Annotated in this window: 53 protein-coding genes (2 of these 53 only partly in view); 25 read left to right on the top strand and 28 right to left on the bottom strand. The window is 58.9% G+C overall.

What is annotated here, in order from left to right; all coding sequences use genetic code 11:
* Positions 1-213, top strand: the final stretch of a protein-coding gene (locus LWH94_RS04360; RefSeq protein ID WP_232901363.1) for a YbgA family protein. Its footprint begins 735 nt before the window's first position; only the last 213 of its 948 coding nucleotides appear in the window; its start codon lies beyond the left edge, outside the window; the stop codon is at positions 211-213.
* A 68-nt stretch (positions 214-281) separates the two neighbouring features.
* Here LWH94_RS04360 and LWH94_RS04355 read toward each other — a convergent pair whose 3' ends face one another.
* From LWH94_RS04355 to LWH94_RS04315, 9 genes are all read right to left on the bottom strand, one after another.
* Positions 282-1,016 carry a DUF481 domain-containing protein gene (locus LWH94_RS04355; RefSeq protein WP_232901362.1) on the bottom strand — a complete coding sequence of 245 codons (735 nt, stop codon included), beginning with the start codon at positions 1,014-1,016 and terminating at the stop codon, positions 282-284.
* A gap of 25 nt (positions 1,017-1,041) precedes the next feature.
* Positions 1,042-2,061: an oxygen-dependent tRNA uridine(34) hydroxylase TrhO gene (gene trhO / locus LWH94_RS04350; protein WP_232901361.1), complete on the bottom strand. Its 1,020-nt coding sequence runs from the start codon at positions 2,059-2,061 to the stop codon at positions 1,042-1,044.
* A gap of 290 nt (positions 2,062-2,351) precedes the next feature.
* Entirely contained in the window at positions 2,352-3,083 is a 732-nt protein-coding gene (locus LWH94_RS04345) for a DsbA family protein (protein ID WP_232901360.1), read from the bottom strand.
* A gap of 13 nt (positions 3,084-3,096) precedes the next feature.
* Complete coding sequence (locus LWH94_RS04340) at positions 3,097-3,678, bottom strand: acyl carrier protein phosphodiesterase (protein ID WP_232901359.1); 582 nt, start codon at positions 3,676-3,678, stop codon at positions 3,097-3,099.
* A 9-nt stretch (positions 3,679-3,687) separates the two neighbouring features.
* Positions 3,688-4,956 (bottom strand): DUF5666 domain-containing protein, encoded by a 1,269-nt coding sequence (locus LWH94_RS19510; RefSeq protein ID WP_232901358.1) that lies wholly within the window; start codon positions 4,954-4,956, stop codon positions 3,688-3,690.
* A 178-nt stretch (positions 4,957-5,134) separates the two neighbouring features.
* Positions 5,135-5,533, bottom strand: coding sequence for a hypothetical protein (locus LWH94_RS04330; protein WP_232901357.1), 399 nt, complete (start codon positions 5,531-5,533; stop codon positions 5,135-5,137).
* Entirely contained in the window at positions 5,530-6,387 is an 858-nt protein-coding gene (locus LWH94_RS04325) for a DUF6502 family protein (RefSeq protein ID WP_232901356.1), read from the bottom strand. The genes LWH94_RS04330 and LWH94_RS04325 overlap by 4 nt, the downstream gene beginning before the upstream one ends.
* 78 nt (positions 6,388-6,465) lie before the next feature.
* Entirely contained in the window at positions 6,466-7,197 is a 732-nt protein-coding gene (locus LWH94_RS04320; RefSeq protein ID WP_232901355.1) for a DUF5666 domain-containing protein, read from the bottom strand.
* 124 nt (positions 7,198-7,321) lie between these two features.
* Entirely contained in the window at positions 7,322-7,723 is a 402-nt protein-coding gene (locus tag LWH94_RS04315) for a hypothetical protein (protein ID WP_232901354.1), read from the bottom strand.
* 199 nt (positions 7,724-7,922) lie between these two features.
* Between LWH94_RS04315 and LWH94_RS04310 the strand changes: the two genes are divergently transcribed.
* Positions 7,923-8,099: a DUF6435 family protein gene (locus LWH94_RS04310; RefSeq protein ID WP_199456722.1), complete on the top strand. Its 177-nt coding sequence runs from the start codon at positions 7,923-7,925 to the stop codon at positions 8,097-8,099.
* A gap of 27 nt (positions 8,100-8,126) precedes the next feature.
* Here LWH94_RS04310 and LWH94_RS04305 read toward each other — a convergent pair whose 3' ends face one another.
* Complete coding sequence (locus tag LWH94_RS04305; RefSeq protein ID WP_232901353.1) at positions 8,127-8,471, bottom strand: chaperone modulator CbpM; 345 nt, start codon at positions 8,469-8,471, stop codon at positions 8,127-8,129.
* An 11-nt stretch (positions 8,472-8,482) separates the two neighbouring features.
* Positions 8,483-9,457: a DnaJ C-terminal domain-containing protein gene (locus LWH94_RS04300; RefSeq protein WP_232901352.1), complete on the bottom strand. Its 975-nt coding sequence runs from the start codon at positions 9,455-9,457 to the stop codon at positions 8,483-8,485.
* 253 nt (positions 9,458-9,710) lie between these two features.
* On the opposite strand from LWH94_RS04300, the gene LWH94_RS04295 reads away from it, so the two are divergent.
* The 6 genes from LWH94_RS04295 to LWH94_RS04270 all read left to right on the top strand — a co-directional run bounded on the left by LWH94_RS04295 (position 9,711) and on the right by LWH94_RS04270 (position 15,386).
* A complete protein-coding gene (locus LWH94_RS04295) occupies positions 9,711-9,962 on the top strand; it encodes a hypothetical protein (RefSeq protein ID WP_232901351.1) in 252 nt (83 codons plus the stop codon).
* A 165-nt stretch (positions 9,963-10,127) separates the two neighbouring features.
* Positions 10,128-11,255: an MFS transporter gene (locus LWH94_RS04290; protein ID WP_232901395.1), complete on the top strand. Its 1,128-nt coding sequence runs from the start codon at positions 10,128-10,130 to the stop codon at positions 11,253-11,255.
* A gap of 105 nt (positions 11,256-11,360) precedes the next feature.
* Positions 11,361-12,047 carry a DUF3348 family protein gene (locus LWH94_RS04285; RefSeq protein ID WP_232901350.1) on the top strand — a complete coding sequence of 229 codons (687 nt, stop codon included), beginning with the start codon at positions 11,361-11,363 and terminating at the stop codon, positions 12,045-12,047.
* On the top strand, positions 12,044-14,116 hold the full coding sequence (locus LWH94_RS04280) for a DUF802 domain-containing protein (protein ID WP_232901349.1): 2,073 nt from the start codon (positions 12,044-12,046) through the stop codon (positions 14,114-14,116). Before LWH94_RS04285 ends, LWH94_RS04280 begins: the two co-directional genes overlap by 4 nt.
* Positions 14,116-14,769, top strand: a complete 654-nt coding sequence (locus LWH94_RS04275) for an OmpA family protein (RefSeq protein ID WP_232901348.1) — start codon at positions 14,116-14,118, stop codon at positions 14,767-14,769. Before LWH94_RS04280 ends, LWH94_RS04275 begins: the two co-directional genes overlap by 1 nt.
* Before the next feature lie 2 nt (positions 14,770-14,771).
* A complete protein-coding gene (locus tag LWH94_RS04270) occupies positions 14,772-15,386 on the top strand; it encodes a DUF2894 domain-containing protein (protein WP_232901347.1) in 615 nt (204 codons plus the stop codon).
* Between the two features lie 39 nt (positions 15,387-15,425).
* Here the strand turns inward: LWH94_RS04270 and LWH94_RS04265 are convergent, their stop codons facing one another.
* The 10 genes from LWH94_RS04265 to tkt form a co-directional block, all read right to left on the bottom strand.
* A complete protein-coding gene (locus LWH94_RS04265) occupies positions 15,426-16,379 on the bottom strand; it encodes a transglutaminase family protein (protein ID WP_014422409.1) in 954 nt (317 codons plus the stop codon).
* A gap of 10 nt (positions 16,380-16,389) precedes the next feature.
* Positions 16,390-18,894: a circularly permuted type 2 ATP-grasp protein gene (locus LWH94_RS04260; protein WP_022989740.1), complete on the bottom strand. Its 2,505-nt coding sequence runs from the start codon at positions 18,892-18,894 to the stop codon at positions 16,390-16,392.
* An 89-nt stretch (positions 18,895-18,983) separates the two neighbouring features.
* On the bottom strand, positions 18,984-22,286 hold the full coding sequence (locus LWH94_RS04255) for a transglutaminase family protein (RefSeq protein ID WP_022989739.1): 3,303 nt from the start codon (positions 22,284-22,286) through the stop codon (positions 18,984-18,986).
* Positions 22,287-22,321: 35 nt separating this feature from the next.
* On the bottom strand, positions 22,322-23,260 hold the full coding sequence (locus LWH94_RS04250; RefSeq protein WP_022989738.1) for an alpha-E domain-containing protein: 939 nt from the start codon (positions 23,258-23,260) through the stop codon (positions 22,322-22,324).
* Between the two features lies 1 nt (position 23,261).
* The gene (locus tag LWH94_RS04245; RefSeq protein WP_011786477.1) at positions 23,262-24,722 is read right to left on the bottom strand and encodes a circularly permuted type 2 ATP-grasp protein; all 1,461 of its coding nucleotides are present in this window, start codon (positions 24,720-24,722) and stop codon (positions 23,262-23,264) included.
* 14 nt (positions 24,723-24,736) lie between these two features.
* Positions 24,737-25,798, bottom strand: a complete 1,062-nt coding sequence (locus LWH94_RS04240) for a zinc-binding metallopeptidase family protein (RefSeq protein ID WP_022989737.1) — start codon at positions 25,796-25,798, stop codon at positions 24,737-24,739.
* A 229-nt stretch (positions 25,799-26,027) separates the two neighbouring features.
* Positions 26,028-27,092, bottom strand: a complete 1,065-nt coding sequence (fba, locus tag LWH94_RS04235; RefSeq protein ID WP_011786479.1) for a class II fructose-bisphosphate aldolase — start codon at positions 27,090-27,092, stop codon at positions 26,028-26,030.
* A 66-nt stretch (positions 27,093-27,158) separates the two neighbouring features.
* Entirely contained in the window at positions 27,159-28,319 is a 1,161-nt protein-coding gene (locus LWH94_RS04230) for a phosphoglycerate kinase (protein ID WP_232901346.1), read from the bottom strand.
* A gap of 39 nt (positions 28,320-28,358) precedes the next feature.
* The gene (locus tag LWH94_RS04225) at positions 28,359-29,438 is read right to left on the bottom strand and encodes a type I glyceraldehyde-3-phosphate dehydrogenase (protein ID WP_232901345.1); all 1,080 of its coding nucleotides are present in this window, start codon (positions 29,436-29,438) and stop codon (positions 28,359-28,361) included.
* Positions 29,438-31,438 carry a transketolase gene (gene tkt / locus LWH94_RS04220; protein WP_232901344.1) on the bottom strand — a complete coding sequence of 667 codons (2,001 nt, stop codon included), beginning with the start codon at positions 31,436-31,438 and terminating at the stop codon, positions 29,438-29,440. The genes LWH94_RS04225 and tkt overlap by 1 nt, the downstream gene beginning before the upstream one ends.
* Positions 31,439-31,674: 236 nt before the next feature.
* On the opposite strand from tkt, the gene LWH94_RS04215 reads away from it, so the two are divergent.
* From LWH94_RS04215 to LWH94_RS04185, 7 genes are all read left to right on the top strand, one after another.
* Positions 31,675-32,676 carry a metalloregulator ArsR/SmtB family transcription factor gene (locus tag LWH94_RS04215; RefSeq protein WP_232901343.1) on the top strand — a complete coding sequence of 334 codons (1,002 nt, stop codon included), beginning with the start codon at positions 31,675-31,677 and terminating at the stop codon, positions 32,674-32,676.
* A 96-nt stretch (positions 32,677-32,772) separates the two neighbouring features.
* Positions 32,773-33,963 (top strand): methionine adenosyltransferase, encoded by a 1,191-nt coding sequence (gene metK, locus LWH94_RS04210; protein WP_022989732.1) that lies wholly within the window; start codon positions 32,773-32,775, stop codon positions 33,961-33,963.
* A 224-nt stretch (positions 33,964-34,187) separates the two neighbouring features.
* Entirely contained in the window at positions 34,188-35,570 is a 1,383-nt protein-coding gene (gene ahcY, locus LWH94_RS04205; protein WP_232901342.1) for an adenosylhomocysteinase, read from the top strand.
* 12 nt (positions 35,571-35,582) lie between these two features.
* Positions 35,583-36,452 carry a methylenetetrahydrofolate reductase [NAD(P)H] gene (metF, locus tag LWH94_RS04200; protein ID WP_232901341.1) on the top strand — a complete coding sequence of 290 codons (870 nt, stop codon included), beginning with the start codon at positions 35,583-35,585 and terminating at the stop codon, positions 36,450-36,452.
* A gap of 204 nt (positions 36,453-36,656) precedes the next feature.
* On the top strand, positions 36,657-37,415 hold the full coding sequence (locus LWH94_RS04195; protein WP_226609401.1) for a transporter substrate-binding domain-containing protein: 759 nt from the start codon (positions 36,657-36,659) through the stop codon (positions 37,413-37,415).
* Between the two features lie 71 nt (positions 37,416-37,486).
* Positions 37,487-38,158: an amino acid ABC transporter permease gene (locus LWH94_RS04190; RefSeq protein ID WP_031210002.1), complete on the top strand. Its 672-nt coding sequence runs from the start codon at positions 37,487-37,489 to the stop codon at positions 38,156-38,158.
* Between the two features lie 13 nt (positions 38,159-38,171).
* The gene (locus LWH94_RS04185; protein WP_011786489.1) at positions 38,172-38,918 is read left to right on the top strand and encodes an amino acid ABC transporter ATP-binding protein; all 747 of its coding nucleotides are present in this window, start codon (positions 38,172-38,174) and stop codon (positions 38,916-38,918) included.
* 9 nt (positions 38,919-38,927) lie between these two features.
* Here the strand turns inward: LWH94_RS04185 and LWH94_RS04180 are convergent, their stop codons facing one another.
* Entirely contained in the window at positions 38,928-39,416 is a 489-nt protein-coding gene (locus LWH94_RS04180) for a DUF2505 domain-containing protein (protein ID WP_232901340.1), read from the bottom strand.
* A gap of 199 nt (positions 39,417-39,615) precedes the next feature.
* On the opposite strand from LWH94_RS04180, the gene LWH94_RS04175 reads away from it, so the two are divergent.
* The 4 genes from LWH94_RS04175 to LWH94_RS04160 all read left to right on the top strand — a co-directional run bounded on the left by LWH94_RS04175 (position 39,616) and on the right by LWH94_RS04160 (position 44,233).
* Positions 39,616-40,965 (top strand): adenosylmethionine--8-amino-7-oxononanoate transaminase, encoded by a 1,350-nt coding sequence (locus LWH94_RS04175; RefSeq protein ID WP_023008555.1) that lies wholly within the window; start codon positions 39,616-39,618, stop codon positions 40,963-40,965.
* A gap of 11 nt (positions 40,966-40,976) precedes the next feature.
* A complete protein-coding gene (locus LWH94_RS04170; protein ID WP_023008556.1) occupies positions 40,977-41,711 on the top strand; it encodes a 16S rRNA (uracil(1498)-N(3))-methyltransferase in 735 nt (244 codons plus the stop codon).
* 152 nt (positions 41,712-41,863) lie between these two features.
* Entirely contained in the window at positions 41,864-43,093 is a 1,230-nt protein-coding gene (locus LWH94_RS04165) for a DUF445 domain-containing protein (RefSeq protein WP_023008557.1), read from the top strand.
* 90 nt (positions 43,094-43,183) lie between these two features.
* Positions 43,184-44,233, top strand: a complete 1,050-nt coding sequence (locus LWH94_RS04160; protein WP_023008558.1) for an HDOD domain-containing protein — start codon at positions 43,184-43,186, stop codon at positions 44,231-44,233.
* Here LWH94_RS04160 and LWH94_RS04155 read toward each other — a convergent pair.
* Positions 44,216-45,571: a YihY/virulence factor BrkB family protein gene (locus LWH94_RS04155; RefSeq protein ID WP_014422423.1), complete on the bottom strand. Its 1,356-nt coding sequence runs from the start codon at positions 45,569-45,571 to the stop codon at positions 44,216-44,218. The two genes, LWH94_RS04160 and LWH94_RS04155, sit on opposite strands and share 18 nt — an antisense overlap.
* A gap of 125 nt (positions 45,572-45,696) precedes the next feature.
* Positions 45,697-46,632 carry a D-2-hydroxyacid dehydrogenase gene (locus LWH94_RS04150; RefSeq protein ID WP_023008559.1) on the bottom strand — a complete coding sequence of 312 codons (936 nt, stop codon included), beginning with the start codon at positions 46,630-46,632 and terminating at the stop codon, positions 45,697-45,699.
* Between the two features lie 74 nt (positions 46,633-46,706).
* Between LWH94_RS04150 and tmpT the strand changes: the two genes are divergently transcribed.
* From tmpT to LWH94_RS04130, 4 genes are all read left to right on the top strand, one after another.
* On the top strand, positions 46,707-47,366 hold the full coding sequence (tmpT, locus tag LWH94_RS04145; RefSeq protein WP_011786497.1) for a thiopurine S-methyltransferase: 660 nt from the start codon (positions 46,707-46,709) through the stop codon (positions 47,364-47,366).
* Positions 47,367-47,636: 270 nt separating this feature from the next.
* On the top strand, positions 47,637-49,559 hold the full coding sequence (locus tag LWH94_RS04140) for a PrkA family serine protein kinase (protein ID WP_011786498.1): 1,923 nt from the start codon (positions 47,637-47,639) through the stop codon (positions 49,557-49,559).
* Positions 49,560-49,579: 20 nt separating this feature from the next.
* A complete protein-coding gene (locus LWH94_RS04135) occupies positions 49,580-50,875 on the top strand; it encodes a YeaH/YhbH family protein (protein WP_022990879.1) in 1,296 nt (431 codons plus the stop codon).
* Positions 50,872-52,437, top strand: coding sequence for a SpoVR family protein (locus tag LWH94_RS04130; protein ID WP_232901339.1), 1,566 nt, complete (start codon positions 50,872-50,874; stop codon positions 52,435-52,437). The genes LWH94_RS04135 and LWH94_RS04130 overlap by 4 nt, the downstream gene beginning before the upstream one ends.
* On the opposite strand, the gene LWH94_RS04125 is transcribed toward LWH94_RS04130, so the two are convergent.
* Genes LWH94_RS04125 through LWH94_RS04115 form a run of 3 tightly spaced genes read right to left on the bottom strand, consistent with a single transcriptional unit; the run spans position 52,434 to position 54,822 of the window.
* On the bottom strand, positions 52,434-53,765 hold the full coding sequence (locus LWH94_RS04125; RefSeq protein ID WP_232901338.1) for a sensor histidine kinase: 1,332 nt from the start codon (positions 53,763-53,765) through the stop codon (positions 52,434-52,436). The two genes, LWH94_RS04130 and LWH94_RS04125, sit on opposite strands and share 4 nt — an antisense overlap.
* A complete protein-coding gene (locus LWH94_RS04120) occupies positions 53,765-54,436 on the bottom strand; it encodes a winged helix-turn-helix domain-containing protein (protein WP_232901337.1) in 672 nt (223 codons plus the stop codon). Before LWH94_RS04120 ends, LWH94_RS04125 begins: the two co-directional genes overlap by 1 nt.
* Positions 54,433-54,822 carry a PepSY domain-containing protein gene (locus tag LWH94_RS04115; RefSeq protein ID WP_232901336.1) on the bottom strand — a complete coding sequence of 130 codons (390 nt, stop codon included), beginning with the start codon at positions 54,820-54,822 and terminating at the stop codon, positions 54,433-54,435. The genes LWH94_RS04120 and LWH94_RS04115 overlap by 4 nt, the downstream gene beginning before the upstream one ends.
* Positions 54,823-54,971: 149 nt before the next feature.
* Here LWH94_RS04115 and LWH94_RS04110 point away from each other — a divergent pair, with 149 nt between their 5' ends.
* Both LWH94_RS04110 and LWH94_RS04105 read left to right on the top strand, forming a co-directional pair.
* Positions 54,972-55,436 (top strand): PepSY domain-containing protein, encoded by a 465-nt coding sequence (locus tag LWH94_RS04110; RefSeq protein WP_232901335.1) that lies wholly within the window; start codon positions 54,972-54,974, stop codon positions 55,434-55,436.
* 164 nt (positions 55,437-55,600) lie between these two features.
* Complete coding sequence (locus LWH94_RS04105; RefSeq protein WP_232901334.1) at positions 55,601-57,046, top strand: WS/DGAT/MGAT family O-acyltransferase; 1,446 nt, start codon at positions 55,601-55,603, stop codon at positions 57,044-57,046.
* 18 nt (positions 57,047-57,064) lie between these two features.
* On the opposite strand, the gene LWH94_RS04100 is transcribed toward LWH94_RS04105, so the two are convergent.
* Positions 57,065-57,671, bottom strand: partial view of a TetR family transcriptional regulator gene (locus LWH94_RS04100; protein ID WP_232901333.1) — the 3' portion only. It continues 38 nt past the right edge of the window; the window shows 607 of its 645 coding nt (coding positions 39-645); its start codon lies beyond the right edge, outside the window; the stop codon is at positions 57,065-57,067.

Raw genomic sequence — 57,671 nt, 5'->3', positions numbered from 1 at the left:
CATTTGCTGGGCTACCTGAAAGACGGCATGTCCGCCGAAGAGAAAACGGTGCTGCTGGAGCAGATTGAAGCCTACCGGCGGGGCGAGATCCCGCTGGTGGTGCCGATGACGCTGCTGCGCCTGGCCCAGCGCAAGGAGCCGGTAGACTACCTGCACACCCAGAAATACCTGACCCCCTACCCGGACGAGCTGGGGCTGCGAAACAACGTATAACCGGTTTCCGCAAACAAAAACGGGGCAGATGGTTGAACCACCTGTCCCGTTTTTTTAACCGACGCTGCTCAGAAACCGTAGAGCAAAGACAGCGACGTTTCGGTGTCGGTCTTGTCTGAACCTTCCGGCGCATCCGATACATGCTTCACCCGGAACGCCACTTTCATGGACAGGCTGTTCACGATGGTGCTCTGCAAGGAGGTCTCAGACTGGGTGATGGTGTTGTTGTCATCCAGGCCGATTTCCGTGCTCAGTTTCTGCCGGAACAGGGAGGTTTCAGACAAACCGTAATCGAACTGGCCTGCCAGCCGCGCGATGGCTTCTTCTTCCACGTCACGACCGGTGTCCACGTCCACCTGCTTGAGCTTGTTGTAGCGATAACCGGCGCCGGCAGACAGGTCCAGGAAGGAACGGTCGCCAGACTGCCACACCCGGTTGCCATAACCGGTAGTCAGGGTGGATTCAAAGTCGTACCCGGAGAAACGGTCATCTTCCCAGGACCCGCGCACAAACCAGTACTGCTGGTCGTCGAACTTGTAGTCGGCTTCCAGCGCAGCCTTGTATTCCTCGGCGGTGGTTTGGTCTTCAGCCTCGGTGTACTTGGAGCTGAAATCGCCGCTGTTACGCCAGGTGTCGGTTTCGTGAATCAGTCCCAGCCGGCCGTTCACCTTGGTTTCCTCACTGTTACCGGAGGTCACCAACACACCCAGTTCGGCTTCGCCTTTCCAGTTTCCGCTTTCCTGGGCATGAACCATCGGGGCCAGTGCCATACAGGCGACTACCAGCGGTTTCCTGATCAACATAGTTTCTCCTTGGTTGGGTTTTTCTTCAATTCGACGCAGACTTACGTGCGCTTTCCCCCTCCAGACTTCTGCGGGCCTGTTGCTCCCGCTCGGCCTTCTTGCGGGCCTTGCGCTCGGCAATGATGCGGGCGGCTTCGCCACCTACGTGGGCTTCACCACGCTCTTCGGCAAGGCGCATCTGGCGCTCACGCTCCTTGAACCGGGCTTTCTGTTCCTCGGTCAGGGAGTCGATGCACTGGTGGCAGCTCACACCCTGCTCGTATTCCGGGCGCTGTTTATCGTCTTCGGTAATGGGCCGGCGACAGGCGTGGCACTGGTCGTAATCACCACGCTCCAGGTTATGGTTGACGGTAACCCGGTCGTCGAATACAAAACACTCGCCCTGCCAAAGGCTCTGCTCCTGAGGCACCTCTTCCAGGTACTTCAGAATGCCGCCCTTGAGGTGATACACCTCGTCAAACCCCTGTTCTTTCAGGTAAGCGGTGGACTTTTCGCAACGAATGCCGCCGGTACAGAACATGGCGACTTTCTTGTGTTTTTGCGGGTCCAGATTCTGTTTCACATACTCGGGAAATTCCCGGAAGGTGTCAGTGGCCGGATTGACGGCGTTTTTGAAGGTACCAATCTCCACTTCATACTGGTTACGGGTATCGACCAGCAGCACTTCCGGGTCTGAAATCAGGTCGTTCCATTCTTTGGGATCTACGTAGGTGCCCACGACGCGCTTCGGGTCGATACCTTGCACGCCCATGGTGACGATTTCTTTCTTGAGTTTGACCTTGGTGCGTTTGAACGGCTGGAATTCCACGAAGGATTCTTTGTAGTCCACGCCATCAAAGCGTTGGTCGCTGCCGAGCCAGGCTTTGACGGCGTCGATGCCTTCACGGCTGCCGGCGATGGTGCCGTTGATGCCTTCACGGGCCAGCAGCAGGGTGCCGTGGACGTCTTTTTCCAGCATGAGGTTCAGCAGGGGCTGGCGTAGGTCTTTGTAATCATTCAATACTGCGAACTTGTACAGTGCGCAGACAACGATGTTGTTGCTCATGGTTTTCTCCTGCGGGCCGGATCGTAAATCCGGAGCATGGTTTGTGGTGTTCACGGAAGGGGGCAGAGTTTAACCAACCTGAGTTTGGACGCAAGTAGGTGCTAGCCGTGGAAGGTGCCATGGATGCCGCCCTGACTGGGGGATGTCTTTCCAAAATACGCTGTGAATACGTCCTTGTACGCTCGGCTCCGCCATCCATGGCTCCGCACGATTTTGGAAAGACATCCCCCACCCAGGGCTAACTCTTCGCCTAGCCGCCGCAACGCATGCTGCGTTACCAGGCGAGAGCTTTAGTCTGCCGTTTTATTCAATTCACGCTCTACGACCGCAGACAACTGCCCCCAACCCGGGCGGGTCAGCTGGATGTTGTCCACCATCACTGTCGGAGTGCTGGAAACACGCATTTGAACGGCAACCTGCAGGCTCTGTTCTACCGCTTCTTTGTGCAGTTCGGTTTCCATGCAGCGGCGGAAGCGGCGTTCTTCGAGGTCCATGCCGTTGGCGTAGCGGGTGAAGGTGGCTATCGGGTCGTTGGAGCCGCTCCATTCGCCCTGAGCGTCGTAGAGTTTGTCGTGCATGGCCCAGTATTGGCCCTGGTCACCGGCGCAGCGGGCAGCCTGGGCGGCGGGCATGGCGTTCTGGTGTTGGCGCAGGGGGAGGTCGAAGTAAACGAAGCGGACTTTGCCGGTTTCGACGTATTCCTGCTTCAAACGCTGGCTGGCTTCGGCGAAGCGGGCGCAGGCGGGGCACTGGTAGTCGGCAAATTCACGCACGACAACTCTGGCGTTTTCGGGGCCAACGGAGGTGCCGTACTGGTCAAGGAAGGCCGGGAAAGGTTCGGCGTTCGCGGCGGCCACCGGCAGTTCGTCGGAGGTCGGGGCCGGCGGGGTTGTGAGGAAGTACAGGGCGGCGGCCACAGCCGCAACAACCACCAATGCACCTGCAATCAGCAGGGGCTTTTTGTTGTTTTTCCTGGCTGGCGAGGGGGCGCCGGTTTGTTTGCGTCGTTTGGCTTCACCCATCTGGGGCTCCTTGTTATACGTTCGGAAACTGGCGGGCGAAGGTTTGGAGTTCCGGGAAGAACGTCAGGAAATTCGCCTCGAGTTCCGGCTCATTGTCCCGAATTTCGTCAATTATTCCAGTGAATTGGTTGGGGAAGCGGATGCGGCCGGCAACCCGGTCCAGGGCGAAGCCTATGTTGTCGAGGTCCTGGTAGGCGCCAAACCAGTCGTGTTCCACCATACGGCGGGTGACTTTGACCATGGCAGGTGGCATGACCTGTTCGTGGCACTGCAGCTCCTGATAGACCGTCTGCACAAACTGCCCACTCCCGCAGTCGGCAAACCGGCACCAGTGCCGCAACAGGAAGTGGTCGTAGAGAATGTCCAGCGCCACGCCGGCAAAACGCCGGCGCTGACTGGAGAACAGCCGCTTGCTGGCCAGCACTTGCGGGTGCTGGTCGGTGAAGCTATCGACTGCCAGGTGGTGGCGAACGCCTTCCAGTACCGGAGGTGGCAAGGCCGACCAGTCCACACCCCGGGAGAAATCTCCGAGGATGCTGCCCACACGTGCCTTGGGGGAGTCAGGGGCGAGGAAGGTGTGGGCGAGGTGGTTCATGCTTGGGCCTTAGTCATCATCATCTTCTGCGCATTCCAGCTCATCAACAACGTAGCCGGTGCTGCCGGCTGCCAAATATTCTACCTCGACAATATCGCAGTCCGGGACGGGCTGGGTGTTATTCAACACCAAGCCCAATACCTTTATAGAGCCTGAACCAGTGTAAGTTCTATCAAGCCTGCCCGTAAGCTCATATTCTGGGCTGTTATCGCTTTCTACCTCCACAGTGAGCGCTTCCAGGAAGACGTTTCCATCATTGCCGGTGCGCTCTATACCCTCCACTTCAGCCGAAACACCCGGAGAAATGGAGGATAAGCCATCATCGAACTCAATCACGGTGGAATTTGTCAAAACAACGATAACACCGCCGATATCCCAACTGTCAGGCAGACGGCCCGCTTTGATAACAGAAGCCCCAACCTCCGCATTCCCTTCAAACAGCTCAACCTCTTCCGCCACTATAGTGCCATCACGGAAGTCACCCTCCACTCTGACGAGCATATTGTCCGTCAGCTGGCCTCGATCAAGGTCGTCAAATTCTGTGTCTGACGTGATCGAGACGGCAACGCCGTTAACGAAGAAGCCTGTTGCACGAGGCGTGTAACCAGAAACCGTACCGGTAATCTCAATATCCTCGCCCTCTTGCCCCTCGTAACGGCGATCATCGGCCGGGCGAATGGCCCTTGCGGTTATGATTGCACCGTCATACTCACCTTCAACTTCAATACGCTGGCCAGCCTGCCCTATAGCATCAGCAGTCAAACCATCAGCGAAAACGCTGTCGCCAGGAACGATGATTCTTTGTGTTCCGATCAGCAGATCGCCAGAATCGTAACGCCCGAGGCCCTCCAACTCGACCAGGTTCTCGGGCAGAGTGTCCAGCTCACCGATATAGCTCGCCCGATAACTATCCCCGGACGGCCATGCACTGATTCGGACCAGCTTGCCTTCAAGAGCGCTTGCATCTGCAAACTCGTTATCCAGCCGGATAACGGTGCGTCGATCGAACGAAATAGTCTGGCCCAGAACGGTGAAGGTACCTGTCTCCGGCGATCCGGAGGAGTCGACTTTAGTTACCGAGACATTAGCCGCGGTGCCACGGAAAGTGTCGTCGTATTCGAGGGATTCGGCTGTACCCGTGCCGTCCGGGCTCCATTGCCCTTCAACGCGAAGAATCATGCCTTTCTCAAGATCATCTTCGCTGGACAGCCCGTCGTTATTTTCAACACGCCGATTCAGTATGTTGCTGGTCTCAAACCTCACCCCATTCACAAACACACTACCAAACCCGGAAACCGGCCCAACACTGGAGCCGGTGCCGCGAATGCCGCCGTCGGCTATACCGATACCGCCGCCTCCACCACCGCCACAGGTGCGATTGCCAGGGAAAGGCGTTTACGGAGTTGGTTAGACGTCATTGTGCTCTCCCGCCAGCCATCCGGGCCGGCCATGGTTATCAGGTATCGTTGAAGCGGCGGCGTGGAATGCCGTTGCTTAACAGGTCTTCAGGCTCAGCCAGTACCGATTCCGGTTCAGGCTGCCCCGCAGGAGCATAGGCGCTGCGTCTTAACAGAACATGACCGCTTTCCAGGGCCTCGACAATGCCCTTGCGCAGGAGTTCGTTGAGCACAACGGCAGACACCAGTTCGGGGTTGGCGCAACGCACCAGGTCGGTAAAGGCGTCATCCCCTTCGGCCAGGGCCAGCAGTATTCTGGGCTGGTGCTGCTCATCCAGGAAGTCACCGGTTCCCAACCAGCAGTTGATCACCTGCCGGGCACCGGGTGACAGCAGGGTAGTCACCAGCCCGGTCGGCTGCCATCGGGCTGGCTCCACCGTTGTGATCTTCGGGCTCATGAGCGTTTATCTCCGCTGGTGTCCGGTTGTATCGGTTCTTCGAAATAGAAAATGCCAACGCCGGTACGCACTTTGCTAGCGCCTTCATCCGGGTTTCCAGGCCCTTGGCGGTCATGGGGCCCCAGCCAGTCGTCCAGTTGTTCCAGCAGCGCCTGGGACCGTTCCGCCGAAATCTCCCGCCATCGTTCAATCACGTCTGCCGGAATGTTGTCGTAGGTCAGGGTCCGCTGGAACAGCGGCGGCTTCCCGGCCGAACGGCTGATCAGGTTGTGATCGATGGTGGCTACAAGATCAGATACGTCTTCACCGAAGATTTGGAGCATATCCTCACTGTCACCGGCCGGTACGTAGGCTCGTTGTTTTAGCTGGAGCCTGCCGGAGTCCGGCTCTACCACAGCCACGCCCACCCGCATCAGCTCATCCAGCACAGCCCGCGGCGTCATGTCTCCGCTGTACTTGCGCACCAGTTCGGTGAAGCTGCCGGCACCTTCAAAATCCAGCATGGCGGGCTGCTTGTCGTCAGCCTGATAAGCCGGATCGTGCACCCAGCCAGACACCACACGGGATGCCCGGTTGGCGTTAGACCGGGATTCCCGCGCAGGGTTCTGGCCAGCCAGGATTTCGCGCTGGCGTTTGACTTCCTTGCGGGTAAGGCCGGTCATAACCGCTGCCCGGGAATCCGTAGGTTTACGCCGGCCATCACTGAAATCTTCCAATGCCGCTTCCACATAGGCGCGTTTGACCAGTTCGGAGAATTCGCCGAAAGGCACACCGTTGCGCAGCAACAAACGGGCCAGGGGCCGCAAAATGCGGAACAGTGCTTTGTGGAGGGGGTTGGCATTGGCATCAGTCATGTTTGGGATTGTATTCCCATAGCGATTGTAAAAGCCAGAACGGGCCGCCAGCGCTGCGGCCCGTTTCGGGGTTACCGGTCAGTCGTCATCACCGTCATCGTCATCGTCGTCTTCACGCTCGATGGTGAAGGCCTCCAGGTATCCATTCCGGCGGCGACCCTCCATTTCTACATAGTCACCGACCATAAAGGCGTTGATGTCGTCTACCCGGCTACGGCGGCCATCGTCATCGTCGTCATCATCAATCAGGGTGCTGGCCGTGAGTTGAACCCGAACGCCACTGACAATCAGCACTTCACTGGCCAGGTCGATCTGCTCGATCCGGCCTTCCACCTCGTCATCGCCTTCCCGGCCTTCAATTTCCTCGGCCAGCAGGACACCGCTTCGGAAGTCGCCCTCTACCTTGACGAATACACCGTCCTGCAGGCTGCTGGCGCTGATGTCATCGAAATCAGTGTCGCTGTCGATCTGCACCAGCACACCATTGATGCGGAAGGTTCGGGTACTGCTGTCGTAGTCGTAGAGATCACCGGAGATTTCGATGTCATCGTCGTCATCAAACAGGTCGTCTTCGTCGTCAATTTCTTTGGCCATCAGGATGCCATCCTGCAGATAGCCTTCCACTTCTACCGCCATGCCGTCGCTCAGGTCATCCAGATCGAAGTCATCGTCGCCACTGGCCAACTCGTAATTGACGGAGAAACCATTAATGGTGAAGGTTCGGGCTACGGCATCCAGGTTTTGTACCACGCCTTCCAGCTCAACCTCATTGTCATCGTCGAAAGCCAGTCCGCTAACCCTGGCGCCCACGTAACTGGCCCGGAAGCTGCCATCGTCCAGCGCCAGCCGCTCACCCGCACCCGGTAACTCGCTGGGCTGGCCGCCAGTTGCTCCGGGGTTGCGCCACGGAAGACGGTTTCATTGGTCAGGCCAATCACCTGGCCAGCATTTCAAGCTGGCCGGTATTGGCCGAGGCGTCCCAGCTTGCCGCTGTCAGCGGGCCACGCAGGGTGTCGTCATAGGAAATGTCATCGGCCCGGCCTTCACCCCGGTCGTCCCAGCTGCCCTTCACTTTCAGGATCATGCCCTTGTCCAGCTGGTCTTCCCGCTCGAGCCCGTCATCGCTGTCCACCCTGCCATCGGTGGTAAAGCGAGTGCCGTTCACATACACACTGCCAAAGCCGGTAACCGCACCCACACTGGTGCCCTGGCTGCTGGCGCTGGTGTCAGCGGAGCCGGAAGAGCCGGAGCCACCACCGCCACAGGCCGCCAGGCCACCCACTAAAGCTCCGGCCATCACCAACTTGATCGCTTTCGAAAGTCCGTTACGTTTCATGTTCCATCTCCAGGCTGATTTCACTCAATCCGGCGCATGCTCACTAGGCGCCCATTCATTTGGGATATTATTCCCAATTCGTTAAATGGGAAAATAATCCCAAACTTTTAGATTGTCCAGTTTTTGTTCATGAACTTTTTTGAACCTGACCGGACAACGAACGTATACAGCAGAAGAAACACAAACCTGGAGACCGGTTATGCTGGGGTTCTTGAAGAGCGATCCGAAGAAGAAACTGCAAAAGGCCTATGAGGAAAAGCTGGCCAAGGCATTGCACGCGCAACGCAACGGCGATCTACGCAGCCACGGCACCTTGATGGAGGAAGCGGAAAAAATCTACGCTGAAATCCAGCAGCTGGACAAAGCCGGGGGCTGACAGCAATCCTCAGCCCCGGCCCGTTGGCTATTCGCCCATCAAATGGCGGATCCGTTGATTAAGGCGGTTCACCTCCCGGCGCATGTCCTGCACTTCGTCCAGTAGCTCCAGGGACATCGCCAGCCCGGGCAGGTTGAGTTTCAGATCGCGCTGCAGGCGCAGGGCTTTCTGCAGGCGGCTCAGGGCGGCCACATCAAATTGCCACTGGCGCATCTCCGGCACCTCGTCCAGGGGCGAAATAACCCCATAATTCACCAGTTTGATCACAAACTCGGCGTGGCAGCCCCCGCGTTCGCATATCTCCCGAAGGGAGAAGGTGGTGCCATCGGTGTCGGTGACTTCCACGGTCAGAATCCGGTCTTTGCTCGTCATGTTCGCCTCCCTCACACGTGCAGCTTGCTGCGCGGATCAAACCCTTTCTCCAGCTCAGCCAGCTTCTCGTAGAGTTTCTCGGCTTCCGCCGTGTGCTGCTCGGGCATGGCCACTTGCAATACCACAATCTGGTCCCCGGGATGCTTGCCCGGGAACCCCTTGCCCTTAAGCCGGAGCTTGCGCCCGCTGGTGGAGCCCTTGGGTACTTTCACATTTACCTTTCCGCTGACCGTCGGCACCGTCACCGTAGCGCCAAGTGCCGCCTCCCAGGGTGCAACCGGTACCGTCACCAGTACATCCCGACCCTCGATGGAGAAATGGGGATGAGGTGCCAGTTCAATCTCAATGAACAGATCGCCCGGCTCGCCACCGCCTACACCGGGCGCGCCCTGGCCTTTCAGGCGAATGTGCTGGCCTTCACGCATACCAGCGGGAATCTTGACCTTCAGGGTTTTCTGCCGGGGCACCATCCGGCCATGACTGTCGATCTCGTGCACGGTGAACGACACCTGTTTTTCACAGCCGTTAAATGCCTCTTCCAGGAACAGGGCCAGGCGGGCGTGAACGTCTTCCCCGCGCATTTTCGCGCTCTGGCGGAAACCACCGCCACCGAAGTCTGCGCCCGAAAACCCGCCATGCCGGCCGCCGCCAAAAATCTCCTCGAAAAACTCGCTGAACTGCCGGGCATCGGCTTCGGTATATCCGCCGCCACCAAAGCCGGACGCACTCTGCCAGCCGGGTGGCGGCTGGAAGGAGCCATCGGCCCGGGCGCCGTATTTGCGCAGCTGGTCGTACTCGGCCCGCTTTTCCGGGTCTTTGAGTACTTCATAGGCCTCGCCCACGTCCTTGAACTTGTCGCTGGCGTTCTCTTCCTTGCTCACATCCGGATGATATTTGCGCGCCAGCTTGCGGTAGGCCTTCTTGATGTCCTCGGGCGTAGCCGACTCGCTCACCCCCAGAACGGCGTAATAGTCTTTGAAGTCCATGTAACCCCTCGCATCTGACCAAAATGTGATCTCTGACTCTTTATATTTGTCGCTGCTGTGGAAATTACAAGCCGCTTCCTTGCAGCATTGCTGCAGGTCAAACACTGAGACCGGGTTCACACCCTTTCTCCCGTGGCCGGATCTGACAACCTTTCACCTCTATTTGCGGTCGAGAAACGCCGGAGCTTGGACAATAGTTGAAGGGCAGTATCCGTAGACGAATGGTCTACCCCTTACACATGGAGCTCTAACAATGATAAATAAAGCACACTGCTGGTCGCTCTCGGCGCTTGCCAGCAACGCCCTGAAACCCGCACTGGCACTCAGTGCAGCCTTACTGTTTTCCGGTTGCAGCGAACTCGGCTACCTGCTGAGCAACGACAAAGTGACCGATGCCGACAACGACCAGGTGGTCTTTGTGGGCGATTCCATTTTTGCCCCGACCATCGAACGGGAAGAGGGCTTTTTCAGGTTTGAGCGCGAACGCCGCTACGGCTTGAATTAGCAAGCTAACGTCCATCCTCATAATCGCTTATAGCCGTTAGCACACCCAACCCTGACAATGGCGGGCTTTCTCTTCCCTGATTGGATCAAGGAGATCAGATTGAGCGCCGCCAACCACAATTCCGAGTCCGGCCTTCCAACCTGGCTGATCGTCTTTGCGCTGGCGATGGGCGGCTTTGGTATCGGTACCGGTGAATTCGCCATCATGGGGTTGATGCCCAATGTCGCCCAGGATCTCGGCGTTTCTGAGCCACAGGTAGGCCACCTTATCTCCACCTATGCGCTGGGCGTAGTAGTCGGCGCACCCATTCTGGCCATTCTCGGTGCGCAACTGTTCCGGCGGCAGCTGCTCATTCTTCTGATGTCCTTCTACGCGCTGGGCAACCTGGCCAGTGCCCTGGCCAGCAATTACGAATCCCTGCTGGTTTTCCGGTTTATTGCCGGACTGCCCCATGGCGCCTACTTCGGTGTTGCCGCACTTGTGGCAGCTTCACTGGTGCCGGTACACAAGCGGGCCAAGGCGGTGAGCCAGATCATGATGGGGCTGACACTTGCACTACTGATCGGCAACCCCCTGGCCACGGTGATGGGGCAATCCATGGACTGGCGCTATGCCTTTGGTTTTGTTGGCCTGGTGTCGTTACTAACCGTGGTGCTGATTACGCTGTTCCTGCCCAAAAACCCCCAGGAACAAAGGCACAGCCCGCTAAGCGAAGTCCGCGCCTTTAACAAACCACAAATCTGGTTTGCGCTAGCCATTGGTGCCATCGGCTTCGCAGGCATGTTCGCGGTGTTCAGTTACCTTGCCCCGACACTGCTGGAAGTCCCCCGAGTGGATGCGGTCTGGATTCCCGTGGCCCTGGTGGTGTTCGGGATGGGCGGTTTTGTGGGCAACCTGCTTGGTGGCTGGCTGTTTGACCGTCTGCAATTCCGGGCCGTTGGCGTGATCCTGGTGTTCAGCGCCATGATTCTGAGCGTCTTTCCGTCTGCCACAGGCTCATTGCCCGTGTTACTCGTAGTCTGCTTCCTGACCGCATTAATGGTAGCCCTGGGCCCGGCTCTGCAAACCCACCTGATGGACGTGGCAACCGGCGCCCAGACTCTGGCCGCTGCCTCCCATCACGCCGCGTTCAATCTCGCCAACGCCCTCGGCCCATGGCTGGGCGGGCTGGCCATTACCGCCGGCTTCGGCTGGCAGTCCACTGGCTACGTAGGGGCTGCCACCGCCGTGGCCGGGCTGATGATTTTCCTGGTTGCCTGGCGCCGGCCTGAGCCGGTGCCAGAGGCCAGCTAGGCGCTCATTTCTCACGCTACAGTCATTATCATTCACTCCGCTTAGCCAGTAGAATAGCGAGCTTTGAACGTTACCTGCGCGGAAACCGGAGTGAAACCCCAGCCAATGCCCTCGCAACCTCTGGCAAATACTGGCCTCAGAGCCAGGCTATTGCGCCAACTGGATGATTCAGCGACAACGCTGAACGGCACCCAGTTGCCCTGCTTCGCAGAGCGCCTGAGCCGGCTGTTTGGCCTGGGCGACACCATGACTCTGGATGCGGCCATTGGTTATCGGGCGAAACAGCCAGGCACGCCTCAGGGCGCCATGGTAGAGCGGTTAACCGAGGAGCTGGCAACAGTACGCCGCGCGCTGGTTCAGCGTATTCGCGGGTTTGGCGCAGATCTGGAGTTCGACGGTGAACCCGAGCTTGAAGCCGCTCTCAATGCCTGGCTCGCACTCCAACGCAAAGTGGCGGCCAACAGCCGTCAGTTGCGGGACAAGGTTCGAAAATCGATGAAAGATCAGGGCCCGAAACTGGCCCGCCTGGCCGAATTGGACGCCGTGTTTGATCAAACAATGGCCGGGTATACCGCACAGTGTTTTTCCCATATTCCCAAGGTTCTTGAACAACGATTCGAGCACCGATCGACCACCCCGGAGCAAAGCCCCACCCCGGCCACAACGGCCGACTGGTTCCACCGCTACTGCGAGGAAGCGCAGTCTTTGTTACTCGCTGAACTGGATGTTCGGCTGGAACCGGTTCTGGGTTTGCTGGAGGCTTGCCACAAAGAGGTTAACAACACCCCATGAGTAAACTGTTCTTTACCCTGGCGTTTGCCATCGGCCTGGCCGTGGTAGCCTGGATTGGTGCCGGATTTGTCGGTTCCGACCTGCTGGCGCTGGCGTTTACCGGCCTGATTGGCGCCGTTTACTGTCTCGGCTTTGGCGAACTGGTGAATTTCCGCCGACAAACCCGCGAACTGAACGCACAGGTTCATCAGTTACCTGAAAGCCAGGAGCAGGTTAACCACTGGCTTGGCACACTGCCCGCCCCGATGCAGTTCCCGGTGCAACGGCGAATCGAGGGCCATGCCGCCGCATTACCCGGCCCGCAACTGACACCCTACCTGACCGGCCTGCTGGTGATGCTGGGCCTGCTGGGCACCTTTGCGGGCATGATTGTGACCCTGGGCGGCGCCGCCTCGGCACTGGACAACAGCACCGAACTCAGCGCCATTCGCAGCGCCCTGGCCGCGCCGATTGCCGGATTGAGCCTGGCCTTTGGCACCTCCATTGCCGGCGTGGCGGCCTCCGCCATGCTGGGGCTGGCCTCCACCCTGAGCCGCCGGGACCGGTTGCAGGCTTCCCGCGCACTGGATAGTGCTCTGCGCGACAAGCTGCATCATCTATCCGCAGATCATCAACGCCACCAGGCGTTCCAGGCACTGGAAAGCCAGGCCAAAGCCCTGCCCGAAATGGCCTCGGCCATGGAACGCATGACGGCGCGCATGGAGCAACTTGGCCAGCAACTGGAACAGTCCCTGACTCACAACCAGCAGGAATTCCACGGCACGGTCGGCCACCACTACCAGACCCTGGCCAACTCCGTGGCCGACTCCCTGAAAACGGCATTGGATAACACTGCAAAGCAAGCGTCAGAGCGGATTGAGCCCATTGTTGTCCAGGCCCTGGAGCAGCTTCAGAAGGATGCTCACGGCCTGCAACAAAGCTGGGCAGATAATGCCCGTGAACAACTCACCGAATTGATCTCCGGGTTTCAGACAGTTACCACAGAGGCGGGCGAACGCTGGCAGCAGAATCTGACTGCACAGCAGGCCCAGAACCAGGAGACGCTAGCGGCCCTCTCAAAGCAGAACGAACAAAGTCAAAGCCAGTTGCAGGAACAGCTCCACACCTGGCTTGGCACCATCAACGACCAGCACCAAACCTGGCTCAAGGAACAGCAGCAACAACTGGTACAGAGCTGTGAACGCCTGAACAACGCCGGAGCTGAGGTGTCGCAACACTGGCAGGCCGGTCTGGCCCGACAGCAGGCTCAAAGTGACGACATGCTGGCAGCATTAAATGAGGCGCTGACTCAATACCAAAGCCATTTCCAGACCAGCAGCACCGGGTTGATTGAGCAGCAACAGGCCGGGCTGGCGGAACTGGTCAGCACCGTTGCCGCTCAGCTCGATCAGCTTCGGGAACAGGAAAGCGAGCGAGCCCGGGCTGCAAACGAGCGAATGGAACAACTGGAAGCCACAGCAGCCCGCCACCTGAGCGAGCTAGGCACTGCACTGGAAGCGCCCATGACCCGCCTGATTGAGACGGCCTCGGAAACACCGAAGGCCGCCGCCGAGGTGATCCGACAGCTGCAGTCGGAAATCGCCCGCAACAGCGAGCGGGAAAACGAGCTGCTGGAGGAACGCCAGCGACTGGTTCAGGAACTGGACACTCTGCTGGAGAACCAGCGCAGCACCGCTGACAGTCAGCGGGAGGCGGTGGATACCCTGATCACCGGCGCCGGCGAAACCCTGACCGGCATCAGCGAACGCTTCAACACCCTGATCCAGGAACAGAGCCAGCAACTGGGCAAACTGGGCGACGACATTACCGGCAGTAGCCAGGAAGTCGGCGCCCTGAGCGATGCCTTCGCGCAGGCCATTGAGCTGTTCAGCCAGTCCAACCAGCAGGTCATCGGCAGCCTGGCGGATATCCAGAAAGCGCTGGACAAGGCCGGTAACCGGCACGATGAGCAACTGGCTTACTACGTCGCCCAGGCCCGTGAGGTGATTGATCTCAGCGTCAGTGCCCAGAAAGATGTGATTGATGCCGCCGCAGCACTGCGCCGGGCTGAACCCAGCGAGGCCGGCTGATGGAACAGCTGGAAGGCGGCGAACAACAATCGGCACCGGTCTGGGCCATCTTCTCGGACCTGATGGCTGCTTTGGTGGGTATTCTGGCGCTGATTCTGGTGTGGGTGATCGGCATTCAGCTGGAGCTGAGCCAGTCCCTGGCCCAGGAAATCGAAAAGCGGGAAGCGGAAGAGCAACGCAGGATCGCCCTGGAGCAAGCCCTGGAAGACCCGCTCACCAAGGGGCTGGTGACTTTCCGGGATGGCCGCATCGGCATCAGCGGGAACGTATTGTTCGAGCTGAATTCAGATCAGTTGCAGGCCGAAGGTGAAGAAGTGCTGGAATCACTGATTCGCCCGTTACAGGCCTACCTGGAACAGCACGATGAACTGCTGATGGTGAGCGGATTCACCGACGACTTGCCGATGCATCCGGGCAATCGTTATCAGGACAACTGGGGCCTGTCGGCCCAGCGGGCACTGACGGTTACCCGAACCCTCACAGAGCTGGGCTTGCCCAATGACCGGGTATTCGCTGCCGCCTTTGGTCCTCACCACCCGGCAGTACCCAACGTCGATGCCGAATCCCGGGCCCAGAACCGGCGGGTGGAAATCAGTACCGTGCCACGGGCGCCTTCGTCGGCTGAGGATACTGAAACCGGGGAAGGTGATTGACCATGAGCGAAGCCCCCGGCCCCTCCTTGCTGGAAAGCTTGAGGCAAAACGGCGCCCATCAGAATGACCCGGTTCGGTTCCGCTATCTGGAGTCTTTCGAGCAGAGACTGCGCGCAACGGGGCTGCATAAGGGAACGACGCACTGGCGGAAGCTGGAACAGGCGATATCGGACTATCAGGCAGGGCTGGACAGTGCCGGGCAGCGCGATGAGCCCACACCCGATGTCGGCGGCAATTCGCCTCTTTCCGGGTTGCTGGACCAGCTGAATGAAACCCCAGAGGCATCGGTTGAAGCGCCGCAGTCGGTTCTGGAACAACGGGTGTTCGGGCAGTCGCCACAAGACCCACCAAAGGCACATCCAGCCTCAGCACCCAATAACCCGCGCCCCCTGAAAGCCATGATCAGAGCCCAGGCGAACCAGGGCCATCACGTTATTGCCGAGCGAATTCGACACGCCATTGAAAGCACACCGAAAGAAGCGGGGCCGATGAACGCGCATCGGTTGGTAAGCCGGGCTATTGCTGAGATGCAGACGTTGTCACCGGAGTATCTGGCACGATTTGCTCGCTACACCGATACGTTGTTGACGTTGGAGCGGCTGGCGAGAAAGGGCTAGAAACGCTTTTGTTCCAGCCCTGGCAATGACGGCCTCAACTCAGGGAGAGAGTTCTTCCAGGTAGGTTTCTCCATCCCCGTATAGCGAGGCAAACTCCTCCTCCGGAACAACGGTCACGGCAATCTCCGGTTCATGGTCACCACCGCCCAGCAACACGCCCCGCATCGGCGTTATATCGGAGAAGTCTCGCCCCCAGCCGAGGGTAATGTGCTCCAGGTCGGGCCTCAGCGCGTTGGTGGGGTCCAACTCCAGCCAACCGAAATCCGGCACGAACACCGCTACCCAGGCATGGGTGGCATCGGCACCGACCAGCCGCTCCTTTCCTTCGGGCGGGTGAGTCAGGATATAACCACTCATGTAACGGGCCGCCAGTCCCACCGAACGCAGGCAGGCGATCATAATATGGGAGAAATCCTGGCAGACCCCACGACGGGCCTTGAACGCCTGCTCCACAGGGGTGAAGGTTTCGGTCGCCGTCGCATCGAAGCGGAAGTCGCGATGGATCATCCGCATCAGGGCATCCGCTGCTTCCACCAGGGGGCGTCCGGGGAAAAATGCCTCGCGTGCATAAGCGGCGTACTGGGAATCGATGGGTACGTTGGTGGACACAAACCGGAACGCCGTGGCTTCGAGATGTTCCGGCGAAAACGTCCTGTCCGCCCGATACCGCAGGCTGTCACGCACGCTTTCCCAGGGTACTTTTGCCGCAGTTGCCGACGGCTTCGGTCGATCGCGCAGCTCCACCCAGAACTCGCTGATGATCTCCAGATAGTCGTGATCACCAGTGAAATGAATCTTGGTAATCCGGTTGCCAAAGCAGTCCAGGAAGGAACGACGTGCCGATGGATCCGGTGAGATCGCCAGGTGATGCTCAAGATTCCTCTGCCAGGGCAGCGCCCGCGGAGTCAGCCTGAGCAGGTGATGAGACTCACCCACCACCTGGTCGTAGTGGTAGAGGGTCTCATGACGCACATGGTAACGGACAAATGTCATGACAGGCGCCTTAATCCGCTTTCACCGGCCGGTCGGAATACCGGGTGTGAATAAAACACTGCCGTTGGATTTCACCCGATACACGATAGGCTTCTGACCGGATATCACACAAGAGCTCTGCCAGAGCTCCGCAGGCCTGATCCGGATGCTTGCGCTCAAACGGGTGCAGATCCAACCCTTGTAAACGACGCAGGGAGTCGTTCAGATCCGGGGAAAACAGCTGTCCGGTTTTCTGACCCATTTCGGGTAAATCCTTCTGCAACTGGCGCAACTGGAACATCACAGAATGGGGGTTGCTCGCGTCGATCACAATGGTGTGAAGCACCCCCAGAAGCTCTGGTGTCCGGCGATATCGGGTCCGGTAGGTCACTTCCGAGTTTGCCACTTCCAGCAGCCACTCCAGCATGGCGTTGCGACTGAAACGGTCACTGAACAGCGGCACACAAATCAGGGTGCACAGATTGGCCAACCGCTCCAGGCGCCGCCCGATCACCAGAAAAACCCAACTGGCGTCCCGCGTAATGTCATCCATGGCAAATCCAGCCAGCGATATGCAATCCAGCAACACCAGATTCAACGCCCGGATTGATTGTTCTGGCGTCGCCGGCGCCGGACTGAGAGGTTTCCCGACCCGGTTGAGTGTGTGCCAGTTGTCTGTGGATAACCGATCCCGGACCTGGCTGGCATTGAACAGCAAGGCCTGGATGATCGACGCAATCGACCCCGGGGATTCCTGGTCACTTACTGCTCTCAGCAAAGCCTCGGGGAGGGGCTCGGGTACGGCATCTTTTTCCGGCTCAGGAAGGGTACCGAACTGCTCGGCCGCCTGCTGGAGCCCAAGCAGTGCCTCCTCACTGGCCTGATCATGCCCCGACAACCGGTTGAACGCCGCCCTCAGCAAGCGAGCCGTGCCTTCCGCCCGCTCAGAATGTCGGCCCATCCAGAACAGATTTTCGCCCACACGGGACGGCGTGTCCCGCTCGCCATCCAGCAGGTCGGAAACCTGCAACCGTTTCTTGATCAGCGATTTGGATGGCGCAGTGTAACGCGACTGTACCCAGGTATCCTTCGACAACCCGCCCCGCTGCATGGAGATGACCTCCACGCCCTCATCCATGGCGACACGGGTCAATCCACCGGGCATCACCCGCCAGCCGGAGGGCGTGGCCGCCGCGAACAGGCGCAGGCCAATAGACCGGGTTGCCAGCGGCTGGTTCTGATCACCCTTCCAGACCGGGGCCTGAGAAAGGTGAACCAACTCCTGCCCGACAAAAGCATGGGGGTGGGCACTCATCTTCTTGATGAGTGCGGTCCGTTCTGCCCCCTTCATCTGATAACCGAACACCGGCTCCATGCGCATACTCGCAAATGCCGGTTTGATGACCAGTTCATCGAGGTGCTCAATGACATAGTCCAACGCGGGTTTTTCACCACACCACCAAGAGGCCACGGATGGCATAGCCAGAGGTGAACCCAGCAGTTTTTTTGAAATCTCCGGCAGAAAACCGAACAGCGCCGCACTTTCAAGAACGCCGGAACCCAGGGCGTTTGCCATCAGCACTTTGCCGGCTCGCACAGCACCCAGCAAGCCGGGGATACCCAACACGGAATCGGCACGGAGTTCCAGCGGATCACAAAAGCCATCATCGAGCCGGCGATAGATGGCATGCACACGACGCAGGCCCTGAAGTGTTTTCAGGTAGACCGTGTCATCGCGCACGGTGAGATCCTGACCTTCCACCAGAGGTAAACCGAGGTAGCGGGCAAGAAATACATGTTCGAAATAGGTTTCGTTAAAACGGCCCGGTGTCAGAAGCACACACAACGCGGTCTCATTTCGCGCCGGAGACATGCTCGCAAGACTGTTCTGGAACCCCTGGAAGAATTCCGCCAGGTTGGTCACTGGCAGGTTGTGGAAGGGCGCGGGGAACGCCCGGGAGATGACCAACCGGTTTTGCAGGGCGTAACCCGCCCCCGAAGGGGCCTGGGTCCTGTCCGCCATCACCCACCAGCCGCCATCCGGCGCCCGCGCCAGATCCACCGCATAAAGGTGAAGGAAGCGGCCACTCACCGGCTGTATGCCCTGGCAGGGCCATTGAAAACCAGCCTGACCGTAAACCAGGGCCGGCGGCATCAAGCCCTCTTTGAGCAACGCCTGATCGCCATACAGATCGCCCAGAACGCTGTCCAGCAGTTCAGCTCGCTGGGCGACCGCTTTCGAGAGCCATTGCCACTCATCCGCGCCCAGAACCAGCGGCAGCAGATCGACTTCCCAGGGCCGGGTATCGCCACGGGGATCTTCGTAGACGTTGTAGGTTACCCCGTCTTCGGCAATCGCGCTGGAAACCGCCTGAGCCCTGAGATTGAGACCGGCGACCGACTCAAGGTTCAACTGTTGCAACAACGGCCGCCAATGGGGCTTTGGCCCGGAACCCAGGGAACCAAGCTCATCAAACCGATCCGGCACCGGATGGTACTGGCGGAGGATGTCCGTTACTGCGCGCTGCTTCGCCACCGTGAATTCGGGCTCCGTTAGTCAATGAGCTGGAAGCATAGCCGCTTTCCAGCCCCCTGAGCCAGTATCAAACGGTAAGTTCACACATGTTATTTGTGATACCGCAAATCCAGGGTGAACGGGAACTCCCGGTGCTCCGGCACCGGCCGCAGGGGTTGCTGGCCTGAGCTGTGTCCCATCCGGAAGAAACGCGCCATACGGCGGCCTTCAGCCTCGAACGAATTCACCGGCAGCGTCTCGAAATTCCGGCCACCGGGATGGGTCACGTGATACTCACACCCGCCCAGACTGCGTTCGTTCCAGGTGTCCACGATATCAAACACCAGCGGCCCATCCACCCCGATGGTCGGGTGCATGCACTGCGACGGCTGCCAGGCCCGGTAACGGACCCCGGCGACCGACTCGCCCACCATGCCGGTAGGCTGAAGTGGCAGAGGCACCTGATTACAGGTGATCTGGTAACGATCCGGCGCAGCACCGCGCACCCTCACCTGCAGACGCTCCAGGGAGGAATCCACATAACGGGCAGTGCCGCCGATTGCACCGTGCTCACCAGTGACGTGCCAGGGCTCCAGGGCCGAGCGCAGCTCAAGGGTGATGCCCTTGACCTTGTAGTCGCCGATCCGGGGGAACCGGAACTCGAAATGGGGCGCGAACCACTCGCTCTCCAGCGGGTAACCACGGGCCTTCATATCGTCGATCACATCTTCGAAATCCTGCCAGACATAGTGAGGCAGCAGGAACCGGTCGTGCAGTTCGGTGCCCCAGCGCACCAGCCCTGGCGGCTTGTAGGGTTGCTCCCAGAAGCGTGCCACCAGCGCGCGCAACAGCAGCTGCTGGGTCAGGCTCATGCGGGCATGGGGCGGCATCTCGAAGGCACGCAGCTCCAGCAAACCGTGACGCCCGCCCGGACCGTCCGGGGAATAGAGCTTGTCGATACAGAACTCGGCCCGGTGGGTGTTGCCGGTGACATCGGTGAGCAGGTCCCGGAGCAAGCGGTCCACCATCCAGGGCGCGATTTTCTTGCCCACCGGGCATAACCGCTCCATCTCCTTGAAGGCCAGCTCCATTTCGAACACGTGGTCATTGCGGGCCTCGTCAATCCTGGGGGCCTGGGAACTGGGGCCAATGAACAGGCCGGAGAACAGGTAGGACAGACTGGGATGGTTGTGCCAGTAGCTGATCAGGCTGCGCAACAGATCCGGGCGCCGCAGGAACGGAGAGTCCTCGGCCTTTTGCGAACCCAGCACAAAATGGTTGCCGCCACCGGTACCGGTATGACGGCCGTCCATCATGAACTTCTCAGACGTAAGCCGGCATTCGTAGGCGTCTGCATAGAGCGTCTCGGTCTGCTCTACCAATTCGTCCCAGGTCTTGACCGGCTGCACATTCACTTCGATCACCCCCGGATCCGGCGTAATCCGGAAATGACTCAACCGTGGGTCGGAAGCTGGCTCATAGCCTTCCAGCAAGACCGGTTGTTTGAGCTCTGCGGCGGTTTTCTCGATGGCAGAGACCAGCACAAGATAGGGTTCCAGCTCCGCCAGCGGCGGCATGAAAACGCGAAGGATGCCCTCCCGGGGCTCAACACACAGGGCCGTGCGGACAATCTCGGGGGCCGACTTGCCTTTTGCCGGCGGCTTCCGCTCAGAGGACGGCTGGCCAGACTGGCTTCGGCTGTTCCATTGACGGATCTGCTCACTGGCGGGCAACGGACCACGGGGGGCAAACGGGTCCTGCTCGTGTATCCAGGGGTAATCCGCTTCTTCCACCCAGGGCTGGCTGTCCAGCGGCAGTCGGTGGCCCATGGGTGAGCCGCCCGGAATCAGATAGCAGCGCTCGCTGCGCAGGAACCAGGGTCCGGTCTCCCAGGCCTTCTCCTTTTCGGAAACACGCAGTGGCAGCACGTAGCCGACGGGCTTATCCAGCCCCCGGCTGAAAATTTGCTGAAGCTGCTTCCGTTCCAGGGCATTGTCGAGCCTGGCATCGAAGGGATCGACGTTGACCGGCAGCCGTCGTTCCCGCCACAGGTAATAAAAGGCATCCTCGAACCCAGGGAACAGGTGCTTTTCATCGACACCCAGTTCCCTCGCCAGGGCCCCCAAAAACCGGTGAGCATCTTCCGGGCTTGCCTTACCTTCAGTACGCTCGTCCGCCAGCCACCGTTCATCCTGCCAGATTGGTTCACCATCCTTGCGCCAGAAACAGTTCAGGGACCACCGTGGCAGCGGCTCGCCCGGGTACCACTTGCCCTGGCCAAAGTGCACCAGCCCACCGGCTCCATACCGGTCCCGCATCCGATGGTAGAGCTCGATGGCCTTTTTCCGCTTGGTGGGGCCCATGGCCTCGGTGTTCCACTCCGGCTCATCACGGTCGTGATTGGCCACGAAGGTGGGTTCACCGCCCTGGGTCAAGCGCACATCCAGCTCGGTCAGGCGTTCGTCCACCTCATGCCCCAGATCCACAATGCGTTGCCACTGCTCCTCGGTGTAGGGTTTGGTCACCCGCGGCGCCTCCCAGATGCGCTGGACGCCCATCTGATGCTCGAACTCTACGTCACATTCCTCCACCATGCCGGTGATGGGAGCCGCAGAGGACGGATCAGGGCTACAGGCCAGGGGAATATGCCCTTCTCCGGCAAACAGACCGGAGGTGGGGTCCAGCCCCACCCAACCCGCGCCAGGCAGAAAGACCTCGCACCAGGCGTGCAGATCGGTGAAGTCTTCCTCGGTGCCCGAGGGTCCGTCCAGGGCTTTCTGGTCCGCCTTGAGCTGAATCAGGTAGCCGGAGACGAACCGCGCTGCCAGGCCGAGGTGCCGAAGCGTCTGAACCAGCAACCAGGTCGAATCCCGACAGGATCCAGACCCTTTTTTCAGGGTCTCTTCCGGCGTCTGGACACCCGGCTCCATCCGGATCAGATAATCGATCCGATCAGCAACACGCTGATTCACACCCACCAGAAAATCGACACTGGGGGTTTCCTTGCGGTCTATAGCGGCCATCCACTTCCGGAATTCCGGTGTTTCCGGCAGTTTCTGCAAGTAAGGCGCCAGCTCCGCCGTCTGCCATTCCTCATAGTCGAAGGGAATGGTCTCCGCCCGGGGTTCCAGAAAGAAATCGAACGGGTTGATCACGGCCATCTCGGCAACCAGGTCCACCGTGATCTTCAACTCGTCAGTTTTTTCCGGAAACACCAGCCGGGCCAGATAGTTGGCCTGCGGGTCCTGTTGCCAGTTCAGGAAGTAACCTTCGGGCTCAACCCTCAGCGAGTAACTGAGAATACGGGTTCGCGCATGTGGACAGGGTCGCAAACGAACAATCTGAGGGCCCAGGGTGATCGGGCGCTCGTAGCGATAATGGGTGGTATGACTCAGGGCAACGTGAATCGACATGGAACCTATCTCGCACGGGAATAGTGTTGGGAGTTTCAGACTGTCTCGTAGACAGGAAACCAGGTCTCTGCAATGTCGTCGTGAAGCTCACCGATCTCCAGCTGCAGGTTCTCCAGAAACAGGATCACATCCTCCTTGCGGATTAACGCATCCACGTCGCCTTCACGGGTATGACGGACTGCCTGCAGTGCCGTGCGCAGCGGAATTTCGTTCCTGGGCAGGCGACTGAGGGCACCGGCCACTTCGCTGAGACTGTGCAGCACCGAGCGCGGGAAGGGTTCGTTCTGCAACAGGAAGCGAATCACCAGAGGCCCACTGACCTTGCGTCGCACGTTGTGACGGTACATCTGGAAGGCACTCTGGTAGCGCAGAACGCTGGTCCACAAGAGCCCGCCGTAGGTTTCGGTGCCATCCCAGCCATCGAGGAACTGTAAGGCACCCACCTCAATCTGTCGCGTGGCCATGTCTGCCCGCTCAAGGTTGCGCCCGACCCGGATGAAGTCGTAGCCCTCGTCATGACTCATACACCCAGCCAGCAGGCCGTTGAGCATCTGGCAGCGGCCAACGATTTCGTTCAGGAATTCGTATCTCGCCCGTTTACCTATCCCCTGATCCATGTGCTCCTGGATGTATCGATAAAGCTCATTGATGACTTCCCAGGCGTCGGTCGGCACCTGATCCCGTGTGGTACGCACATTCTCCCGGGCGGCCTTGATGCAGGAAGCAATGGAACTCGGGTTGTAGCTGTCTGCCATCAGAAACTTCACACAATTGCGCTCATCTGCTTTCTGATGGTGCTGATCGAACAGGGCTTCCATGCCGGTAACCGCTACCAGGCTCTTCCAGGACAGCTGGGTTTCCCGCGGCATATCCAGCGCCAGGGAATTGAAAGCCATGATCATCCGGGCGCTGTTCTCGGCCCGTTCAAGGTGTCGGGCCATCCAGTACAGTCTTTCCGCTACACGTGACAGCACATCAATTCTCCTCGTCCACGATCCAGGTATCCTTGCTTCCACCGCCCTGGGAAGAATTCACCACCAGGGAGCCCTTGCGCATCGCCACCCGCGTGAGCCCGCCGGCGGTAACGTAGGTTCGCACGCCCTGCAGCACGAAAGGCCGCAGATCCAGGTGCCTCGGCGCCAAACCCTCGTCGCACAGCGTGGGAGCGACCGACAGACTCAACGTGGGCTGGGCGATGTAGTTGCGTGGGTTCTTCTTGATCAGACGGGCAAATTCGGTGCGCTGCTTCTTGGTGGAATGCGGCCCCACCAGCATGCCGTAACCACCAGACTCGTTCGCCGGTTTGACCACCAGCTCGTCCAGGTGCTCGAGCACATACTCCTGGTCCTGTTTGTTCACGCACATATAGGTGGGCACGTTGGGGATGATCGGCTCCTCATCGAGGTAATAGCGGATCATGTCTGGCACAAAGGCGTAGATCACCTTGTCATCAGCCACACCGGCACCGGGCGCGTTGGCCAGGCCAACCTTGCCATTGCGCCAGGCTCGCATCAGGCCCGGCACGCCCAGGGTAGAGTCTGCCCGAAAGACTTCCGGGTCCAGAAAGTCGTCATCAATGCGCCGGTAGATCACGTCCACGCGCTCCAGGCCCTCTACTGTGCGCATGTACACGCAATCGTCTTCACCAACGACCAGGTCAGCCCCCTCCACCAGCTCGGCCCCCATGCGCTGCGCCAGGAACGAGTGCTCGAAATAGGCCGAATTGAAAATCCCCGGGGTGAGTACCGCAATTCTTGGATGATCCTGGGGCCTTGGAGAAATCGACGCCAACATGTCGAACAGCTGGTTGGTGTAGTCATCCACCGGCAGGATACTGTTGTTGTCGAACAGTTCCGGGAACACCCGCTTGGTCAGTTGGCGATTTTCCAGCATGTAGGAAACACCGGAAGGAACCCGCAGGTTGTCCTCAAGAACATATACCTTTCCGTCCTTGTCTCTCACCAGATCCGATCCGCAGATGTGGGCCCAGACCCCCAGTGGCGGCGTAAAACCACGGCACTGCTCGCGGAAGTTCTTGGAGTTGGCGAACACGTACTTGGGAATGACCTTGTCTTTGACGATATTCTGGTCGTTGTAGATATCGTTAATGAACATGTTGAGGGCCGTCAGGCGCTGGGCCAGCCCTTGTTCAATGTTTTCCCACTCCCGGAGCGAGATCACCCGGGGAATGATATCGAAAGGCCAGGCCCGGTCGATATTCTCGCCCTCGCTGTAGATGGTGAAACTGATCCCCATCTCCAGTATCGCCAGTTCGGCAGCCTGCTGGCGCGCCTGGATCTCCTCGGACCCGAGATTGCCCAGGTAGTCGGTAATCGCCGTCGCGGCTCGTCTGGGCTTCCCTTTGGCAGCGATCAGCTCATCGTAGAAGTCGTTGGGATCGTAGTTTTTCCAGTCAATCGCTTTGTTCTTTTTCATTCGGGATCCTTTCATTAACGTCCGTGAGCGATCTGGTGCACCAGACGGAGCTTCTCCACCACCGCAGGCGCCAGCACAAAGGGGTAGGCGTCGTCGTGCCCCATGCTTCGGTTCAGGCTGTTGAGCGCAAGCGTCAAAGGCAACCAATGCCTGATCAGCGCATCGAAATCGCCTGCCAGGTAGGGATCAAACGCCGGACCAGGTTCGTTGCTTGTTGTCGGGCTCTGTTGGGCGTGTAGCCGCAGGCCAAACTGCCAGGCCGTTTCCAATGCATCCACCATATGCAGATAGTGTGCCCAGGTCTCTGCCCAGTCCTCCCAGGCATGGCTGCCGGCATAGGCGCTGATGTATCGGCTTTGCCAGTCAGATGGCGGGCCGTATTGGTAATGCTGGTCCAGCGCTTGCCTGTAGTCTCTGGTCTCATCACCAAAAAGGTCCCGGAATTTGCCCAGCCACGGGCTACTCCGGACAAGCAGATCCCAGTAATAGTGTCCGGACTCATGGCGAAAATGCCCTAAAACAGTGCGATACGGCTCGGCCATCTGGTTGCGCATCCGCTCGCGTTCCACCGGGTCTGCTTCGGCGATGTTGATGGTAATGACGCCATTGGCATGGCCTGTCGTTACTTTTTTACGCTCGTCAAACATAGCCGGCTGATCGGCCAGAAAATCGAATGCCAGCCCAAGCTGATCTTCGTTCCGGGGTTCGCACGGGAGTCCCAGGCGCAAGACGGAATACACAAGCCGCCGTTTCTCTTTTTCGAGGCGACGCCAGAGATCATTGTTCTTCTCGATGCTGAGATCCGGAATGGTGCGATTGAGGCGACAGGCAACACAGAAGGTATGCGGATCGGTTTTGGGGATCAGCCAGTTACAGGCTCGCTGATTCTGATAGTTGTCACACAACCGGTAGAGATCACCACGTGCGACCGTCGCCCAGGTGTTATCGCCTTCCGGCTCGATCGCCAGCAAATCCATGACATCCGGGGCAAAGCCCAGGTCAGCTCCGCAATGGGTACAGCGACTGTTTTCAAAGTAAAGCAGGTTGGCACATCGACCGCAGTGGAACAGCTTCATTGGAAGGCATCCTTGGCCAATACCGGGAAAAGCACGCCTTCAAGTATTGGCCATCCACGCCAAAACGCAAAACTGCCGTTAAGCAATACCAACCTTCGGAGCGACAACTCTTGCCGTCGGCATCCTGTTCTTTGGTGCAGCGATAAGTGCGGGGATCAACATGGGGGAAGGGTTTTCAGATCACCCATCAGGAAAAAGCCCCCGGAGGTCGGGGGCTTCAAGGCGGGACTTACTTGACCTTGGGGTCCAGCTCGCCAGCCGCATAACGTTCGAACATCTGTTCGAGGTTCAGCGGCTTGATCTTGCTGGCCTGGCCGGCGCAGCCGAAGGCTTCGTAGCGGGCGACACAAATGTCGGTCATGGCAACCATGGTGGCCTTGAGGAATTTGCGCGGGTCAAATTCCGCCGGGTTCTGGGCCATGAAGCGACGAACGGCGCCGGTAGAGGCCAGACGCAGGTCGGTGTCGATGTTGACCTTACGCACACCGTGCTTGATACCTTCGACGATTTCTTCCACCGGTACACCGTAGGTTTCCGGGATCTCGCCGCCGAATTCGTTGATCACTTTCAGCCACTCCTGAGGTACGGAGCTGGAGCCGTGCATGACCAGGTGGGTGTCCGGGATGCGGGCGTGGATCGCTTTGATCTGGTCGATGGCCAGGATGTCACCTGTAGGCGGACGGGTGAACTTGTAGGCGCCGTGGCTGGTGCCGATGGCGATAGCCAGTGCGTCGACCTGGGTTTTCTGCACGAAGTCAGCGGCTTCTTCGGGATCGGTCAGCATCTGGCTGTGGTCCAGGGTGCCTTCGGCGCCAATGCCGTCTTCTTCACCGGCCTGGCCGGTTTCGAGGGAGCCCAGGCAGCCCAGCTCACCTTCTACGGAGACACCACAGGCGTGGGCCATTTCAACGGTGCGACGGGTCACGTCGACGTTGTATTCGTAGCTGGTCGGGGTTTTGCCGTCTTCACCCAGGGAGCCATCCATCATCACGGAGCTGAAGCCAAGCTGGATGGAGCGCTGGCATACGGCCGGGCTGGTGCCGTGGTCCTGGTGCATAACCACGGGGATGTGCGGCCATTCTTCGATGGCGGCCAGGATCAGGTGGCGCAGGAAAGGCGCACCGGCGTATTTGCGGGCACCGGCGGAGGCCTGAACAATGACCGGGGAGTCGGTTTTGTCGGCCGCTTCCATGATGGCGCGCATTTGTTCGAGATTGTTTACGTTAAAGGCTGGCACACCGTAACCATGCTCGGCGGCGTGGTCCAGAAGTTGCCGCAGCGAAATCAGGGCCATGGGTTGTCTCCTTCGTTGACTTTTTGAGGTTTGAATTCTGTTCGTTTTGGATTTTGGAGTGGCGTCTTAATTACCACGCTCTTCCAGCACGGCTACTGCCGGCAGGGTTTTGCCTTCCACGAATTCGAGGAACGCTCCGCCGCCGGTGGAGATGTAGGAGATCTTGTCAGCTATGCCGTATTTGTCAACGGCGGCCACGGTGTCGCCGCCGCCGGCGAGGGAGAAGGCGTCGCTTTCGGCGATGGCTTCGGCCAAGGCTTTGGTGCCGTTGCCGAACTGGTCGAATTCGAACACGCCGACGGGGCCGTTCCAGAGGATGGTTTTGGCGTTCTTGAGCAGGCTCGCGAACTGGCCGGCGGTTTCCGGGCCTACGTCGAGGATCATGTCGTCGGCGCTGACGTCGGAGATGTTTTTCACGGTGGCGGTGGCGGTTTCGGCGAATTCGCTGGCAACCACTACGTCTACCGGCAGCGGGATTTCAACGCGGCTGGCGATGTCTTTGGCGGTGTCGACCAGGTCGTGTTCGCACAGGGACTTGCCTACCGGGTGGCCGGCTGCGGCCAGGAAGGTGTTGGCGATGCCACCGCCGACGATGATCTGGTCACACACTTTTTCCAGGGCGTTGAGGACGTCCAGTTTGGTGGAGACTTTGGAGCCGCCAACGATGGCCACCACTGGCTTGGTCGGGTTGTCGAGGGCCTTGCCGAGGGCGTCGAGTTCGGCTGCCAGCAGAGGGCCGGCGCAGGCTTCGGGAGCGAACTTCGCCACACCGTGGGTGGAGGCCTGGGCGCGGTGGGCGGTGCCGAAGGCGTCCATCACGTAGACATCGCAGAGGGCGGCGTATTGCTTGGCGAGGTCTTCGTTGTCTTTCTTTTCGCCCTTATTGAAGCGAACGTTTTCGAACAGTACGACTTCGCCGTCGGCCACTTCAACGCCGTCGAGGTAGTCTTTGATCAGGCGGACTTCCTGGCCCAGCAGGGTGCTCAGGTGCTCGGCTACGGGCTTCATGGAGGAGGCTTCGTCGTACACGCCTTCTTCCGGACGGCCCAGGTGGGACATCAGCATGACTTTGGCGCCGGCGTCTTTGGCGGCCTTGATGGTCGGCAGCGAGGCGCGGATGCGGGCGTCGCTGGATACTTTGCCGTCTTTGACCGGGACGTTCAGGTCTTCACGAATCAGAACCCGCTTGCCGGCGAGGTTCAGGTCAGTCATTTTCTTGATGGCCATAATCAGGTTCCGTAGTTATGGGTTCACAGGTGCAAATTGTTAAGCCTTGGGTGGGGTCTGACCCCGTTCGGGGTCAGACCCCTTTGTATCCGTCTTGTTTGGCAACCACGCCTGGCTGACATCCAGCATCCGGTTGGCGAAGCCCCATTCGTTGTCGAACCAGCACAGCACTTTCACCATGGTGCCGCCGGTGACTCGAGTCTGGCCGCCGTCTACCACGCCGGAATGGGCGTCGTGGTTGAAGTCGGAGCTGGCCAGGAGTTCGTCGGTGTAGCCGAGAATGCCTTTTAGCGATCCGTTAGCGGCGTTTTTCAGCAGCAGGTTTACTGCCGCAACATCGGTCGCTTCACGTACGTTCACCACCATGTCTATAGCAGACACATTCAGCGTTGGCACGCGCATGGCCACCGAGCTGAAGCGGCCTTCCATGTGGGGCAGCAAGCGTTCGATACCGCGCGCCAGGCCGGTGTCTACCGGTACGATGTTATGGAGCGCGCTGCGGGTGCGGCGCAGGTCCTGGTGGTGGTAGGCGTCGATCACCGGCTGGTCGTTCATGGCGGCATGGATGGTGGTGGTGCTGCCCTGTTCTACGCCGAAGGCGTCGTCCAGCACCTTGATCACCGGTACCAGGCAGTTGGTGGTGCAGGAACCTGCAGCCACAATCACATCCTGCGGGTTAAGGTCGCCATCGTTGATGCCATAGACCACGGTGCGGTCAACACTCGGCTCTCCCGGCTGGGAGAACAGCAGGCGCTGGGCACCCGCTGCGATGTGCTTTTCCGCTGTTGTCCGGTCCGAGTAGGCGCCGGAACATTCCAGCACCAGGTCTACGTCCAGCAGACGCCAGGGCAGTTCCGCCGGGTCCGGGTGACGCAGTACTCGAATGCGGTCGCCGTTCACCACCAGGTTGTCGCCATCCACCGCCACCTCACCGTGAAACCGCCCGTGGGTGGAGTCGTACTTGGTCAGGTGGGCAATGGTGTCGATATCCGACAACTCGTTGATCGCGACCACCTGTAGATGGTCGCGATAGCCGTTTTCATAAAGAGCCCGCAACACGCACTGGCCGATGCGGCCGTACCCGTTGATGGCGATGCGAAACGGCGTCGGGTTGGTCATCAGGCGTCCAGCAGTTCGTCAGCCACTTCCAGGATATTGTCGACGGTAAAGCCGAATTCCTTGAACAGTTCGCCAGCGGGGGCAGATTCACCGAAGGTGGTCATGCCCACAACGCGGCCGTCCAGGCCAACATACTTGTACCAGTAGTCGGCGATGCCGGCTTCGATGGCGATACGATTGGTGACTTCCAGCGGCAGTACCTGTTGCTTGTACTCGGCGCTCTGGGCGTCGAACACGTCGGTGGACGGCATGGAAACCACACGCACGGCCTTGCCCTGCTCGCGCAGCTTGGCGGCAGTGTCCTGGGCCAGTCCCACTTCAGAGCCGGTGGCGATCAGGATCAGTTCCGGGGCGCCTTCGCTGTCAGACAGCACGTAGCCACCCTTGGCGACGTTGGCCAGCTGTTCTGCATCGCGCTGCTGGTGCGGCAGGTTCTGACGGGAGAACACCATGGCGGTGGGGCCGTCATTGCGCTCCAGGGCGGCTTTCCAGGCTACCGCAGACTCTACGGCATCTGCCGGGCGCCACATGCTCATGTTCGGCGTGGTACGCAGGCTGGCCATCTGCTCGATGGGCTGGTGGGTGGGGCCGTCTTCGCCCAGACCGATGGAGTCGTGGGTGAACACATAGATGGAACGCTGCTTCATCAGTGCCGCCATGCGCACTGCGTTACGGCAGTATTCCATGAAGATCAGGAAGGTTGCGCCGTAAGGAACAAAGCCGCCGTGCAGGGCGATGCCGTTCATGATCGCAGCCATACCGAACTCACGAACGCCGTAATAAATGTAGTTACCGGAAGCGTCTTCCTTGCTCACACCTTTACAGCCAGACCAGATGGTCAGGTTGGAACCGGCCAGGTCGGCAGAGCCACCCATCAGTTCCGGCAGCAGCGGGCCGTAGGCGTTCAGGGTGTTCTGGGATGCCTTACGAGAGGCGATGGTGTCGCCCTTGTCCTGGCACTCCTGGATGTAGGCCTGGGCCTTTTCGGAGAAGTCTGCCGGCAGCTCACCCGCCATGCGGCGTTTGAACTCGGCCGCCAGTTCCGGCTCGGCCTTTTCGTAGGCGGCGAATTTCTCTTCCCACGCTTTCTCGGCAGCGGCGCCTTTTTCCCTGGCATCCCAGGCGGCGTAGATGTCAGACGGAACCTCGAACGGGCCGTGCTGCCAGCCCAGGGCTTCGCGGGTCAGAGCGATTTCATCGTCACCCAGCGGGGCACCGTGGCAATCTTCCTTGCCCTGCTTGTTGGGGGAACCAAAGCCGATGATGGTCTTGCAGCAGATCAGTGTCGGCTGCTCGGTGTTGGCCCGGGCCTGTTCAACAGCCGCGCGGATAGCGTCGGCATCGTGCCCGTCAACGTCCGGAATTACCTGCCAGCCGTAGGACTCAAAACGTTGCGGAGTATTGTCGGTAAACCAGCCTTCCACTTCGCCGTCGATGGAAATGCCGTTGTCATCATAGAAGAACACCAGCTTGCCAAGGCCCAGGGTACCGGCCAGGGACGCCACTTCGTGGGAGATGCCTTCCATCAGGCAGCCGTCGCCCAGGAACGCATAGGTGTAGTGGTCCACAATGTCGTGGCCCGGGCGGTTGAACTGCGCCGCCAGGGATTTCTCGGCCAGCGCGAAACCAACGGCGTTGGCAATGCCCTGCCCCAGCGGGCCGGTAGTGGTTTCAATACCCGGTGTGTAACCGTATTCCGGGTGCCCCGGAGTCTTGGAGTGCAGCTGCCGGAAGTTCTTGATGTCGTCAATGCTAACGTCGTACCCGCTCAGGTGCAGCAGGGAGTACTGCAGCATGGAGCCATGGCCGTTAGACAGCACGAAACGGTCACGGTTGGCCCATTGCGGGTTGGCCGGGTTGTGGCTCAAGTAATCGTTCCACAGTACCTCGGCGATATCCGCCATACCCATGGGCGCACCCGGGTGGCCGGACTTGGCTTTCTGAACCGCATCCATGCTCAGCGCGCGAATGGCGTTGGCGAGATCTTTACGGGACGGCATTGACAATTCTCCAGTGTTTTTCAGGAAAAGACTTCAAGCTGCAAAAACTGCTTAAAAAGAAGGCACGTATTTTCGCCGATTACTGTGTGCCGGGGCAAATCCATATGTAGTGGTTTTCCGATGGCGCCGGTACAAAATCACCAAAGCGACTGATTTCACAAACGCTATAAATCTATATCAAAAAATTTTGATATGGCTATTGATCGATCAATCGAACCCCCCTACACTTGCGAACCATGACCTCACTCAATGCACATGCGAACGAATTGTCCTCGGTGGACACCCTGGTACCGATCTTCAAGGCGAGCGGCGACCCCTTGCGCCTTGAGATCCTGCGGGTGCTGCGCCGCGACACCTTCGGTGTGCTGGAGCTGAGCCAGATGTTTGATATGCGCCAGTCCGGCATGAGCCACCACCTGAAGGTGATGCACAAAGCCGGGTTGCTGGAGCCCCAGCGGGAAGGCAATGCCATTTTCTACCGCCGCCCCCTGAACCTGGACAGCGACAAGCTGGCAGACCAGGCCATCCGGCAGATTTTCGAGACCGTAGACCGGGTACCCTTGCCTCCGCAGCTGGAAGACAAAATCGAGGCCATCCGCGAGCAGCGGGCGGAACAGTCCCAGGCCTTCTTCTCCCGGCATTCGGAGCAGTTCCGGGAGCAGCAGGAACTGATCGCCGCCTTTGACCTGTATGCGGAGCCCACCGCCGAGCTGATCCGCAAGCGGGCAAGCCGCCAGAACTGGCGCAGCGTACTGGAAATTGGTCCGGGTGAAGGTGGCTTTTTGCCGGTGCTGTCTGAGCTGTTCGAGCACGTGGTGGGTCTGGACAACAGCAAGGACATGCTGGCCAAAGCCACCCGCACCTGCATCGATGAACGCTTGAACAACGTTGATTTGATTGAAGGCGTTACCGATACCGTGCTGGCACGTGGCGATGCTTTTGATCTGATTGTTGCCAACATGGTGTTGCACCATGTGCCCAGCCCGGCCGATATCTTTCTGGATGCCGCCGCGCTGATGAACAACGGCGGCTGCTTTATCGTCAGCGATCTGTGCAGTCACGATCAGGACTGGGCCAAAACCAACTGCGGTGACCTCTGGCTCGGCTTTGAACCAGAAGAGTTGACGGCCTGGGCCGCAGAGGCCGGCCTGATCGCTGGCGAGCAATTGTTTATTGGCCTGCGCAACGGTTTTCAGGTGCAGGTACGGGAATTCTGGAAAACGTCTGGCGTTGGCTGAAACCCGCGCCAGCACTGGAACATCAAAAAACTTTGATATTGACGTACGTAGAATTACGTACACTGATTTTGAAAACGCTCACAGAGGAGCACCACTATGTCTGACTACAACATCTTCACCTCCGAGTCGGTCTCTGAAGGCCATCCGGACAAACTGGCCGACCAGATCTCCGACGCGGTACTGGACGCCATCCTGACCGACGACCCGCACGCTCGCGTAGCATGCGAAACCATGGTGAAAACCGGTGTGGCCATCGTTGGCGGTGAAATCACCACCAGCGCATGGGTCGACCTGGAAGACCTGGTGCGTGGCGTGATCAAAGACATCGGCTACACCTCCTCGGATGTGGGCTACGACGGCGACACCTGTGGCGTAATCAACATCATCGGCAAGCAGTCCGTGGATATCGCCCAGGGCGTTGACCGCCAGAAGCCGGAAGACCAGGGCGCGGGCGACCAGGGCCTGATGTTCGGCTACGCCAGCAACGAAACCGACGTGCTGATGCCGGCGCCGATCACCTTCTCCCACCGCCTGGTACAGCGCCAGGCCGAAGCCCGCAAAAGCGGCCTGCTGCCGTGGCTGCGCCCGGACGCCAAGAGCCAGGTCACCTGCCGCTACGAAAACGGCAAAGTGGTGGGCATCGACGCTGTGGTTCTGTCTACACAGCACGACCCGGACGTGACCCAGGAAGACCTGAAAGAAGCGGTGATGGAGCTGATCGTCAAGCACACCCTGCCGGCCGAACTGCTGCACAAGGACACCGAGTTCCACATCAACCCGACCGGCAAGTTCGTGATCGGTGGCCCGGTGGGCGACTGCGGCCTGACCGGCCGTAAAATTATCGTAGACACCTACGGCGGCATGGCCCGTCACGGTGGTGGCGCATTCTCCGGCAAAGACCCCTCCAAGGTTGACCGTTCCGCTGCCTATGCCGGCCGTTACGTGGCCAAGAACATCGTAGCCGCCGGTCTGGCAGAGAAGTGTGAGATTCAGGTGTCCTACGCCATCGGCGTAGCCCAGCCGACCTCCATTTCTTTGAACACCTTCGGCACTGGCAAGATCAGCGACGACAAGATCATCGACCTTGTACGCGCGCACTTCGACCTGCGCCCATATGCGATCACCAACATGCTGGACCTGCTGCACCCGATGTACCGCGCCACAGCAGCCTACGGCCACTTCGGCCGTGATCCGTACGAGATGACCGTTGGCGGCAAGACCTTCACCGCGTTCCCGTGGGAGAAGACCGACCGGGCGGCAGCCCTGAAAGACGCTGCGGGCATCTAAAAGACTTTTTGGCCACGGAATCCACGGAAGGACACGGAAAAAGATAAAGAAGAAATGATTTGCCACGAAATTCACTAAAGAACACGAAAAAAGACTGATCACTAAAAAAGCAGTTGTTTTTACTTTCGTGTCCTTTGGTGGATTTAGTGGCAAAAAAATCTTTTCCTTCCGTGTTTTTCCGTGGATTCCGTGGCTAACCATTTCAAACATGACAGGAGCACCACATGAGCACTCCGAACAACTTCGAAGATTACAAAGTCCGCGATATCGAACTCGCCGACTGGGGCCGTAAGGAAATCAAGATCGCCGAAGGCGAAATGCCCGCCCTGATGAAACTGCGCGAGAAGTACAAAGCGGAGCAGCCGCTGAAAGGCGCCAACATCATGGGCTGCATCCACATGACCATCCAGACCGCCGTGCTGATCGAAACCCTGGTGGAGCTGGGCGCCAACGTGCGCTGGTCATCCTGCAACATCTTTTCCACCCAGGATCAGGCCGCTGCCGCCATCGCAGCGCAAGGGATCCCCGTATTTGCCTGGAAAGGTGAAACTGACGAAGAATACGAGTGGTGCCTGCACAAGACCGTCGGTGCGGACGTAGACGGCTGGGAGCCGAACATGATCCTGGACGACGGCGGCGACCTGACCGAGCTGCTGCACAAGGAATACCCGCAGGTGATCGCCAAGTGCCACGGCGTAACCGAGGAAACCACTACCGGCGTACACCGCCTGCAGGAAATGCTGCGTGACGGTACCCTGAAGATCCCCGCGATTAACGTCAACGACTCGGTGACCAAATCCAAGAACGACAACAAGTACGGTTGTCGTCACAGCCTGAATGATGCCATCAAGCGTGCCACCGACCACCTGCTGTCTGGCAAGAAAGCGCTGGTCATCGGCTACGGCGACGTGGGCAAAGGGTCCGCTCTGTCCCTGCGTCAGGAAGGCATGATCGTCAAAGTCACCGAAGCGGATCCGATCTGCGCCATGCAGGCCTGCATGGACGGTTTTGAAGTTGTGTCCCCATATATTGACGGCGTGAACACCGGTACCGAGCAGGGCATCAACAAGGATCTGCTGGCCAACACCGACCTGCTGGTAACCACCACCGGTAACGTCAACGTGTGCGATGCCAACATGCTGAAAGCGCTGAAGAGCGGCGCCGTGGTATGCAACATCGGGCACTTCGATAACGAAATCGATACCGCCTACATGCGCAAGAACTGGGAGTGGGACGAGGTCAAGCCGCAGGTGCACGTGATCTACCGCGACAAGGCCAGCAACGACCACCTGATCCTGCTGTCGGAAGGCCGCCTGGTAAACCTGGGCAACGCCACCGGTCACCCGTCCCGTATCATGGACGGCTCCTTTGCCAACCAGGTGCTGGCGCAGATGTATCTGTTCGAGCGCAAGTTTGCCGACCTGCCGGAAGATTCCAAGGCCAAGGGCGTTTACGTTCAGGTTCTGCCCAAGCAGCTGGACGAGGAAGTGGCCCGCGCCATGGTGGAAGGCTTTGGTGGCGTGATCACCAAGATGACTCCAGACCAGGCGAAATACATCGGTGTACCGGTCGAAGGCCCGTACAAGCCGGAAAGCTACAGGTACTAATCGGACACAAACATGGAATCCCAGAAGCAATTCAAACGCCGCTTCAGTTTCGAGTTTTTCCCGCCCAAGACCGATCAGGGCAAGGAGAAGCTGCAGGCGGTGCGTAACCAGCTGGCCGAGGTGAACCCGGATTTCTTCTCGGTCACCTTCGGGGCGGGCGGTTCCACCCGGGACCGCACCATCGAGACGGTGCTGAACCTGCACCAGCAGGGCATCTCCACGGCACCGCACCTCTCCTGCGTGGGCGGTACCCGGGAAGAAATCGGCGAGCTGCTGGATGTGTATAAAGAGAACGGCATCAACCGGATCGTTGCCCTGCGCGGCGATATGCCATCGGGTATGGGCGCTTCCGGTGAACTGCGTTACGCCAACGAACTGGTGGAATTTATCCGGCAGCACAGCGGCGATCACTTCAATCTGGAAGTGGCCGCTTACCCGGAGTTTCACCCTCAGGCCCGCAACGCCGAAGAAGACCTGAAAAACTTCGCACGGAAAGTACAGGCCGGTGCCAACAGCGCCATCACCCAGTACTTCTTTAATGCTGACAGCTACTTCTACTTCATCGACCGTCTGGAGCAGATGGGCGTCACCATTCCGGTGGTACCGGGCATCATGCCCATCGTCAACTTCTCCAGCCTGGTGCGGTTCTCGGACATGTGCGGCGCCGAGATCCCGCGCTGGATCCGCAAGCAGCTGGAAGCCTACGGTGACGACACGGAAAGCATCCGCAAGTTCGGTGAGGAAGTGGTCACTGAAATGTGCCAAAAACTGCTCAAGGCCGGGGCTCCAGGGTTGCACTTCTATACTCTGAACCAGGCTGAACCCAGCCTTTCCATCTGGAAGAATCTGGGCATCAGCGACCGGGAGAAAATCGCGTTCTGACACGCCTTCCCGGCCGCTGCAGAGAGGGGCTCCGGCCCCTCTTTCCTTTCATAACCGCCTGATTTCCTGCAAATCCTGTCTCCATAGTCTAAACTGTATCTGATGCATCCCCATCAACGCTCCCTGTGATGCACGGCCACAAAGAGTGCTTTCACAGACTGCCTTACCGGGCAGACGGGGCATAAAAAACAGAAAGGAGAAAGCATGAGCACGAAATGGCTGAAAACACTGGGTGCTGGTCTGGCACTGTCTGTAGCCGCAACCTCAGTCAGCGCAGAGACCCTGCGCGTGGTCACCGACCCAAGCTTCGTCCCGTTTGAAATGATGGACCAGGAAACCGGAGAAATGATCGGTTTCGATATGGAGATCATTGCCGAAGTCGCCGAACGTGCAGGCTTTGATTACGACCTCAACACCATGGACTTCAACGGCATTATCCCGGCCCTGCAAACCGGCAACGTGGATATTGCCATCGCCGGCATCACCATTACCGATGAACGCGAGGAAATCGTCGATTTCTCCGATCCTTACTACGATTCCGGTCTGCGTATCCTGGTGAGCCAGAACAACGGCGACGTTGATGAAATGTCGGACCTGGAAGGCATGAAAGTCGGCACCAAGATTGGCAGCACCAGCTATGACTTCCTGATGAAAAGCCTGGACGACAACGACGGTGTAACGCCGTACCCCGGCAGCTCGGACATGTACATGGCGCTGATGTCCGGTGCCGTTGATGCGGTTTTCTACGATGCCCCAAACGTTGGCTACTTCGCCAGCACCCGTGGCAAAGGCAAGGTCAAGACCGTCGGCCCCCTGTATGAAGGCCAGCAGTACGGTATTGCCCTGAAAAACGGCAGTAAATGGGTCGACCCGGTTAACGAGGCCCTGGCAGAAATCAAGGAAGACGGCACCTACAAGACCATTTATGAAAAATGGTTCGGCCCCATGCCTGAAGACAAATAACCCGCCACTCGAACCGGCCGGGGCACACAATGCCCTGGCCGATTCCTCCCAACCCAACGGAGAAACACACTGTGGAATTCCAGTTTCAGTTTGACTGGCAGGCGGCCATCAATTCCATTCCCTACCTGGCCAAGGGTATTCCCTACACCCTGATGATTTCCTTCGGTGGCCTGGCCATCGGTTTTGTTCTGGGCATCGTGTTCGGCCTGCTCAGCATCAACAAGAATTGGTTCTTGCGCTGGCCCGCCACTGCCTACATCGAGATTTTCCGCGGCACCCCCATCCTGGTACAGGTGCTGTTTATCTTCTACGGCCTGCCCGACCTGGTTGGCGGCCCGATCGACCCGCTGACAGCCGGTATTGCCGCGATCGCCCTTAACTCCGGTGCCTATATCTCCGAAGTCGTCCGTGGTGGCGTGCAGTCCATTGACAAAGGCCAGACCGAAGCCGGTCTGTCTCTGGGCCTGTCACGCTCCCAGACTTTCTGGAACATTGTCTGGCCCCAGGCCTTCCGACGCATGATTCCGCCTTTGGGCAACCAGGCCATCGTCAGCATCAAGGACACCTCACTGTTCTCGGTCATCGGCGTGGGCGAACTGGTACGCCAGGGCCAGGTGTACATTGCCAATACCTTCACCGCATTCGAGGTGTATTTTGTGGTGGCCATCATGTACCTGGCCATTACGCTGTCCCTGTCACTGATCCTGCGGCTGCTTGAGCGCCGTGGTGTCGCGTCTGCCTGAAGGAGCCCGAGCAATGACACAGATTGTAAAAATGAAGGGCATGAACAAATACTTCGGCAAACTGCATGTCCTCAAGGATATCGACCTGACCGTGGAACAGGGCGAAGTGGTGGTGATCATCGGTGCCAGTGGCTCCGGCAAATCCACCCTGATTCGTTGCGTGAATGGCCTGGAAGAATACGAATCCGGGTCGCTTGAGGTGGATAACCACCCTCTGGCCCCGAAAGGCGGGAATCAGAACAGCCTGGCGGAAATCCGCAAGGAAGTGGGCATGGTGTTCCAGCAGTTCAACCTGTTCCCGCACCTGACGGTGAAAAAGAACATCATGCTGGCGCCCATGAAGGTGAAAAGAACGGCCGAAGTGGTTGCCAACGCCACCGCCGAACGCCTGCTGGAACGTGTAGGCATCGGCAACCAGGCCGATAAATACCCCAGCCAGCTATCCGGCGGCCAGCAACAGCGGGTGGCCATCGCCCGGGCTCTGGCCATGGAACCCAGGCTGATGCTGTTCGACGAACCCACGTCAGCGCTGGACCCGGAAATGATCGGGGAAGTACTGGATGTCATGAGGGAGCTGGCCAGAGAAGGTATGACCATGATGGTCGTCACCCATGAAATGGGCTTCGCCCGCGAGGTGGCCGACCGGGTGATTTACATTCACGAAGGCCAGATTGTCGAGGAAGGCAAACCCGACGAGGTGTTCGATAACCCTCAGAATGAGCGCACCCAGGCATTCCTGTCCCGGGTACTGGCTCACTGACCCTCGCGTTTAAAGCAACTGGCGGGTGACGTCATACTCACGTTCAATCTTGGCGTGGGAGTCATCCGCCAGAAACTTCGCAATCTTCCGGCCCAGAAACGGCACCTCGCACAGCACCGACAGGCTCACGTAGTTGATACACCGGTCGCCGTTGCCCAACAGCCGCATCGCGCCCTTGATCTTCGCCGGCACGCCGTCAATACGCACCCGAAACTCGCAGTGCCACTCGTCATCGTCTTTGCGGAACCAGTGCTCTTCCTGCCGCACCCGGTTCCATTCCCGGTGGAAACCGGAAAGCACACCCGGCACCGGTGCCGAGGCGGTCATTTCCCGCTCGATCACCAGTTTGGCCGACATTTCGTCCTTTTTCAGCTCGGTCACCCTGAGATTGCGGGCGCCCAACTGCTCGTTTTTGTTACGTATGTGCGCCTCATCGAAGAAACGCTCGATCAGCTGATCAAGCCCCCGCTCGTAGGGGTGCTCCAGATTGAGTTCCATGATTACCTCCGAACCTGTCTTACCCCTATTGTTGCGGCCACCCGGCGTGGCAACATTGGCCGGGCGGGCAAGCAAACCGGGCAAGCAAGCCAGACCGATTGGTTCACATTCTGGCGCTGTTAAGCGATGGCCCGGGCAAGTATCATGTGAGGATTTTAACAAACCGAACAAACGGCCCGGGAGCTGACAGGAGACTACAATGCGCAATGCCGATCTGGTCGCACGGGATCTTAAATCCGTGTGGCACCCGTGCACCCAGATGAAAGACCACGAAACCCTGCCCCTGATCCCCATCAAACGGGGCGAAGGTGTCTGGCTGGAGGACTTTGAGGGCAACCGCTACATCGACGCCGTCAGCTCCTGGTGGGTTAACCTGTTCGGCCACGCCAATCCGCGCATCAACTCCGCCATTCAGGAACAGATCGGCCAGCTCGAACATGTGATTCTGGCCGGTTTCAGCCATGAGCCAGTGGTTAATCTGTCAGAACGGCTGATCGAGGTAACACCGGAAGGCCTGAACAAGTGTTTCTATGCCGACAATGGTTCCTCGGCCATCGAAGCCGCTCTGAAGATGAGTTACCACTACTGGAAAAACCACGGCAAACCGGGCAAAAAGAACTTCGTTAACCTCAGCAACAGCTACCATGGCGAAACCCTGGGCGCGCTGGCCCTGGGCGACGTTGCCCTGTACAAGGACACCTACCAGCCGCTGCTGATGGAAGTGCTGACCGCCCCCTCACCGGACGCCTACAACAAAGAGCCGGGCGAAACCGATGAAGAGTACGCCCTGCGCCAGTTCGAGGCCATGGACAAACTGCTGGCCGAGAAACACGACGAAATCTGCGCTGTGGTGGTGGAGCCGTTGATCCAGTGCGCCGGTGGCATGCGCATGCACCACCCGATTTACCACACCAAACTGCGGGAAGCTTGCGACCGTTACGGGGTGCACCTGATCGCGGACGAAATTGCCGTCGGCTTTGGCCGCACCGGTACGCTGTTCGCCTGCGAACAATCCGGCATCACCCCCGATTTCATGTGCCTGTCCAAAGGACTGACCGCCGGCTATCTGCCGCTGTCTGTGGTGCTCACCACCGACAACGTCTACAACGCTTTCTACGACGACTACGAAACCATGCGCGCCTTCCTGCACAGCCACAGCTACACCGGCAACCCCATCGGCTGCGCCGTCGCCCTGGCCACGCTCGACATCTTCCGGGATGAGAACGTCATCGAAAACAACCGTCAGCTGTCCCGCTGTATGGCCGAGTCCGTTGCCCATCTGGCCGACCACCCGAACGTGGGCGATATCCGCCAGCACGGCATGACCATGGCCATTGAAATGGTCAAAGACAAAGCCAGCAAAACCCCGTTCCCCTGGCAGGAACGCCGTGGCATCAGAGTGTATAAACATTCACTCACCCGCCAGGCCTTGCTGCGCCCCCTGGGTAACGTGCTGTACTTCATGCCGCCCTACGTGATCACCGAAGAACAGATTCGCCATCTGGCTCAGGTGGCCACCGAAGGCATCGAAATCGCGGTCAAGGACTGAGAACCGCCGCCATGAGAATCCCGCGTATCTTCACCGACAGCCCCCTGGCTGTCGGCAGCCAGTGCCAGCTGGACGACAACGCCGCCAACCACGTAGGCCGGGTCCTGCGCATGCAGGCAGGCCAGGCACTTCTGCTCTTCAACGGGGACGGTCATGACTATCACGCCACCATTACCGAAGCCGGAAAGAAACACGTGCTGGTGGCAGTCACGGAAGCCGCTGAAAACGAAACAGAATCGCCCCTCAGAGTAGTACTGGCACAGACCCTGTCCAAGGGCGACCGCATGGACTACGCCGTACAAAAAGCGGTGGAAATGGGCGTGAGCGAAATCGTGCCACTGACTACCGAACGCTGCGACGTCAAACTCAAAGGCGACCGGGAAGACAAGCGTCTTCGCCACTGGCAACAGGTTGCCATCAGCGCCGCCGAACAGTGCGGCCGTGCCAGGGTTCCGGAAATACAGCCGGTTATGACCGTGCAACAGTGGCTGGAACACGCCCGGGCCTGTGACTTGCGCCTGGTGCTACACCATCGCACCGAACGGTCCCTGAACACCCTCGAAAAGCCCTCCAGCATCGCCCTGATGATCGGCCCCGAAGGCGGCCTGACCGCTGAAGAAATTGCCCTGGCCGAGGACAACGGTTTTCTGCCCGTTGCCCTGGGCCCCCGGGTACTGCGCACCGAAACTGCACCCGTTGCCGCCATCGCCCTGTGTCAGTGGCTCTGGGGGGATATCGGCGCCTGAGACAGCCGGGTGACTATTCATGGCGTCACGTCCTGGCATCCCAGTCATTGACAGAGCTGTCAGTGAACAACATTATCTTGTCTGACAAAAAGTGGGCGGGAGTGCCACCTTGTATGGGCGCCTGCACCCAAGAAAACAATTAAGAGCCCAGGATGATAAACCTACTTACCAATCCGGAATTTTGGCAATACCTCAGCATTCCCGTGATCGCCGCCCTCATCGGCTGGAGCACCAACTGGCTCGCCATCAAAATGACCTTCTATCCGCTGGAGTTCATCGGCAAGCCGCCGCTTCTGGGCTGGCAGGGCATTATCCCCTCCAAAGCCCGCAAAATGGCCGCCAAAAGTGTGGATGCCACCATCGCCAAAATCGGTACCGTTCAGGAAATCTTCGAACAGATCGACCCCAAAGTCCTGGCCGCCCACATCATCTACACTGTCGACCCCCGCATTGAGGAATATGTCGACGAACTCATGCTGCGGGAATACCCCACCTTCTGGGAAAACCTGCCCGCCTCGGCCCGCAAAATGGTCTATGACCGGGTACGCAAATCCACCCCGCAACTGGTCGACAACCTGGTTGAAGACATCTCCGACAACATTGAAGACCTGCTCGACATCAAAGGCATGGTCATCGAGCGCCTGGCCCGGGATAAAAAGCTGCTCAACCGGATATTTCTGGAGTGCGGTGACGTGGAGTTCCGCTTCATCATCAATTCCGGCCTCTACTTCGGCTTCCTGTTCGGCATTATCCAGATGGGAGTCTGGTACCTGTACCCGGCCATCTGGGTGTTGCCTCTGTTCGGGCTCCTTGTGGGCTGGGCCACCAACTGGATTGCGCTGAATGTAATCTTCCGGCCCCTGCATGAACACAAGGTCGGCCCTCTGCGAATCCAGGGCCTGTTCCTCAAGCGCCAGCCAGAAGTGGCAGAATCCTTCTGTCATATCGTGACCCACGAGATACTGACCGTGGGCAACATCATCAATGCCATCCTCGAAGGACCCAAAGGTGACCGCGCCCGCAACATGGTGAAAAAGCACATCAAACCGCTGGTGGATGAAACCGCAGGCATGGGCAAGGCCCTGACCCAGATGGCATTCGGCCCCACGGGTTTTGCCACCCTGAAAAATCAGGTGGGTGAAAAAGCCATCGCGATATCCCAGAGTTCCTTCAACAACCCCGTGTTCGAGCGAGACCGGGCCCGGGCAGTGGAGTCCATTATGGTGGAGCGGATGAATGCCCTGTCTTCGGAAGAATTCCAGGATCTGCTGCGCCCGTGCTTCCAGGAAGACGAGATCAAACTGATCCTGGTGGGCGCCTTCCTGGGTCTGGTGGCCGGTGTGTGCCAACTGGTCTTTGTCTTTGGCGAGTCCTTTTTCTGATCGTTGTCAGGGCTGGGCAGGGTTGCATTACGCTACTATACTGGCCAGATAACCAGTCCATTCTTTATACACGCTATGCGGAGGCAAGGGATGCCGGGCTTTTTTTCCTGGATATCAGGTCTGTTCAACAGCACTCAATCCGTCCCACAGGCTGCCTCCGAAACCCGGCTTTTTAATCCTTCCAGCACCAGCCAGCCCGGCAATAGCAACGATGAAGGCGACATTGTTGGCCAACTGGAAGACCACCTGTTCACCTGGCTGCTTGATGTGGAACCCGCGCGCCTTCGTGCCGGCACAGATAGTGGCGAAAAGGAACTGGCCGAGCTCGAGCGGCGCCTGCAAATGAACGAAATGGAAGAACTGCCCAGGAAGCCTGGCAGTTTACCCATGCTGATGCGAGCACTGTCCAATGAAGCCACCGAACGCAAAGAGCTAACCCGCATCATTCTGAGTGACCCGTCACTGACCGACCAGTTGCTCCAGGTGGCCAACAGCCCCTACTTCCGCCCGAATGAACACGTCATAGAATCCGTTGACCAGGCGGTGTTCGTGCTGGGTGTGGACGGCATCCGGAACGTGATTGCGGCGGCGGTGATGCGCCCCATGATGGCGGCCAGGAACAGTCGGGAAGCGCTGTTCGCACAACGGTCCTGGCGCTGGGGCCTGACCTGCGCACGGGCGGCGGAAATGATTGCGAAGATTCACAGGGATGACACCAGCGCCCACTTCATGGTCGGCCTGTTGCCAGCCTTGGCCTACATCACCATTCGCCGGGAACTGGGGCGTATCTGCCGCACCAAAGGCTCCGGCAATGAACCGGAACCGGCCATACTGAGACAGGCTCTGGCCCGTTATCAGTGGGCCACCTGCCAGTTACTGGCCAATGTCTGGAATCTGCCACCCAAATACCATGCCTGGCTGCTGTCGGCGGAACGGCCGGCGCCGCGGCAGGCCCACTCCGCACTGACCGACGGCCTGCTTCTGGGCACCCGGGAAGTGCTGCGCCATGCCCGCCAGAGGAACCTGTCAGAAGAGAATCTGATTCGTATTGTGCACCTGTCCCCGGAGCAACTGGGCAGGGTACGTACGGTATTGCTCAGAATGCTCCAGGAAGGCAAAAGCTCACAGGTTCGGACCTGACTCCGGTGCTTTGACAATATCCGCACCGGGCGGTGTACCGGCATTCAGCAGGCTGGCAAAGCTGACATCGTCACTGGTGGGCGCAAGATCGATCAGTTCCCTCGGCATGGCCCCGGCAGGCAGGCGATCCACCACCCGGTCTTCGTCCTTGCGCACGGCCCGCAGCACGCTACCGACCGTAATCAGATCCAGTGTTCGCCCTGGAACCAGCTGATCGCCATCGCGCCCCGCCAGATTCAGCAACCCGGCGCGTATCAGCTTGTCGCTGATCTTGCGGGTGACTTCGCCGGGAATCCGCAACTGCTGCTCCAGAGACTCCTGCTGAGGCGCCGGTTCACCGCGGCTGAACGGCTTGGCCACCATCCACATCAGGGCAAGCCCTACCCGCTCCTGCAATTCCGGCGCCAGCTGGACATTCCGGCGCTTGGCTACGGCCCCCGGGTTTTGCAGATAGAAAGCCAGACTGGCGCCAAGCAGCAGGATCATCCAGTTCAGATACGTCCAGATCAGCAGAATGATACCGACCGCAAAACCGGAGTAGATGGCCGCATACTTGGCCGAGCCGGCCACGAACGAGGCAAACAGCATGCCGCCAGCCTGCCAGGACACGCCGGCCACCAGCCCGGCGATAAACGCGTAGCGCAGCTTCACCCGGGTATTAGGGATAAAGATGTAAACAAAGGTGAACGCGCCCACCACCAGGAAAAACGGTGTAAACCGACTGGCAAGGACAATCAACGAACCAAACGGTTCGATGGCCATAAGATTCTGCGCGATTTCTGAAGAGAAGATGGTGGCGGTTACCCCGATAGCCGAAACCATCAACAAGGGGCCTACCATGATGACGCTCAGATAGTTACTGAAACGCTGCGCCATGGAGCGCATTTCCGGCACCCGCCAGATCATGTTGAACGAGCGCTCGATTTTCTGAACCAGGGAAATGACGGTGTACACCAACAGGGCCAGACCCACCGAGCCCAGCACACCGACTTTCATATTATCGACAAAACCCAGGATTCGCTCAGCCACCTCCACACCCTGTGGGCCCATCGGCTGGAAGAACTGGTACAGGAATGGCTCCATGCGCTGGTGCACACCCAGCGCTTTCAGCACGGAAAAGCTCAGGGCGAGCAGCGGCACAATGCTGAGCAACGTGGTGTAAACCAGGCTCATGGCGTGCAGTGTCAACTGACCACTGATCACATCGCGGATCAGGGCATAAGCCGAGCGCCCGGATTTATACAGCCAGGTCCAGGGCCAGGTCTGCGGTGGGTTGGAATTGGACAGTATCCAGTCTTCAGCAGCCTGCAGCCGCTCTTTCATCTGGGTGGAAGCCACGTAACATCCTGCTTGTCAGTGTTTCTTCAAGCTTATCAGGCAGCTGTCAGTAAACAACCCGGAAACCGGGTATTTGTTGTACACCCGGACAAATCCTCCTGATGGTGGGCTTCCTTCACCCGACTTCAGGTAACCGACGCCAGATTACGCGCCGTAATCTCCACAATTCGCTGCCGCGCCTCCTGGCTCGCCCAGGCCGAGTGCGGGGTTAAAATCAGGTTTGGAACATTGTCTGCCAGCAGCGGATTACCATTGCGGGGAGGTTCTTCGGTTAACACGTCAAAGCCCGCACCGGCAATATCGCCATTCCTCAAGGCGTCAGCCAAAGCCGATTCATCAACCAAGCCGCCCCTACTGGTGTTGATCAGCAGTGCCGAAGACTTCATCAAACCCAGTTCCCGGGCGCCAATCATGTTGCGGGTTTCTTCTGTCAGCAGGCAGTGGAGTGATAGCACATCAGCCTGCACCAACAGGTCATCCAGCGGAATTCGCGGGTAGCCATCCACCTCGCCAGGCTCTTGGCCGGGCCGGCAGCCGAGGACGATGTTCATGCCAAACGCCTTTGCCCGTTCCGCCACACCCTGGCCAAGATCGCCGTAGCCGACAATGCCCAGAGTTTTGCCTTCCAGCTCCATAATCGGGTAGTCCATCAGGCAGAACATATCGCTTTTGGCCCACTGGCCATTGCGGGCACCCCGGTTGTAATCCAGCAGCCGGGTGGCCAGTGCCAGGATGAGAGCCATGGTGTGCTGGGCCACGGTGGAACGGCCATAATTGGTAACGTTCATTACCTTGATGTCGTGGGCCTTGGCCGCCTCCAGATCGATGTTATTGAGACCGGTTGCCACCACCGCGATGGTCTTCAGTTCCGGGCAGGCTTCAAAATGTTCGCCGTTCAGCACCACCTTGTTCACCAGCACCGTATCAAAGCCCTGGATTCTTTGAATCACCTGCTCCGGGTTGGTGCGCGGGTGGCAGGTCAGTCCACCGGCAATGTTTTCAATGGGACTCAGATCCACATCCTCGCCCAGTGTTGCGGCATCCAGAAAAACGGCTTTCATACTTTTCTCCTGACTCATCGACCCCACAGATTAAGGTAGACTGAGGAAAACGATCAATCTCCGGGAGGCTACCCATGGAACACGAATTCTGGCACGAACGCTGGGCAAAAGACCAAATCGGCTTCCACGAAGGCACGGTTAATCAGTACCTGCATGACCACTGGCCCGAACTGGCAGGCAACGGCACCGACGCCGTGTTCGTTCCCCTGTGCGGCAAGGCCCATGACATGTGGTGGCTGCACGATCGCGGACATCCGATTATCGGCGTGGAGTTAAGCGAGGTTGCCTGCAAGGATTTTTTCGAGGAAGCGCAGGAGAAAGCCAGCGTTCACCCGGGTGAACCCTTTACCACCTTCCGCCATGACGACCTGCAGATCTGGTGTGGGGATTATTTCCAGCTGGTGCCGGACGACCTCAAACACATTCGCCTGGTGTACGACCGGGCTGCCCTGATCGCCCTGCCCCCGGAAATGCGCAAGAGCTATGTCAATCATCTCACCGCTATTATTCCGGACGACACCAGAATCCTGCTGATCACGCTGGATTACGACAGCTCGGAAATGCAGGGCCCGCCGTTCAACGTTACCGACGACGAAGTGTTCAGGCTCTACGGTGAGGATTATGAGATCAACCAGGTGCTGAAACGGGACATGGCCCGTGACAACCCGTTTGCCAAACGCCGGGGCCTGAGAAACGGCGCCACAGAGAGTGTTTTTACCCTCGTCAAGAAATAACCTTTGATCATGGGCGGTAAGTCCTTTGTGTCCCGTCTGGCTTACCGCCCGTAACATAATTTAATGAACCTAATTTGACTGCTCACTGTCCAACCTCCGAACTCTGAACTAAGCTCAGATTAAGCAGGCCGGAAACCTCCGGATAACGTATACCTGCTTAACACCATCCCATTCATTCCTTAACCAGACACACCGCCGGGACAGGCGGCGAAACAGCAACGGGGACATTGCGTGAATTTATAACAGGCAAGAGTAAGCGAGGGGCCATCTATGAGCATTCTGCAGCACTTCAAAGACCGGTATGAACAGACTCAGGAGGAGGAATACTCCCTTGAGGAATACCTGGAGATCTGCAAAAAGGACCCAACGGCATACGCCACCGCCGCGGAGCGGATGTTGATTGCCATCGGCGAACCAGAACTGATCGATACCTCCCGTGACCCCCGCCTGTCACGCATCTTCTCGAACAAAGTCATCAAGCGTTACCCGGAATTTGACGAGTTTTACGGCATGGAAGATGCCGTCGAAAACATAGTTTCGTTCTTCCGCCACGCAGCCCAGGGTCTGGAGGAGAAGAAGCAGATTCTCTACCTGCTCGGCCCCGTTGGCGGCGGTAAGTCTTCCCTGGCCGAGAAACTCAAAGCCTTGATGCAGAAGGTCCCCTTCTACGCCATCAAAGGCTCTCCGGTAAACGAAAGCCCGCTAGGCCTGTTCGACCCGGCCGAGGATGGCCCGATTCTGGAAGAGGAATACGGCATTCCCGGCCGCTACCTGAAAAACATCATGTCACCCTGGGCAGTCAAACGCCTGCATGAGTTTGGCGGCGACATCAGCCAGTTCCGGGTGGTTAAACGTTACCCCTCCGTGCTGGATCAGATCGGTGTATCCAAGACCGAGCCGGGCGACGACAACAACCAGGACATCTCGGCCCTGGTGGGCAAGGTCAACATCCGCATGCTGGAAGACTATTCCCAGGATGATCCGGATGCCTACAGCTTCAGCGGCGGCCTGTGCAAAGCCAACCAGGGGCTGATGGAGTTTGTGGAAATGTTCAAGGCACCGATCAAGGTGCTGCATCCGCTACTGACGGCCACCCAGGAAGGCAACTACAACACCACCGAGGGCATGGGCTCGGTGCCCTTCGACGGCGTGATCCTGGCCCACTCCAATGAATCCGAGTGGCAGACGTTCCGCAACAACAAGCACAACGAAGCCTTCCTGGACCGGGTGTACATCGTCAAGGTGCCCTACTGTGTGCGGGTCACTGAGGAGATTGAAATCTATCGCAAGCTGCTGAAGCACAGCTCACTGTCCGGAGCGCCCTGCGCACCCGACACTCTTGATATGCTGGCCCAGTTCTCGGTGTTGTCGCGGATCAAGGAGCCGGAAAACTCCAGCATCTTCTCCAAAATGAAGGTATACGACGGCCAGAGCATCAAGGACACCGACCCCAAGGCCAAGTCCATCCAGGAGTACCGGGATGCTGCCGGGGTGATGGAAGGCATGGACGGTCTGTCTACCCGCTTTGCCTTCAAGATCCTGTCAAAGGTATTCAATTTCGACACCACCGAGATTGCCGCCAACCCAGTTCACCTGCTCTATGTGCTGGAAAAGCAGATCGAACAGGAACAGTTCCAGCCGGAGTTGCAGGAAAAATACCTGCGCTTCATCAAGGAATACCTGGCGCCCCACTACGTCCAGTTTATCGGCAAGGAAATCCAGACGGCGTATCTGGAAAGCTACAGCGAGTACGGCCAGAACCTGTTCGACCGCTATGTCACCTATGCCGACTTCTGGATTCAGGATCAGGAGTTCCGGGACCCGGAAACCGGCGAGATTCTGGACCGCTCCTCCATCAACGACGAGCTGGAGAAAATCGAGAAACCGGCGGGCATTTCCAACCCCAAGGACTTCCGCAACGAAGTGGTCAACTTTGTGCTGCGGGCCCGGGCCAACAACGGTGGCAAGAACCCGTCCTGGCTCAGCTATGAGAAGCTGCGCAGCGTGATCGAGAAGAAGATGTTCTCGAACACCGAAGACCTGTTGCCGGTGATTTCCTTCAATCCGAAGGCCAGCCAGGAAGACCAGAAAAAGCACAAACAGTTTGTGGAACGCATGGTTGACCGTGGATACACGGAGAAACAGGTTCGCTTGCTTGCCGAGTGGTACCTGCGCGTCCGGAAATCCCATTAACGGCCAGCGGGAGCAGTACCATGGGTATGACCCACATTGTTGACCGGCGCCTGAACGGCAAGAACAAGAGCGCAGTGAACCGGGAACGGTTCCTGCGCCGTTACCGCCACCACATCAAGAAGGCGGTGTCGGATGCCGTGCAGAAGCGCTCCATCACCGATATCGAACGGGGCGAGAAAGTAAGCATTCCCACCCGGGATATTGACGAACCTATCTTCCACCATGGCCACGGTGGCCGGCGAGAGGTGGTGCACCCCGGCAATCAGGAATGGGTGGCCGGGGACACCATCCCCAAACCCGAGAGCGGCGGTGGCCAGGGCCAGGGGCAAGGCCAGGCCAGCCCGGACGGAGAAGGCATGGATGAGTTCGCCTTCCAGATTACCCAGGAAGAGTTTCTCGACTTCCTGTTCGACGATCTGGAGCTGCCCAATCTGGCCCGGAAAAAACTCAAGGACACCGAAGCCTTCAGTTATGTACGCTCGGGCTTCACCACCCAGGGAGTGCCCGCCAAGCTGGATGTGGTGCGTTCCCTTCGGGGCGCCCACGCGCGGCGTCTGGGCCTGGGCGGCGCACGCAAGAAAAAGATCCGGGACCTGGAAAAACAGCTCGAGGCGCTGAAAAGCGCGCCGAATGATCTCGATCCGGCCTTCAGCCATGAAGACCAGATCAAGGTGCTGGAAGAGGAAATTGCGCGGCTGAAAGCCAACGTCAAACGCATTCCCTTCATTGACGAGATCGACCTGCGCTACAGGCAACACCTGAAGCAGCCCAAACCCGCCACCAGTGCGGTGATGTTCTGCCTGATGGATGTATCCGGTTCCATGACCCAGATGCACAAGGACATCGCCAAACGCTTCTTTATCCTGCTGTATCTGTTCCTGAAGAAGAACTACAAGAAAATCGAAGTGGTGTTTATCCGCCACCACACCAGCGCCAAGGAAGTGGACGAAGAAGAGTTCTTCTACAGCCGGGAAACCGGGGGCACCATTGTCTCCAGCGCCCTTAAACTGATGCACCGGATCGTCGAAGCCCGATACTCGCCAGCGGAATGGAACATCTACGCCGCCCAGGCATCCGACGGCGACAACTGGAACGACGACTCACCCATCTGCGGCAAACTGCTGTCTGAGCGAATTCTGCCGCTGGTTCAGTACTACTCCTATATCGAAATCACACCCCAGGATCACCAGATGCTCTGGTACGAATACGAGAAGATCATGGAGCAGTTTCCCCAGAGCTTTGCCATGCAGCAGATTGCCGATCCTGGAGACATTTACCCGGTCTTCCGACAGTTGTTCGAGAGGAAAGCGGCATGAGCAGCCTGATTGATCGCCCGAACGCACCGGAGAGCGAACAACCCAAGGCAGGTACGCCCATTTCCACCAGTTCGGAATGGACCTTCGAACTGATCCAGAAATACGACGAGGAAATTGCCAAATGCGCCGCCGAGTTCGGACTGGACACTTACCCGAACCAGGTTGAAGTGATTACCGCCGAGCAGATGATGGATGCCTACAGCTCCGTCGGCATGCCAGTGGGCTATCATCACTGGTCCTTCGGCAAGCAGTTTCTGCAAACCTCCAAGGGCTATCAGCGGGGCCAGATGGGGCTGGCCTATGAGATTGTGATCAATTCCAATCCCTGTATCGCCTACCTGATGGAAGAGAACACCCTGCCCATGCAGGCCCTGGTGATTGCCCACGCCAGCTACGGCCACAACTCGTTCTTCAAGGGCAATTATCTGTTCCGTACCTGGACAGACGCCAGTGCCATCATCGATTACCTGGTGTTTGCCCGGCATTATGTGTCGGAGTGCGAAGAGCGACACGGCGTGGATGCCGTGGAAGAGATTCTCGACTCCTGCCACGCACTGATGAACTACGGTGTAGACCGCTACAAGCGCCCTGCCCCGATTTCGGCCGCCGAGGAGGCCCGCCGGCAGAAGGAGCGGGAAGAATACGAACAACGCCGCATCAACGATCTGTGGCGAACCATCCCCAAAGCAGAGGACGACGGGGACCCGATTCGCCGCAGGCCCCGATATCCGGAGGAGCCTCAGGAAAACCTGTTGTACTTCATCGAGAAAAACGCGCCGTTGCTGGAAACCTGGCAGCGGGAACTGGTGCGCATCGTGCGCAAGCTGGCCCAGTATTTCTATCCACAACGCCAGACCCAGGTAATGAACGAAGGCTGGGCCACGTTCTGGCACTACACGCTGTTGCACCGGTTGTACGATAAGGGGCTGGTGAACGATGGCTTCATGCTGGAATTTCTGCAAAGCCACTCCGCCGTGGTATACCAGCCACCCTTCAACAGCCCATGGTATTCCGGCCTGAACCCCTACACCCTGGGTTTCTCCATCTTCACCGACCTTAGACGTATCTGTGAAAACCCTACCGATGAGGACCGGGAATGGTTCCCGGACATCGCCGGTACAGACTGGCTGGAAACCCTGCATTTCGCCATGCACAACTTCAAGGACGAGAGCTTTATCCAGCAGTTTCTCTCACCGAAGGTGATGCGTGACCTGAAGCTGTTCGCCATCGAAAGCGACGATCGGGAAGACCACTACACCGTCACCGCCATTCACGATGAGCCCGGTTATCGCGCGCTGCGGGAAAAGCTGGCGCGCCAATACAACCTCAGTTACCGGGAGCCGAACATTCAGGTATGGAGTGTGGATGTGCGCGGCGACCGCTCACTGACCCTGCATCACATCCCGGTGGACCGGGTGCCGCTGGGGCAGGAAACCGACGAAGTACTCCGGCACGTGCACCGGTTGTGGGGGTTTGATGTACACCTGGAAAGCGTGGATGAGGGCAGAATCGTAGCGGCGCATCACTGCCCGCCCCGTAACGACGACGCCGCCGACGACTAAACCGGGAAACTGGCCTTGGCCCGCAACCCGCCCAGTGGCGAGGGGCCAAGGTTCAGGCTGCCGCCGTAGAGCTCCACCAGCTCCTTCACAATCGCCAGGCCAAGGCCGGAGCCGGAGCGGCTTTCATCCAGCCGGGCGCCCCGGGTAAGGGCCTGTTCAATGTCGTCGGCCGACAAGCCCGGACCATCGTCCTCGATCACCAGCTCCAATCCTTCCACACCAAGCCGGGCAGAGAAACTTACCCGTTTTTCGGCCCAGTTGATGGCATTTTCCAGAAGGTTACCGGCAATTTCCTGGAGATCCTGCTGTTCAAAGCGGACCATGCCGGAACCGTTGATATGCGGATCAAGAACCAGCCCCCGACGCCCGGCGAGTGTATCCAGGGCGGACATTACCGGCTCCAGCGCTTCAGCCAGGTCCACACCGCCCAATGCCGCCGGCCCGGCGGCGGAAGCCCTGGCCAGGTGATGGCGCACGGCGTCGTCAATGCGAGCCAGCTCGGTACGGAACGCGGTTCTTTGCTCATCCGGCAATTTGTCACTCAGGGTGGTCAGCACCGAGACCGGCGTTTTCAGCGCATGGGCCAGGTTACCGGCGGCGGTGCGGCCCCGGTCAATAAGCACCTGGTCGCGCTGAAGCACCTGGTTCATGGCATCCGCCAGCTTTGCCAGTTCATCCGGCAGGTCAGTAGTCAGGGAACGGGCCCGGCCCGCTTCCATGGCACGCAGATCCTGCTCAAGCCGCCGCAAAGGAGCCAACCCCCAGCGAATCTGAAGGCCAATCATCAGTAACAGCAAGACCCCCAGGGTAGTCAGCGATATCCCCAGCAACCGGTTAAACCGCGCCACCTGGGTGTCCACTTCCAACATGTCGGCCGCCACAGACACCGACAACCAGCCATCAAAGGCCGGTAACTGAACATCCCGCTCTACCAGGCGGAGCCTCTGCTCCCGCGGCCCCGGAACGTCCACCCAGTCCGGCCCGCGGCCACTGACCTGGGGCAAGCGCTGATCCCACAACGAACGGGAAGTGATAACCTGGCCGCTGTTATCGTTTACCTGCCAGTACCATCCGGAGTACGCCCGCTCAAAGCGGGGATCACCCAGCTGCGAACCCGGGGTCAGTTCACCGGTTTGCGGGTCGAATTCGATACCGGCAATCACTACGTTCAGGAAGGACAGCAGACGCTCGTCGAAGGACTGGCTCACGGTCTGCCGGACATTCCAGGCCAGCAGGGCACCCGCCAGGGGTAAGATAACCAGCACCAGAACCAGCGCGGACACCAGCATTCGAACCGCCACCGGCCAGCGGCGCAGACCTGTAAGCATCAGGCCGGTTCCCCGCCACCACGCATCCGGTAACCCTGCCCGCGTACGGTTTCGATGGCATCGGCACCGAGTTTGCGCCGTAACCGGCTCACCTGCACATCGATCACATTGGAATCCGGCTCCTGGTCGCCGTCATAGACATGCTCGGACAACTCGGTTCGGGAAACAATTCTGGGCGCCGCATGGATCAGGTGTGATAACAGCCGGAACTCCTGGGCCGTCAGAGACACCGGCATGCCGGAACGGGTAACCTTCCCTGCGTGGGTATCAAGCGCTATGTCGCCCACGGTAATCACCGGGTGCGCATGGCCATGGGCCCGGCGCACAAGGGCCCGCAGGCGGAACAGGATTTCGGCGGTTTCAAAGGGTTTGGTGACATAGTCATCGGCACCGGCGGAAAAACCGGCCGCTTTGTCAGACCACCGTTCCCGGGCGGTCAGAATCAATACCGGCAAATCAATGCCCCGTGCCCGCCAGCCGGCCAACCACTGGCTACCGTTACCATCGGGCAAGCCGAGATCGAGCACCACCGCATCGTAGCGCTCGGTACTCACCAGGAAATCTGCGCTGCGGCCTTCCACGGCCACTTCCACCAGCAACCCGGCTTCGCGCAGGGCACCAGCCAGGCCTTGTGCCAGTGCGGTATCGTCTTCAACCAGGAGAATCTTCATCGTCGCTCCATGCCCCGGATATTCCGACCCTCAACCTCCAGAACCTCGCCAGTCCGGGCGTTCACCTCAAACTCCACCACCTGCCCCTGGGGGCCCAGCAGTTCGATCTCATAAATAATCTCGCCGTCGTCTTTCTCGATATCCACATCAATCACATCCCCGACCCAGTCCCGGGCCAGGCTGTCGAGAATCTCGCTCAGGGGTTTGATGCGGCCGGCTTCCACCTCATGGTGCAGGCGACGCCAGTCATCGTCAGCGTCGGCGCAGGCGACCTGCGCAAAGGGCACGGCACCCGCGACAAGCAGCGCCAGCAGGAACGCCCGAACCACCCGGCGGGAAAACCGGTCTGCGGGCAATAAGGGTGGAGAAAAACGGTCTTTGTCCATGCTCATTATGGTGACAAAAGTCAGATGAACGAATCATGAATGAGCCTATCACGATGCTGAAAGCCCTGCCCCGTTAATCTGGCCCCAGGCTGGTAGCCAACAGGGCAGAACCGGCAGGTTTCAAAACACAGAGAAACAAGGAGCACACCATGAAAAAGACCCTTACCATCGTATTGATCAGCGGCCTTATCGCAGCCCCCGCAGCCTTTGCCAAGGGCAGCTTTGAAGACGCCGAGCGCATGCTGCAGGTTGGCAGTGACTACGGCATCACCCACTTCCAAAGCATCGAGTTTGACGACGACCGGGCCGATGACATCGAGATCGAGGGCTGGATGGGCCAGGACTGGTTTGTGGAACTGGACCTGAACGGCAACGGCGACATCGAGCGGGAACAGCGCCGCAAGCCCAGAGGCGAGTCGTATGGCCTGACCGCGCAGGAAATTCAGGTCTTTCTGGATGCCGCCCGTGGGCAGGGCATGGAAACCATCGAAGAGCTGAAAATCAAACGTAACGGCGACATCGAGGTAGAAGGCAACGATGACAACGGCCGGGAGCTGGAAGTGGACTTCCGTACCGGCAGCCTGGAACCCGTGAAAGTCGAGCGGGACGACTAAACCGAACCTTGAAAGCGCCTCCAGCCACCCTGCTCACCGGCCAGATAGCAGGGTGGCTGGACAATCGTCTTACCACCTCGGTTTTTGATCGTTTGCAGGCCGCTTAGCCAGTATACTTGCAGGCAACAACCATAAATTGAACGACTGGCGGAGAACACAACGGAATGAAACGGCTCGCAACACTGGACGCCTCCTGGCTGGCTGTGGAATCTGAAGACACCCCGATGCACGTGGGCACCCTGCAGATTTTTTCATTGCCGGAAGGCGCACCGGAAACCTTCCTGCGGGACATGGTTGCCCGCATGAAAGATGCCGGTGATGTAGCACCACCCTGGGATTACAAGCTGGCCTGGTCGGGCTTTCTCGGACGACTGCTTGCCCCGGCCTGGAAGGTCGACAAGGATATCGATCTCGACTACCACGTACGCCACTCTGCCCTGCCCCGTCCGGGCGGCGAACGGGAACTGGGTATCCTGGTGTCGCGCCTGCATTCCAATCCGCTGGATTTCTCCCGCCCCCTGTGGGAATGCCACGTAATTGAAGGGCTGGAGAACAACCGCTTTGCCCTGTACACCAAGATGCACCATTCCATGATTGATGGCATCAGCGGCGTGCGCCTGATGCAACGGGTGCTGACCACCGATCCGGACCGGGTCAATATGCCGCCGCCCTGGACCGTGCGCCCGGAGCGGCGCCGTGGCAGCAAAACCGACCCGGAGGCGAGCGTGCCTGCTGCTGTTTCCCAGGCCATGGATGCCCTGAAACTGCAGGCCGACATGGCGCCACGCCTGTGGCAGGCCGGCAACCGCCTGGTCCACTCGGTTCGCCACCCTGAAGATGGCCTGACCGCCCCGTTTACCGGCCCGGTCTCTATCCTGAACCACCGGGTTACCGGCCAGCGCCGTTTTGCCACCCAGCATTACCAGCTGGACCGCCTGAAAGCCCTGGCCCAGGCGTCCGGCGGCTCCCTGAACGATATTGTGCTGTACCTGTGCGGCACCGCACTGCGCCGGTTCCTGCTGGAGCAGGACAGTGTGCCCGCCATCCCCCTGACCGCGGGCATTCCCGTCAATATCCGCCCGGCGGATGACGAAGGAACCGGTACCCAGATCAGCTTCATGATTGCCTCCCTGGCCACTAACGAGGCAGACCCGCTGAACCGCTTGCAGCAGATCAAGGCCTCGACCCGCCGGGCCAAGGAACACCTGCAAAAGCTGCCCAAGAGCGCATTGACCCAGTACACCATGCTGCTGATGTCGCCCTATATTCTGCAGCTGATGTCGGGGCTGGGCGGCCGCATGCGGCCGGTGTTCAACGTGACCATCTCGAACGTGCCGGGGCCGGAAAACACCCTGTACTACGAGGGTGCAAAGCTCGAAGCCATGTTCCCGGTCTCGTTGATTGCCCACGGCGGCGCCCTCAACATCACCTGCCTGAGCTATGCCGGCTCGCTGAACTTCGGGTACACCGGTTGCCGGGACACCCTGCCGAGCATGCAGAAGCTGGCGGTGTACACCGGTGAGGCACTGGATGAACTGGAAAGCCTGGTGCTGCCGCCCAGGCCGAAGAAGCCGCGGTCAACGGCAAAGAAGAAAAAGCCTGAGGCCTGATTAAAACCTGAGGCCCGATTAAAGTGCGGTGCCGGATTCACTCTGCCAGTGTCCGGCACCCACGAAGATCATCTGCAGGAAGCGGGACGTGCGCTTGCGTACCTGGCCAACCTGGTAATCATCATCCGCCGCGATACTGAGCAGGTCCGTCAGGCTGAAGGCAACGGTACGAACCACCAGGTCACAGGTCATATCCAGGTCGGCATCGCTCAGATGCTGCATCAGCCGCAACCGGCGCAGATCGTTGGCAAGCTCACTGGCAAAAAACCGCATTTCACTGCGAATCCCTTCCTGAACCGCCCGGCTTTCACCCGCCAGCCCCTGGGCCATAAACATGAAAAAACTGCGATTGGCCTGGGCCTGGGCATGGGCTACGAATATACCCACGGACTCCTCGATCAGCTTGTCCGCCTGCAATACATTCCCCCTGGCCTCACGCATCATCCGGCGTAACACCAGCCCCAGCTCGTCCACCAGCTGCAGGCCCAGATCGTCCATGCTCCGGAAGTGGCGATAAAATGATGTAGGCACCACCCCCGCCTGACGAGTCACCTCCCGGATACCCAGACTGGCAAAATGCCGCCCCTTACCCACCAGCTCCAGGGCTGCACTCATCAGTTTTTCC

It is taken from the genome of Marinobacter sp. G11 (assembly GCF_021282325.1).
Lineage (GTDB): Bacteria > Pseudomonadota > Gammaproteobacteria > Pseudomonadales > Oleiphilaceae > Marinobacter > Marinobacter vinifirmus.
The sequence above is the reverse complement of the archived record's forward strand: the minus strand, read 5'-3'. Positions and strand labels throughout refer to the sequence as shown.

Bases quoted from the DNA above. Each gene is read 5' to 3' on its own strand.
- LWH94_RS04170 (WP_023008556.1), top strand. From the start codon at position 40,977: ATGAGAATCCCGCGTATCTTCACCGACAGCCCCCTGGCTGTCGGCAGC.
- LWH94_RS04240 (WP_022989737.1), bottom strand. From the start codon at position 25,798: ATGAAGCTGTTCCACTGCGGTCGATGTGCCAACCTGCTTTACTTTGAA.
- LWH94_RS04120 (WP_232901337.1), bottom strand. From the start codon at position 54,436: ATGAAGATTCTCCTGGTTGAAGACGATACCGCACTGGCACAAGGCCTG.
- LWH94_RS04245 (WP_011786477.1), bottom strand. From the start codon at position 24,722: ATGAAAAAGAACAAAGCGATTGACTGGAAAAACTACGATCCCAACGAC.
- LWH94_RS04165 (WP_023008557.1), top strand. From the start codon at position 41,864: ATGATAAACCTACTTACCAATCCGGAATTTTGGCAATACCTCAGCATT.
- metF (WP_232901341.1), top strand. From the start codon at position 35,583: ATGGAATCCCAGAAGCAATTCAAACGCCGCTTCAGTTTCGAGTTTTTC.
- LWH94_RS04140 (WP_011786498.1), top strand. From the start codon at position 47,637: ATGAGCATTCTGCAGCACTTCAAAGACCGGTATGAACAGACTCAGGAG.
- LWH94_RS04175 (WP_023008555.1), top strand. From the start codon at position 39,616: ATGCGCAATGCCGATCTGGTCGCACGGGATCTTAAATCCGTGTGGCAC.
- LWH94_RS04300 (WP_232901352.1), bottom strand. From the start codon at position 9,457: ATGGACTTCAAAGACTATTACGCCGTTCTGGGGGTGAGCGAGTCGGCT.
- LWH94_RS04265 (WP_014422409.1), bottom strand. From the start codon at position 16,379: ATGACATTTGTCCGTTACCATGTGCGTCATGAGACCCTCTACCACTAC.
- LWH94_RS04230 (WP_232901346.1), bottom strand. From the start codon at position 28,319: ATGGCCATCAAGAAAATGACTGACCTGAACCTCGCCGGCAAGCGGGTT.
- LWH94_RS04105 (WP_232901334.1), top strand. From the start codon at position 55,601: ATGAAACGGCTCGCAACACTGGACGCCTCCTGGCTGGCTGTGGAATCT.
- tkt (WP_232901344.1), bottom strand. From the start codon at position 31,438: ATGCCGTCCCGTAAAGATCTCGCCAACGCCATTCGCGCGCTGAGCATG.
- fba (WP_011786479.1), bottom strand. From the start codon at position 27,092: ATGGCCCTGATTTCGCTGCGGCAACTTCTGGACCACGCCGCCGAGCAT.
- LWH94_RS04180 (WP_232901340.1), bottom strand. From the start codon at position 39,416: ATGGAACTCAATCTGGAGCACCCCTACGAGCGGGGGCTTGATCAGCTG.
- LWH94_RS04280 (WP_232901349.1), top strand. From the start codon at position 12,044: ATGAGTAAACTGTTCTTTACCCTGGCGTTTGCCATCGGCCTGGCCGTG.
- LWH94_RS04160 (WP_023008558.1), top strand. From the start codon at position 43,184: ATGCCGGGCTTTTTTTCCTGGATATCAGGTCTGTTCAACAGCACTCAA.
- LWH94_RS04255 (WP_022989739.1), bottom strand. From the start codon at position 22,286: ATGTCGATTCACGTTGCCCTGAGTCATACCACCCATTATCGCTACGAG.
- LWH94_RS04290 (WP_232901395.1), top strand. From the start codon at position 10,128: ATGGGCGGCTTTGGTATCGGTACCGGTGAATTCGCCATCATGGGGTTG.
- metK (WP_022989732.1), top strand. From the start codon at position 32,773: ATGTCTGACTACAACATCTTCACCTCCGAGTCGGTCTCTGAAGGCCAT.
- LWH94_RS04355 (WP_232901362.1), bottom strand. From the start codon at position 1,016: ATGTTGATCAGGAAACCGCTGGTAGTCGCCTGTATGGCACTGGCCCCG.
- LWH94_RS04275 (WP_232901348.1), top strand. From the start codon at position 14,116: ATGGAACAGCTGGAAGGCGGCGAACAACAATCGGCACCGGTCTGGGCC.
- LWH94_RS04330 (WP_232901357.1), bottom strand. From the start codon at position 5,533: ATGAGCCCGAAGATCACAACGGTGGAGCCAGCCCGATGGCAGCCGACC.
- LWH94_RS04150 (WP_023008559.1), bottom strand. From the start codon at position 46,632: ATGAAAGCCGTTTTTCTGGATGCCGCAACACTGGGCGAGGATGTGGAT.
- tmpT (WP_011786497.1), top strand. From the start codon at position 46,707: ATGGAACACGAATTCTGGCACGAACGCTGGGCAAAAGACCAAATCGGC.
- LWH94_RS04295 (WP_232901351.1), top strand. From the start codon at position 9,711: ATGATAAATAAAGCACACTGCTGGTCGCTCTCGGCGCTTGCCAGCAAC.
- LWH94_RS04325 (WP_232901356.1), bottom strand. From the start codon at position 6,387: ATGACTGATGCCAATGCCAACCCCCTCCACAAAGCACTGTTCCGCATT.
- trhO (WP_232901361.1), bottom strand. From the start codon at position 2,061: ATGAGCAACAACATCGTTGTCTGCGCACTGTACAAGTTCGCAGTATTG.
- LWH94_RS04135 (WP_022990879.1), top strand. From the start codon at position 49,580: ATGGGTATGACCCACATTGTTGACCGGCGCCTGAACGGCAAGAACAAG.
- LWH94_RS04115 (WP_232901336.1), bottom strand. From the start codon at position 54,822: ATGGACAAAGACCGTTTTTCTCCACCCTTATTGCCCGCAGACCGGTTT.
- LWH94_RS04215 (WP_232901343.1), top strand. From the start codon at position 31,675: ATGACCTCACTCAATGCACATGCGAACGAATTGTCCTCGGTGGACACC.
- ahcY (WP_232901342.1), top strand. From the start codon at position 34,188: ATGAGCACTCCGAACAACTTCGAAGATTACAAAGTCCGCGATATCGAA.
- LWH94_RS04185 (WP_011786489.1), top strand. From the start codon at position 38,172: ATGACACAGATTGTAAAAATGAAGGGCATGAACAAATACTTCGGCAAA.
- LWH94_RS04310 (WP_199456722.1), top strand. From the start codon at position 7,923: ATGCTGGGGTTCTTGAAGAGCGATCCGAAGAAGAAACTGCAAAAGGCC.
- LWH94_RS04130 (WP_232901339.1), top strand. From the start codon at position 50,872: ATGAGCAGCCTGATTGATCGCCCGAACGCACCGGAGAGCGAACAACCC.
- LWH94_RS04315 (WP_232901354.1), bottom strand. From the start codon at position 7,723: ATGAAACGTAACGGACTTTCGAAAGCGATCAAGTTGGTGATGGCCGGA.
- LWH94_RS04345 (WP_232901360.1), bottom strand. From the start codon at position 3,083: ATGGGTGAAGCCAAACGACGCAAACAAACCGGCGCCCCCTCGCCAGCC.
- LWH94_RS04270 (WP_232901347.1), top strand. From the start codon at position 14,772: ATGAGCGAAGCCCCCGGCCCCTCCTTGCTGGAAAGCTTGAGGCAAAAC.
- LWH94_RS04195 (WP_226609401.1), top strand. From the start codon at position 36,657: ATGAGCACGAAATGGCTGAAAACACTGGGTGCTGGTCTGGCACTGTCT.
- LWH94_RS04125 (WP_232901338.1), bottom strand. From the start codon at position 53,765: ATGCTTACAGGTCTGCGCCGCTGGCCGGTGGCGGTTCGAATGCTGGTG.
- LWH94_RS04110 (WP_232901335.1), top strand. From the start codon at position 54,972: ATGAAAAAGACCCTTACCATCGTATTGATCAGCGGCCTTATCGCAGCC.
- LWH94_RS04285 (WP_232901350.1), top strand. From the start codon at position 11,361: ATGCCCTCGCAACCTCTGGCAAATACTGGCCTCAGAGCCAGGCTATTG.
- LWH94_RS04305 (WP_232901353.1), bottom strand. From the start codon at position 8,471: ATGACGAGCAAAGACCGGATTCTGACCGTGGAAGTCACCGACACCGAT.
- LWH94_RS04340 (WP_232901359.1), bottom strand. From the start codon at position 3,678: ATGAACCACCTCGCCCACACCTTCCTCGCCCCTGACTCCCCCAAGGCA.
- LWH94_RS04225 (WP_232901345.1), bottom strand. From the start codon at position 29,438: ATGACCAACCCGACGCCGTTTCGCATCGCCATCAACGGGTACGGCCGC.